Annotated in this window: 53 protein-coding genes (2 of these 53 cut by a window edge); 33 read left to right on the top strand and 20 right to left on the bottom strand. The window is 62.1% G+C overall.

The genetic code is table 11. The annotated features are described in order from the left end of the window. From WA904_RS08680 to ppsR, 7 genes are all read right to left on the bottom strand, one after another. On the bottom strand, positions 1-873 hold the beginning of the coding sequence (locus tag WA904_RS08680) for a TonB-dependent siderophore receptor (RefSeq protein WP_425196718.1). It extends 1,275 nt beyond the left edge of the window; only the first 873 of its 2,148 coding nucleotides appear in the window; its start codon is at positions 871-873; its stop codon lies beyond the left edge, outside the window. Positions 874-1,068: 195 nt separating this feature from the next. After that, positions 1,069-3,255, bottom strand: coding sequence for a TonB-dependent receptor (locus tag WA904_RS08675; RefSeq protein ID WP_425196717.1), 2,187 nt, complete (start codon positions 3,253-3,255; stop codon positions 1,069-1,071). 159 nt (positions 3,256-3,414) lie between these two features. Further along, positions 3,415-5,499 carry a TonB-dependent siderophore receptor gene (locus WA904_RS08670; protein WP_425196716.1) on the bottom strand — a complete coding sequence of 695 codons (2,085 nt, stop codon included), beginning with the start codon at positions 5,497-5,499 and terminating at the stop codon, positions 3,415-3,417. 226 nt (positions 5,500-5,725) lie between these two features. Further along, positions 5,726-6,202 carry a bacterioferritin gene (gene bfr, locus WA904_RS08665; RefSeq protein WP_425196715.1) on the bottom strand — a complete coding sequence of 159 codons (477 nt, stop codon included), beginning with the start codon at positions 6,200-6,202 and terminating at the stop codon, positions 5,726-5,728. 166 nt (positions 6,203-6,368) lie between these two features. Continuing rightward, entirely contained in the window at positions 6,369-7,940 is a 1,572-nt protein-coding gene (ahpF, locus tag WA904_RS08660; protein WP_425196714.1) for an alkyl hydroperoxide reductase subunit F, read from the bottom strand. Positions 7,941-8,037: 97 nt separating this feature from the next. Further along, complete coding sequence (gene ahpC / locus WA904_RS08655; protein WP_425196713.1) at positions 8,038-8,601, bottom strand: alkyl hydroperoxide reductase subunit C; 564 nt, start codon at positions 8,599-8,601, stop codon at positions 8,038-8,040. A gap of 331 nt (positions 8,602-8,932) precedes the next feature. Continuing rightward, on the bottom strand, positions 8,933-9,754 hold the full coding sequence (gene ppsR / locus WA904_RS08650) for a posphoenolpyruvate synthetase regulatory kinase/phosphorylase PpsR (protein ID WP_425196712.1): 822 nt from the start codon (positions 9,752-9,754) through the stop codon (positions 8,933-8,935). A 177-nt stretch (positions 9,755-9,931) separates the two neighbouring features. On the opposite strand from ppsR, the gene ppsA reads away from it, so the two are divergent. The 10 genes from ppsA to dnaB all read left to right on the top strand — a co-directional run bounded on the left by ppsA (position 9,932) and on the right by dnaB (position 19,455). Further along, positions 9,932-12,331, top strand: a complete 2,400-nt coding sequence (ppsA, locus tag WA904_RS08645) for a phosphoenolpyruvate synthase (protein WP_425196711.1) — start codon at positions 9,932-9,934, stop codon at positions 12,329-12,331. A gap of 330 nt (positions 12,332-12,661) precedes the next feature. Further along, a complete protein-coding gene (locus WA904_RS08640; protein WP_425196710.1) occupies positions 12,662-12,910 on the top strand; it encodes a hypothetical protein in 249 nt (82 codons plus the stop codon). Next, on the top strand, positions 12,907-13,485 hold the full coding sequence (locus WA904_RS08635) for a tetratricopeptide repeat protein (protein WP_425196709.1): 579 nt from the start codon (positions 12,907-12,909) through the stop codon (positions 13,483-13,485). Before WA904_RS08640 ends, WA904_RS08635 begins: the two co-directional genes overlap by 4 nt. Positions 13,486-13,624: 139 nt before the next feature. After that, positions 13,625-13,885, top strand: coding sequence for a DUF4212 domain-containing protein (locus WA904_RS08630; protein WP_425196708.1), 261 nt, complete (start codon positions 13,625-13,627; stop codon positions 13,883-13,885). A gap of 2 nt (positions 13,886-13,887) precedes the next feature. After that, positions 13,888-16,008 (top strand): sodium:solute symporter family protein, encoded by a 2,121-nt coding sequence (locus WA904_RS08625; RefSeq protein ID WP_425196707.1) that lies wholly within the window; start codon positions 13,888-13,890, stop codon positions 16,006-16,008. Positions 16,009-16,373: 365 nt separating this feature from the next. Continuing rightward, positions 16,374-16,742 carry a 30S ribosomal protein S6 gene (gene rpsF / locus WA904_RS08620; protein ID WP_293592294.1) on the top strand — a complete coding sequence of 123 codons (369 nt, stop codon included), beginning with the start codon at positions 16,374-16,376 and terminating at the stop codon, positions 16,740-16,742. Between the two features lie 49 nt (positions 16,743-16,791). Next, on the top strand, positions 16,792-17,103 hold the full coding sequence (priB, locus tag WA904_RS08615) for a primosomal replication protein N (protein ID WP_425196706.1): 312 nt from the start codon (positions 16,792-16,794) through the stop codon (positions 17,101-17,103). 10 nt (positions 17,104-17,113) lie between these two features. Then, positions 17,114-17,398, top strand: coding sequence for a 30S ribosomal protein S18 (rpsR, locus tag WA904_RS08610; protein ID WP_077592883.1), 285 nt, complete (start codon positions 17,114-17,116; stop codon positions 17,396-17,398). 11 nt (positions 17,399-17,409) lie between these two features. Further along, positions 17,410-17,862 (top strand): 50S ribosomal protein L9, encoded by a 453-nt coding sequence (gene rplI / locus WA904_RS08605; RefSeq protein ID WP_425196705.1) that lies wholly within the window; start codon positions 17,410-17,412, stop codon positions 17,860-17,862. Positions 17,863-18,042: 180 nt separating this feature from the next. Then, the gene (gene dnaB / locus WA904_RS08600; protein ID WP_425196704.1) at positions 18,043-19,455 is read left to right on the top strand and encodes a replicative DNA helicase; all 1,413 of its coding nucleotides are present in this window, start codon (positions 18,043-18,045) and stop codon (positions 19,453-19,455) included. A 57-nt stretch (positions 19,456-19,512) separates the two neighbouring features. Here the strand turns inward: dnaB and WA904_RS08595 are convergent, their stop codons facing one another. After that, entirely contained in the window at positions 19,513-20,487 is a 975-nt protein-coding gene (locus WA904_RS08595; protein ID WP_425196703.1) for a LysR family transcriptional regulator, read from the bottom strand. A 123-nt stretch (positions 20,488-20,610) separates the two neighbouring features. On the opposite strand from WA904_RS08595, the gene WA904_RS08590 reads away from it, so the two are divergent. Both WA904_RS08590 and WA904_RS08585 read left to right on the top strand, forming a co-directional pair. Then, complete coding sequence (locus tag WA904_RS08590) at positions 20,611-21,585, top strand: tripartite tricarboxylate transporter substrate binding protein (protein ID WP_425196702.1); 975 nt, start codon at positions 20,611-20,613, stop codon at positions 21,583-21,585. Continuing rightward, complete coding sequence (locus tag WA904_RS08585) at positions 21,582-22,451, top strand: alpha/beta fold hydrolase (protein ID WP_425196701.1); 870 nt, start codon at positions 21,582-21,584, stop codon at positions 22,449-22,451. Before WA904_RS08590 ends, WA904_RS08585 begins: the two co-directional genes overlap by 4 nt. 75 nt (positions 22,452-22,526) lie before the next feature. On the opposite strand, the gene WA904_RS08580 is transcribed toward WA904_RS08585, so the two are convergent. Both WA904_RS08580 and WA904_RS08575 read right to left on the bottom strand, forming a co-directional pair. Continuing rightward, positions 22,527-23,033 carry a hypothetical protein gene (locus tag WA904_RS08580; RefSeq protein WP_425196700.1) on the bottom strand — a complete coding sequence of 169 codons (507 nt, stop codon included), beginning with the start codon at positions 23,031-23,033 and terminating at the stop codon, positions 22,527-22,529. 55 nt (positions 23,034-23,088) lie between these two features. After that, the gene (locus WA904_RS08575; protein WP_425196699.1) at positions 23,089-24,216 is read right to left on the bottom strand and encodes an MFS transporter; all 1,128 of its coding nucleotides are present in this window, start codon (positions 24,214-24,216) and stop codon (positions 23,089-23,091) included. 75 nt (positions 24,217-24,291) lie between these two features. On the opposite strand from WA904_RS08575, the gene gcvA reads away from it, so the two are divergent. Beyond that, positions 24,292-25,224: a transcriptional regulator GcvA gene (gene gcvA, locus WA904_RS08570; RefSeq protein WP_425196698.1), complete on the top strand. Its 933-nt coding sequence runs from the start codon at positions 24,292-24,294 to the stop codon at positions 25,222-25,224. Here gcvA and WA904_RS08565 read toward each other — a convergent pair. The 6 genes from WA904_RS08565 to WA904_RS08540 form a co-directional block, all read right to left on the bottom strand. Further along, on the bottom strand, positions 25,221-25,694 hold the full coding sequence (locus WA904_RS08565) for a DUF2269 family protein (protein WP_425196697.1): 474 nt from the start codon (positions 25,692-25,694) through the stop codon (positions 25,221-25,223). The genes gcvA and WA904_RS08565 overlap by 4 nt on opposite strands. Further along, entirely contained in the window at positions 25,691-26,062 is a 372-nt protein-coding gene (locus WA904_RS08560) for a DoxX-like family protein (RefSeq protein ID WP_425196696.1), read from the bottom strand. The genes WA904_RS08565 and WA904_RS08560 overlap by 4 nt, the downstream gene beginning before the upstream one ends. Then, positions 26,059-26,580, bottom strand: a complete 522-nt coding sequence (locus WA904_RS08555) for a hypothetical protein (protein ID WP_425196695.1) — start codon at positions 26,578-26,580, stop codon at positions 26,059-26,061. Before WA904_RS08555 ends, WA904_RS08560 begins: the two co-directional genes overlap by 4 nt. Beyond that, positions 26,570-27,694 carry a saccharopine dehydrogenase NADP-binding domain-containing protein gene (locus WA904_RS08550; RefSeq protein WP_425196694.1) on the bottom strand — a complete coding sequence of 375 codons (1,125 nt, stop codon included), beginning with the start codon at positions 27,692-27,694 and terminating at the stop codon, positions 26,570-26,572. The genes WA904_RS08555 and WA904_RS08550 overlap by 11 nt, the downstream gene beginning before the upstream one ends. Before the next feature lie 261 nt (positions 27,695-27,955). After that, positions 27,956-28,360: an RNA-binding protein gene (locus WA904_RS08545; RefSeq protein WP_425196693.1), complete on the bottom strand. Its 405-nt coding sequence runs from the start codon at positions 28,358-28,360 to the stop codon at positions 27,956-27,958. Positions 28,361-28,491: 131 nt separating this feature from the next. Beyond that, positions 28,492-30,312 carry a M14 family metallopeptidase gene (locus WA904_RS08540; protein ID WP_425196692.1) on the bottom strand — a complete coding sequence of 607 codons (1,821 nt, stop codon included), beginning with the start codon at positions 30,310-30,312 and terminating at the stop codon, positions 28,492-28,494. Positions 30,313-30,486: 174 nt separating this feature from the next. Here WA904_RS08540 and dusA point away from each other — a divergent pair, with 174 nt between their 5' ends. From dusA to WA904_RS08510, 6 genes are all read left to right on the top strand, one after another. Beyond that, entirely contained in the window at positions 30,487-31,548 is a 1,062-nt protein-coding gene (gene dusA / locus WA904_RS08535; RefSeq protein WP_425196691.1) for a tRNA dihydrouridine(20/20a) synthase DusA, read from the top strand. Then, positions 31,541-32,464: a DMT family transporter gene (locus WA904_RS08530; RefSeq protein ID WP_425196690.1), complete on the top strand. Its 924-nt coding sequence runs from the start codon at positions 31,541-31,543 to the stop codon at positions 32,462-32,464. Before dusA ends, WA904_RS08530 begins: the two co-directional genes overlap by 8 nt. Positions 32,465-32,657: 193 nt before the next feature. Next, a complete protein-coding gene (locus WA904_RS08525) occupies positions 32,658-32,927 on the top strand; it encodes a hypothetical protein (RefSeq protein WP_425196689.1) in 270 nt (89 codons plus the stop codon). 214 nt (positions 32,928-33,141) lie between these two features. Then, positions 33,142-35,064 carry a PrkA family serine protein kinase gene (locus WA904_RS08520; RefSeq protein ID WP_425196688.1) on the top strand — a complete coding sequence of 641 codons (1,923 nt, stop codon included), beginning with the start codon at positions 33,142-33,144 and terminating at the stop codon, positions 35,062-35,064. 47 nt (positions 35,065-35,111) lie between these two features. Further along, positions 35,112-36,386: a YeaH/YhbH family protein gene (locus tag WA904_RS08515; protein ID WP_425196687.1), complete on the top strand. Its 1,275-nt coding sequence runs from the start codon at positions 35,112-35,114 to the stop codon at positions 36,384-36,386. Positions 36,387-36,415: 29 nt separating this feature from the next. Then, positions 36,416-37,948, top strand: a complete 1,533-nt coding sequence (locus WA904_RS08510; protein ID WP_425196728.1) for a SpoVR family protein — start codon at positions 36,416-36,418, stop codon at positions 37,946-37,948. A gap of 30 nt (positions 37,949-37,978) precedes the next feature. Here the strand turns inward: WA904_RS08510 and WA904_RS08505 are convergent, their stop codons facing one another. Continuing rightward, entirely contained in the window at positions 37,979-38,614 is a 636-nt protein-coding gene (locus WA904_RS08505; RefSeq protein WP_425196686.1) for a GntR family transcriptional regulator, read from the bottom strand. 141 nt (positions 38,615-38,755) lie between these two features. On the opposite strand from WA904_RS08505, the gene scpA reads away from it, so the two are divergent. From scpA to WA904_RS08445, 12 genes are all read left to right on the top strand, one after another. Then, complete coding sequence (gene scpA, locus WA904_RS08500) at positions 38,756-40,924, top strand: methylmalonyl-CoA mutase (RefSeq protein WP_425196685.1); 2,169 nt, start codon at positions 38,756-38,758, stop codon at positions 40,922-40,924. Continuing rightward, entirely contained in the window at positions 40,921-41,958 is a 1,038-nt protein-coding gene (gene meaB / locus WA904_RS08495; protein ID WP_425196684.1) for a methylmalonyl Co-A mutase-associated GTPase MeaB, read from the top strand. Before scpA ends, meaB begins: the two co-directional genes overlap by 4 nt. 31 nt (positions 41,959-41,989) lie before the next feature. After that, entirely contained in the window at positions 41,990-43,522 is a 1,533-nt protein-coding gene (locus tag WA904_RS08490) for an acyl-CoA carboxylase subunit beta (protein ID WP_425196683.1), read from the top strand. A gap of 261 nt (positions 43,523-43,783) precedes the next feature. Then, positions 43,784-43,912, top strand: a complete 129-nt coding sequence (locus WA904_RS08485; RefSeq protein WP_425196682.1) for a hypothetical protein — start codon at positions 43,784-43,786, stop codon at positions 43,910-43,912. Further along, positions 43,905-45,965 (top strand): acetyl-CoA carboxylase biotin carboxylase subunit, encoded by a 2,061-nt coding sequence (locus WA904_RS08480; protein WP_425196681.1) that lies wholly within the window; start codon positions 43,905-43,907, stop codon positions 45,963-45,965. The genes WA904_RS08485 and WA904_RS08480 overlap by 8 nt, the downstream gene beginning before the upstream one ends. Next, complete coding sequence (locus WA904_RS08475; RefSeq protein ID WP_425196680.1) at positions 45,962-46,441, top strand: VOC family protein; 480 nt, start codon at positions 45,962-45,964, stop codon at positions 46,439-46,441. The genes WA904_RS08480 and WA904_RS08475 overlap by 4 nt, the downstream gene beginning before the upstream one ends. Positions 46,442-46,600: 159 nt before the next feature. Further along, a complete protein-coding gene (locus WA904_RS08470) occupies positions 46,601-46,897 on the top strand; it encodes a hypothetical protein (RefSeq protein ID WP_425196679.1) in 297 nt (98 codons plus the stop codon). A gap of 11 nt (positions 46,898-46,908) precedes the next feature. Further along, positions 46,909-48,429, top strand: coding sequence for a methyl-accepting chemotaxis protein (locus tag WA904_RS08465; RefSeq protein WP_425196678.1), 1,521 nt, complete (start codon positions 46,909-46,911; stop codon positions 48,427-48,429). A 132-nt stretch (positions 48,430-48,561) separates the two neighbouring features. Then, the gene (locus WA904_RS08460; protein WP_425196677.1) at positions 48,562-50,400 is read left to right on the top strand and encodes an FAD-dependent oxidoreductase; all 1,839 of its coding nucleotides are present in this window, start codon (positions 48,562-48,564) and stop codon (positions 50,398-50,400) included. After that, on the top strand, positions 50,397-52,241 hold the full coding sequence (locus WA904_RS08455; RefSeq protein WP_425196676.1) for a 2-oxoacid:acceptor oxidoreductase subunit alpha: 1,845 nt from the start codon (positions 50,397-50,399) through the stop codon (positions 52,239-52,241). Before WA904_RS08460 ends, WA904_RS08455 begins: the two co-directional genes overlap by 4 nt. Continuing rightward, the gene (locus WA904_RS08450; protein WP_425196675.1) at positions 52,238-53,293 is read left to right on the top strand and encodes a 2-oxoacid:ferredoxin oxidoreductase subunit beta; all 1,056 of its coding nucleotides are present in this window, start codon (positions 52,238-52,240) and stop codon (positions 53,291-53,293) included. The genes WA904_RS08455 and WA904_RS08450 overlap by 4 nt, the downstream gene beginning before the upstream one ends. Positions 53,294-53,324: 31 nt before the next feature. Beyond that, the gene (locus WA904_RS08445) at positions 53,325-53,765 is read left to right on the top strand and encodes a cyclic nucleotide-binding/CBS domain-containing protein (RefSeq protein ID WP_425196674.1); all 441 of its coding nucleotides are present in this window, start codon (positions 53,325-53,327) and stop codon (positions 53,763-53,765) included. Positions 53,766-53,795: 30 nt separating this feature from the next. On the opposite strand, the gene rsxB is transcribed toward WA904_RS08445, so the two are convergent. Together rsxB and WA904_RS08435 are read right to left on the bottom strand one after the other, a co-directional pair. After that, entirely contained in the window at positions 53,796-54,464 is a 669-nt protein-coding gene (gene rsxB / locus WA904_RS08440) for an electron transport complex subunit RsxB (RefSeq protein WP_425196673.1), read from the bottom strand. Beyond that, entirely contained in the window at positions 54,461-55,798 is a 1,338-nt protein-coding gene (locus tag WA904_RS08435) for a polyhydroxyalkanoate depolymerase (protein ID WP_425196672.1), read from the bottom strand. The genes rsxB and WA904_RS08435 overlap by 4 nt, the downstream gene beginning before the upstream one ends. 261 nt (positions 55,799-56,059) lie before the next feature. Between WA904_RS08435 and ygiD the strand changes: the two genes are divergently transcribed. Both ygiD and WA904_RS08425 read left to right on the top strand, forming a co-directional pair. Further along, on the top strand, positions 56,060-56,914 hold the full coding sequence (ygiD, locus tag WA904_RS08430; protein WP_425196671.1) for a 4,5-DOPA dioxygenase extradiol: 855 nt from the start codon (positions 56,060-56,062) through the stop codon (positions 56,912-56,914). A gap of 32 nt (positions 56,915-56,946) precedes the next feature. Continuing rightward, a complete protein-coding gene (locus tag WA904_RS08425; protein WP_425196670.1) occupies positions 56,947-57,315 on the top strand; it encodes a nuclear transport factor 2 family protein in 369 nt (122 codons plus the stop codon). A 68-nt stretch (positions 57,316-57,383) separates the two neighbouring features. Here the strand turns inward: WA904_RS08425 and WA904_RS08420 are convergent, their stop codons facing one another. Next, positions 57,384-57,671: the end of a nucleotidyltransferase family protein gene (locus WA904_RS08420; protein WP_425196669.1), read on the bottom strand. 291 nt of this gene lie beyond the right edge of the window; 288 of the gene's 579 nt are visible here — the last part of the coding sequence; its start codon lies off the right edge, out of view; the stop codon is at positions 57,384-57,386.

The following is a 57,671-nucleotide window of genomic DNA, read 5'->3' as shown; positions in this document are numbered from 1 at the left end:
CCACGGGAAGAACTGCGAGCTCGAGCCGCTCTTGTCCTGCTGCCACAAACCCTGCAGCGTCAGCGAGGTGGTGCCGTTCGGGCGCCAGGTCAGCGAGGGCGCAATGAGGCTGCGGTTGTCCGGCACGTAGTCGACCTGGGTGTCGGACTTGCGCGTCAGCGCGACCAGGCGGTAGAGCCATTCCCCGTCTTCGGTCAGCGGGCCGGTCAGGTCGGCCTGCAGCTGTTTGCGGCCGTAGCTGCCGAACTGCACGCCCACCTCGCGCCGGGTTTCCGCCAGCGGCCTTTTGCTGACCATGTTGACCACACCCGCTGCCGTGCCCGAACCGAACAACATGCCGGAGGGGCCGCGCAGCACCTCCAGGCGCTCCAGCGTGTAGGGCTCGGTGCGTGTGGTGCTGGTGTAGTAGCCATAGGCCTGGCGCAGGCCGTCGAGATACATGTCGGGGTAAGCGCCGCGCACGCGCACCGAGTCGGTCCGCGAGTCCAGCCCGTAGGCATCGGAACGCACGCCGGCGGCATAACCGAGGGCGTCCTGCAGACTGATGGCGCCCTGGTCCACCATCTGTTCGTTGGTGATGACGGTGACGGACTGCGGTGTTTCCGACAGCGGCGTGTCGGTCTTGGTCGCAGTCGCTGCCCGCTTGGCGCGATAACCGGTTACCGGGCCGGTGGCGGTTTCAGGGGCCGCTTCTTCCTTGACCGTGATGGCCGGCAGGGTCTGGTCGGTCGCGGTTTGTGCCGCCGCCAGCTGCACAACACACAGGGCCAGCGGCGCCAGGGCGAAGTTTGCTATGAATCTGGAAGCTGGCAGCCCACGGCTGGTAAGGGCTGAAGGCGATTTTGACTGAAGAAATGAAGAATAAACGGGCATGGTGAAGCGCAAGCTCAGGCAGGTTGCTGGCTGGCTTCACCATGCGTGTCACGCGGGGGTGGGCTGGCGGGATGTTTCATTCTAGCTAAAGAATGAGAATTATTCGCGTTTGGAAGTGAAAATCATGGGTGCCAGGCTGGATGCCCGGCCCGGCGGGAGATACCGGAACCGGAGGGACAGGCTGCATGAGGGCGCTCAGAACTTGACGCGCATGCTCACCTGCAGCTCGCGCGGTGCGCCGGGCAGGATCAGGTTGTCGTTGCTGCCGTGGCTGGAGACGATGTATTTTTTGTCGGTGACGTTTTTGATGTTCACGCCGAATTCATAGCGGCCGGTCCGGTAGATGCCGGCCAGATCGCCGGTCAGGTAAGCCGGCAGCACGACGAGGTTGGTCAGCGAGGCGAAACGCTCGCCCATGTAGTTGAGGCCGCCGCCCAGGCTGAAGCCGTTGCCCAGGTCTTTCATGGCCCAAAAGGAGGCCGAGTGGCGCGGCGTCAGCGCGGGAACCTTGCCCAGCGACGGCACCGAAACAACCGGCAGCTGCAGCGAGCTGACACGCGCCACGGACTCCACCATTTCGCCGTCCAGGTAGGCGTAACCCGCGCTCACGTCCCAGCGGCCCGGCAGACGGCCGCTGGCCGTGAGTTCCAGCCCGTTGGTGCGCTGCGTGCCCACGTTGACCTGCAGGTTCGGGTTGGCCGGGTCGGTGTTCTTGATGTTGCTGCGCTGCAGGTTGAACAGTGCGGCCGTCACGCTGAGGGCGCCGTCCAGGAAGCCGAGCTTGCTGCCGATCTCGACGTTGCGGGTGATTTCCGGTTCGTTGGCCACGTTGCTGCCGGCCAGGGCAAAGGCCTCGGCCGAGGGCTGGAACGAGCGGCTGTACGAGAGGTAATGCGACTGCGCATCGGTAGGCTGCCACACCAGGCCGGCGCGCGGGCTGAAGCTGCGGTCGGTGCGGGCCAGCGGCGCGAGCTTGCGCTCAAACGTGGTGGACTGCTTGAACTCGTCATAGCGAATGCCCGCCAGCGCCTTCCAGTCTTTTGCCAGTGTGACCTGGTCCTGCAGGTACACACCCAGCACGTCCTGCGTGGTGTTGCTGGGAATGGCGCTGTCGGCCGCGAGATTAGCCGCGGTGAACGCCGGCACCGACACCAGGCCCGGGTTGAAGATGGACACGCGTGCCACCGTGCCGGCCGAGATCGATTCGGCGCGGCGTTTCTGCTGGCCCATTTCCAGGCCGAAGAGCCACTCCTGCTTGAAGCCGCCCAGCGTGTTCTTGTAGGTGAAGTCGGTCTGGTTGAACCAGCCCGACTCGTCGCGGAAGATGGCGCTGCGGGTCAGCCCGATGGTCAGCGCCACCGGGTCCGTCGTGCCGCTGGGCAGGGTGTTGTAGCGGTCCAGCTCGTAGCTGTAGTAGCGGGTGGTGTTGCGCACGCTGAAGGCGTCGTTGAAGCTGTGGTTCAGGGTGGCGGTGTAGGTGTCGACCAGGCTGGTACTGGTGTCGTCGCGCCGGGCATTGCCCGAACCGTAATAAGTGCTGGCGGGCACATCGACTGGGCGGCCGTTGAGTGCCGGAATGCCGAAGTCCGTCACGCGCTGGTCACGCGCCTTGGTGTATTGCAGCAGCAGGGAAGTCTGCTTGCTGAGTTTGAGCGCCAGCGACGGCGCAAAGCTGTAGCGGTCCACGAACTGCTGGTCGCGGTAGCTGCCGGAGTCTTCGCGCGCGGCGTTCAGGCGAAAGGCTGCCGCTTCACCCAGCGGCAGGTTCACGTCGGCTTCCACGCGCCTGAGCTTGTTGCTGCCCAGGATCAGTACGGTCTCGCCCGAGGTTTCGCCGAATTTTGGTTTCTTGGTGATGCGGTTGATCAGGCCACCCGAGGAACCCCGGCCGTACAGCACGGCAGAAGGGCCCTTGAGCACCTCGACCCGCTCGACGTTCGACAGGTCGCGGAAGTACAGGGCGTCATCACGCAGGCCGTCGGAAAACTGGTCGGTGATCGCGGTGAAGCCGCGGATCATCACCTGGTCGCGCTGGCCGTCGCCGTGGCTGGCTGCCACGCCGGGCACATTGCGCAGCGCATCTTCCATGGAGCGAGCCGCCTGGTCGCGCAGCAGCTGGCCGGGCACCACGTTGACGGTTTGCGGAATGTCGCGCAGCGGCGCGCTGCTTTTGGTAGCGGTGCTGCTGCTGGACGGGGAGTAGCCTTGTTCGGTGTCGGCGCGGATGGTGATGTCCGGCAGGACCTGGGCACCGACCAGCTGCGCGGCGCACAGCGCAAGCGGGGAGAGGGCAAATTTCGCTACCAGTTTGGTAGCTGACGGCGCCCGACGGATGGGGGCTGGAAGGGTTTTTGATGCAAGGAAACGGGATGCAAAGGACATGTGAAGCACGGCTCAGGCAGGTTGCTGGCTGGCTTCACATTCCTCAGAGATGTCGGCTGGCGGTTTACAAATCTTAACTCAATAATGAGAATTATTCGCGTTTAAGAGTTGCGGTAGCCAGTCTTTGACGGCAAAAAACGACAGGCTTTGGTGAGAGCGTCAGAAATAGAACGTGGTGCTCAGCGCGAAGCTGCGCGGTTCGGCCGGCGAAACCACGTTGGCGTTGATCGCACCCGCGTAGTACACCTTGTTGAACAGGTTCTTGATGCCTGCCGTCACGCGAAAGCGGTCGCCCTGGTAGCTCAGCGAGGTGTCGGCCACAAAGTAGGAAGGCAGCGTGAACGGCAGCGCGCCTACCTGTTCGCTGACGTAGCGCCCGCCCAGGCCCACGGTCACGCGCTTGAGCTCCTGCAGGCGGTAGGTGGCCCAGGTGGCCAGCGTGTGTTTCGGTGTCAGGTTGATGGGTTTGCCGACGATGGCGGTGTTGTTGTCGCGCGTGACTTCCGCATCGGTGTAGGCGTAGGCGGCGGTCAGCTTCCAGCCGTTGCGCAGGTCGGCGCCCAGCTCCAGTTCCAGGCCACGCGCGCGCTGCTCGCCGGTCTGCACGCTGAAGTTGGTGTTGACCGGGTCGGCCGTCGTCACGTTCTGGCGGCGCAGGTCATAGATGGCCAGCGCACCGGTGACCTGCCGGTTGGCCGCCTCGTACTTGAGGCCGGCTTCCCATTGCTGGCCGGTTTCCGGAACGAAAGCCGTGCCGTTGAAGGCCAGGCCCGACACCGGGAGGAAGGACTCGCCATAACTCGCGTAGGTGGACCAGCCCGGCACAAATTCATAAACCAGGCCGCCCGAGAAGGTGTTGGCCCTGTCCTTTTGCATCGTGCGTGTGTTGGTCAGGCGGTTGTCGGTGTCGGTCGTCGATCGGTCATGGCGCAGGCCCAGCAGCGCCGTCCAGCCTTTGCCGAACTTGATCTGGTCCTGCATGTAGAGACCGGTGGCGGTGAGTTTGGAGGGTGCGTCGGTCGTGAGGCTGGTGGGGCAGGTGGCCTGCACGCCGTAGACCGGGTTGTACAGGTTCATGGGCGCAATCGTGCAGCTGCGGCTGGCCTGCGAGCTGGTGCCGGTGCGGGCGTCCAGCCCGGTCACCAGGCGGTGTTTCAGGCCCAGTGCCTCGAAGCTGGTCAGCAGCGAGGTGTCGGTGGCCAGCAGGTCGTAGTCCATGTACTGGCGCGTGGCGGTGCGGTTCTGCAGGCGCTGGTTGGCCTGCAGCGTGCCGTTGGCCACGAAGTTGCCGGTGCCTTTTTCTTCCTCGTATCGCACGTTCTGGCGCAGCACCACGTCGGGGTTGAACTGGTGTTCCAGCGAATAACCCACGGTGGTCTGTTCCATGTCGTAGGCACCGAAGGCCGGATCGCCGGTGTAGCGCGTCAGTGGAATGGAGCCATTGCGATTGGGCAGCAGCGTGCCATACGGGGTGATGCCCTGCTGGCGCATCCACTGGCTGTGGCTGTAGGTGGCAAAAAGCACCAGGTCGGTTTGCGGGCCGAGGTCCAGCGCCAGCGAAGGCGCCACCCAGCGGTCCTTGCGGTAGACCAGGTCGGTCGGGTCTTCGGAATCGGACACCTGGGCGTTGATGCGAAACGCCGCCTTGCCCGACTCGGACAGCGGACGGTTCAGGTCGGCCGACAGCGTCTTGAGGCCGAAGCTTCCCAGCTCCAGCGAGGCTTCCGACAGTGCTTCCTTTTTTGGCCGCTTGCTGACGGCGTTCACGATGCCGCCGGGCTGCACCTGGCCGTACAGCACCGAGGCCGCACCCTTGAGCACCTCGAAGCGCTCGTAACCGTAGGGCGTCAGGCGTGTCCACATGCCGGGGCTTTGCACCAGGCCATCGATCAGGATGGACTCGGTCGAGCGGAAGCCACGGATGTTGATGTCGTCGAAGCCGCGCCGGCCGAAGTTGACCGGGCTGACGCCGGCAACGGTCTGCAGCGCCTGCTGCAGGTTGCTGGCCTGGCGCGACTCCATCTGCTCGCGTGTGACCACGCTGATGGATTGCGGCGTCTCCAGCAGGCGCATGGGCGCCTTGCCTGCGCTTTGCGCCTGGTTGGGCGCAAAACCTTCGTCTTTTTCGACAGTGGCGTTGATGCGCACCTCGCGCAATTGCGGCGATTCGGTACCCGCGGCTGTGGCAGGCGGTGTTTCGGCCCGGGCCAGCTGCGCGACACACAGTGCGAGTGGCGTGAGCACAAAGGCTGCTACAAATTTGCTAGCTGCTCGCGCGCTCTGTAATTGGGCTGGGAGGTATTTTAAGTGAAGAAAAGAGGAGGGGAGTGACATGGTGAAGCGCAGGCCAGTTGCTGGCTGGCTTCACACGGACATGTCGGCTGGCGGGGGCTATAGCTTAACTCACAAATGAGAGTAATTCTCGTTTGTAGGATGACCCCCCTTTCTGGCCGCAGCGGCACAGGACGGCTTAGCTGAGTTCGCCCATCTGGCTTTGCAGGTAGTTCTGCACGCCCACCTTGGCGAGCAGCTCGATCTGGGTTTCCAGGAAGTCGATGTGCTCTTCGGTGTCGTCCAGGATGCCCTGCAGCAGGTCGCGCGAGACATAGTCACGCACGCTTTCGCAATGCGCGATGCCGTCCTTGATGGTGGCCTGGGCGCCGGTTTCGGCCTTCAGGTCACAGGCCAGGGCTTCCGGCACGTCTTCGCCGATCATCAGCTTGCCCAGGTCCTGCAGGTTGGGCAGGCCGTCGAGCATGAAGATGCGGTCCATGAGTTTGTCGGCATGTTTCATCTCGCCGATGGACTCTTCGTATTCCTTCTTGGCCAGCTTGTCCAGGCCCCAGTGCTTGTACATGCGGTAGTGCACGAAGTACTGGTTGATGGCGGTGAGCTCGTTTTTGAGCTGGGCCTGCAGGTGGGTGATGACTTGTGCGTCGCCTTTCATGGCATTTCCTTTTTTTAGTTTTGAATGTCCTGATTGTCGACAGGCCGGCGTCATCGGGCAAGGAAAAATGCATAACCCTTTGTGCGCGGTCTGAGCACGAATGGGATTGATAGGCGTTCTTCTTTGAAATCATGAAGCGGTGCCCTGCGCACCGCTTCATGAACTGTCAGGCCACCGGCGCCGAGGTCCGGATCAGGTGATCGAAAGCACCCAGCGCGGCCTTCGCGCCGTCACCGGCCGCAATGATGATCTGCTTGAAGGGCACCGTGGTGCAATCGCCCGCCGCAAACACGCCGGGCAGCGAGGTCTGGCCTTTGGCATCGACGATGATCTCGCCGTGCCTGGAGAGCTCGACCACACCCTTGAGCCAGTCGGTGTTGGGCACCAGGCCGATCTGGATGAACACGCCTTCGAGCGCCACGGTTTTCAGCTCGCCGCTGGCGCGGTCTTTGTAGACCAGGCCGTTGACCTTCTGGTCGCCGGTGATCTCGGTGGTCTGCGCGTTGGTGAACACATCCACGTTCTTCAGGCTCTTGAGCTTGCGTTGCAACACGGCGTCGGCGCGCAGCGCAGTGTCGAACTCGATCAGCGTCACGTGGCCGACGATGCCGGCCAGGTCGATCGCCGCTTCGACACCCGAGTTGCCGCCGCCGATCACAGCCACGCGTCTTCCCTTGAACAACGGGCCGTCGCAGTGCGGGCAATAGGCCACGCCTTTGTTCTTGAACGCCTGCTCGCCCGGCACGTTGATGTTGCGCCAGCGCGCGCCGGTGGAGATGATCACCGTCTTGCTCTTGAGCGAGGGGCCGCTTTCGAGCTGGATCTCGATCAGGTCCTTGCCCGGCCCGCTGTTGGGAATCAGGGCCTTGGCACGCTGCAGGTTCATGATGTCCACGTCGTAGTTGCGCACGTGTTCTTCCAGTGCGTGGGCGAACTTCGGGCCTTCGGTTTCCTTGATCGAGATGAAGTTCTCGATGCCCAGCGTGTCCAGCACCTGGCCGCCGAAACGCTCCGACGCCACGCCGGTGCGAATGCCCTTGCGCGCGGCGTACACGGCGGCTGCAGCGCCGGCCGGGCCGCCGCCGACGATCAGCACGTCGAACGGGTCTTTTTCATTGATCTTTTTCGCTTCGCGCTCGGTGCCGCTGGTGTCGATCTTTGCCAGGATTTCTTCCAGGCTCATGCGGCCGTTGCCGAGCATGGTGCCGTTCAGGAAGACCGTGGGCACGCCCATGATCTCGCGCTCCTTGATCTCGTCCTGAAAGGTGCCGCCTTCGATCATGGTGGTCTTGATGCGCGGGTTCTGCACCGCCATCAGGTTCAGTGCCTGCACCACGTCGGGGCAGTTGTGGCAGGTCAGCGAAACATAGACCTCGAAGTCGAGGTCACGATCGAGCGCGCGGATCTGCTCCAGCACTTCCTGCTCGACCTTGGGCGGGTAACCGCCGATCTGCAGCAGCGCCAGGATCAGCGAGGTGAATTCATGGCCCATGGGCAGGCCGGCAAAACGCGGGCCGTGGTTTTCGCCCGGGCGGTTGATCGAGAACGAGGGCTTGCGGTGCGGGTCGTCGCGGCTTTCGGTCAGCTTGACCAGCGGCGACGCCTCTGCGACGTCCTTCAGCAGCGACAGCACTTCGCCAGAGGCCTCGCCGTCGTCCAATGAAGCGACGATTTCGATGGGCGCGGTGGCGCGTTCGAGGTAACTTTTCAGTTGGGCTTTGGTGGCGTCGTCAAGCATGGCGGACTCACTTTCAATTTCAATGGGGAACAAAAAAGCCCGGGACGGCACACACGTGTGCCCGGCCCGGGCCTTCGTCAGGAAGGCAGCAGGGCGCTTAAATCTTGCCGACGAGGTCGATGGACGGAGCGATCGTCTTGGCGCCTTCGTTCCACTTGGCAGGGCAGACCTGGCCGGGATGGGCCGCGGTGTATTGGGCAGCCTTCAGCTTGCGCAGGGTTTCCTTGACATCGCGGGCGATTTCGTTGGAGTGCACTTCAGCTGTCTTGATGACGCCGTCGGGGTTGATCACGAAGGTGCCGCGCAGTGCCAGGCCCTCTTCGGGGATGAACACGTCAAAGGCTTTGGTCAGCGTGTGGGTCGGGTCGCCCACCAGCGGGAACCTGGCCTTGCCGACGGCAGGGGAGGTTTCGTGCCACACCTTGTGCGAGAAATGGGTGTCGGTGGTCACGATGTAAACCTCTGCACCAGCCTTCTGGAATTCGGCGTAGTTGTCGGCGGCGTCTTCGACTTCCGTGGGGCAGTTGAAGGTGAATGCCGCTGGCATGAAGATCAGGACCGACCATTTGCCCTTCAGCGATTCGTCAGAGACCTCGACGAACTTGCCATTGAGGAAAGCTTGGGTTTTGAAAGGCTGGACTTGGGTGTTGATCAGGGACATGGGGGAGGGTTCCTCTATGGGTGTTGACGTAAAAATTAACGACAGGGATAGCTTAAGGTCTGACTATCGATTAATCCAATTAATTGAATGTATTCATGTCATGCAATATAGCTATTGGTCAGGGGATGGCAGGTTTGCTATCAAAACAAGAGCTGGTTGCGCCCGTTCCTGCAGTGGAGACGCGGCATTGGATGTGAAAAATGCCTTCAAAGCCTACTGGGGGCTATTTCTGGAGACAGCGATGAAGAAAATTGTCCGTTAGCCCAATCAGCACGGGCGCAAGCTGCTATTAAAAAGCTAGCAAAATTTGAGGAAAGCGCCGGACTGAGGCTCAGTACTCCAGCCGCTCGGGCCGGATTTCCTGCAGGATGGTGGTGGCGATTTCCTCGATGGACTTGGTGGTGGTCGACAGCCAACGAATGCCTTCGCGCCGCATCATGGCTTCGGCTTCGTGGATTTCCTCGCGACAGTTCTCCAGGCTCGCGTACCTGGAGTTGGGCCGGCGCTCATTGCGGATCTGCGCCAGGCGCTCGGGCGCAATCGTCAGGCCGAAGATCTTCTTGCGGTGCGGCACCAGCGCCGGCGGCAGCTGGCGGCGCTCGAAATCTTCAGGGATCAGCGGGTAGTTGGACGCTTTCAGGCCGTATTGCATGGCCAGGTACAGCGTCGTCGGCGTTTTACCGCTGCGGCTCACGCCCACCAGAATCACGTCGGAGCCCGCCAGGTCCTTGTTGCTCTGGCCGTCGTCGTGGGCCAGTGAAAAGTTGATGGCCTCGATGCGGTCATCGTATTCCTTGCTTTTGGAAGCGTCCGAGAAGCGGCCGACGCGGTGGTTGGACTTGATGCCCAGCTCGACTTCCAGCGGCGCCACAAAGGTGCCGAACATGTCCAGCAGCATGCCGTGGCAATGCGCCTTGATGACGGTCAGGATTTCCATGTTCACCAGCGTGGTGAAAACAATCGGCCGCGTGCCTTCCAGCACGGCCGCGTGGTTGATCTGGCGGATGGCCTGGTGCGCCTTGTCCACGCTGTCGATAAAAGGCAGGCGCACATGGCGCGCCTTGAACTCGAACTGCGCCAGGATGGCGTTACCAAAGGTTTCAGCGGTGATGCCGGTGCCGTCGGAAATGAAAAATACGGTGCGGTTGGGCATGTCTGGGCTTCAGGGTTATGAAAGGTGGGGGCGGCTGCCGGAGGCGGCAGGCCCCTACAATCAAGGCAATTATCCAGATTCTCACGCCATGCCCCGCACCAACCCCTTCCAACAACAACAAGGTTGCCCGCCGCGCATGCGCCACGTCCCGGTTTTTAAACCTCCCGGAGTATTTTCATGTCCAAGCTTTTTGAGGCGACCGCCCTGGTCGTGCCGTTTGAAAACCTGAGGATGACAGACGTCGAGGCTGTCGGCGGTAAAAACGCCAGCCTCGGCGAAATGATCTCGCAATTGCCCACCGGGCCGCAGGGCGTGCGTGTGCCCACCGGCTTCGCCACCACGGCCCACGCCTTCCGCATTTTTCTGGCCCATGACGGGCTGGACAAAAAAATCAACGCCGTCCTCGACAAGCTCAACACCGAGGACGTGCGTGCACTCGCGGTCGCCGGCGCGCAGATCCGTGGCCTGGTCGAAGCCCAGCCCTTTCCTTCGGAACTCGAAAAAGCCGTACGCGACAGTTTTGCCGCCCTGAGCGCCGGCAACCCGCAGGCCAGTTTTGCGGTGCGTTCGTCCGCCACGGCGGAAGACCTGCCCGATGCCTCGTTTGCGGGGCAGCAGGAAACCTTCCTGAATGTGGTCGGCATCGAGGACGTGCTGCACAAGATGAAAGAGGTGTTTGCCTCGCTCTACAACGACCGCGCCATCAGCTACCGCGTGCACCAGGGCTTTGCCCATTCCGACGTGGCCCTGTCGGCCGGCGTGCAGCGGATGGTGCGTAGCGACATCGGTGCTGCCGGCGTGATGTTCACCATCGACACCGAAAGCGGCTTTGAAGACGTGGTCTTCATCACCTCCAGCTACGGCCTGGGTGAAACCGTGGTGCAGGGCGCCGTGAACCCCGACGAGTTCTATGTGCACAAGCCCATGCTGAAGGCCGGCAAGCGCGCGGTGATCCGACGCAACCTGGGAAGCAAGCTGCTGCAGATGGAGTTCACCAGCGCCGAAGAAAAGAAAGCCGGCGGCAAACTGGTGAAGACCACCGATGTGCCGGCGGAGCTGCGCAACCGCTATTCGCTGAGCGACGCCGACGTCGAGCAGCTGGCGCGTTACGCGGTGATCATCGAAGACCATTACGGCCGTCCCATGGACATCGAATGGGGTAAGGACGGCACTGACGGCGAGCTGTACATCCTGCAGGCGCGGCCCGAGACTGTGAAAAGCCAGTCCAAGGGCCAGGCCGAGCAGCGCTACAAGCTCAAGGGCACCGGCACCGTGCTGGCCGAGGGCAGGGCGATTGGCCAGAAAATCGGTACCGGCCCGGTCCGCATCGTGCGCGACATCAAGGACATGGACCAGGTCCAGCCCGGCGACATTCTGGTCACCGACATGACCGACCCGAACTGGGAGCCGGTCATGAAACGCGCCAGCGCCATCGTGACGAACCGCGGAGGGCGCACCTGCCACGCGGCCATCATTGCGCGCGAGCTGGGCATTCCGGCCGTGGTCGGCTGCGGCGACGCCACCGAGTCGCTCAAGGACGGCATGCTGGTAACCGTGAGTTGCGCCGAGGGCGATACCGGCAACATCTATGACGGCCTGCTTGAGACCGAGGTCACCGAAGTGCAGCGCGGCACCATGCCGCCCATAGACATCAAGATCACGATGAACGTCGGCAACCCGCAGCTGGCTTTCGACTTCTGCCAGATCCCCAACCACGGCGTGGGCCTGGCGCGGCTGGAGTTCGTCATCAACAACAACATCGGCGTGCACCCCAAGGCCATCCTCGACTACCCGAATGTCGATGCCGACCTGAAAAAGGCCGTGGAAAGCGTGGCGCGCGGCCATGCCTCGCCGCGTGCTTTTTATGTCGACAAGGTGGCCGAAGGCGTGGCGACCATCGCCGCTGCTTTCTGGCCGAAACCGGTGATTGTGCGTTTGTCGGACTTCAAGTCCAACGAGTACCGCAAGCTGATTGGCGGTTCGCGCTACGAGCCCGAGGAAGAAAACCCGATGCTGGGCTTTCGCGGTGCATCGCGTTACCTCAGCCCCGATTTCGGCGAAGCCTTTGCGATGGAGTGCGAGGCGCTGCGCCGCGTGCGCGACGACATGGGGCTGGTCAATGTCGAGGTCATGGTGCCGTTTGTCCGCACCCTCGGGCAAGCGAAAAAGGTCACCGACCTGCTGGCACAGCACGGCCTGAAGCGCGGCGAAAAAGACCTGCGCGTGATCATGATGTGCGAGGTGCCGAGCAATGCCATCCTGGCTGACGAGTTTCTTGAGTTCTTCGACGGATTCTCGATTGGCTCGAACGACCTGACCCAGCTCACGCTGGGCCTGGACCGCGATTCCGGGCTGGCCATCCTGGCAGAAGATTTCGACGAGCGCGATCCGGCCGTCAAGGCCATGCTGAGCCGCGCCATCCAGGCCTGTAACCGCCAGGGCAAGTACGTTGGCATCTGTGGCCAGGGACCCAGCGATCACCCCGACTTTGCGCTGTGGCTCAAGGAGCAGGGCATCGGCTCGATCTCGCTGAATCCTGACACCGTCATCGACACCTGGAAGCAGCTGGCGTCCTAGTACTGCAACCGGGAAGTAGCGAAACGAGATGAAAGTGATGGCTTCGCGCCCAGGGCAAGGATTGCAACGCCGCCATGGGTGCGAAGACGCGCTTTCATGTTTCGATATTTTCGGATTGCAGTACCAAGGCTTAATTCCTTGGTTCTATGCCGCATCCTGAAGCGGCAGAAACCAAGGGAAAGTCCTAGGAGGGTTTGAACGGGTTCGGACCGCCCGCCCGATTGTTTGTAAGAAGTTGGTAAGGACCGAGGCAACAATCAAGCCATTGTTGCCAAAGGTCCTATGCTTTTTTTCGCGTCTACTCTTAAATTGATAGCCGAAATCGCTTTATTGGCGCTGTTCGGCCAGTGGGTCCTCGGTTTGCTGGCCGGCGCGAAAAAAGACAGCAACCTGTTCTATCAAATCCTGCAGATCGTGGGCAAACCCTTTGTGGTGGCCGCCCGCTTCATCACCCCCAGACAGATCATTGACCGCCACGTACCGCTCGTGGCGTTTTTGTTGCTGCTGTTCGTCTGGATCGCGTCGACCCTGACGAGGATCCGGATTTGCCTTGAAATTGGCGTGGAGATGTGCAAATGAACACCGTTGCCGCCTACTGGTATCTCAAACTGCAGGCGCTGGTCCTGCTGGTGTTCGGCAGGCAGGCCGCAGCCCTGGAAAAGTTCACCCAGATGCTGCTGGTGCGCCCCGGCGACCGCTACGCCCTGGCCAGCCGGGCACATGTGCTCGCACAGCTGGGCGACAAACACGGCGCCATTGAGGCCCTGCGCGAACTGGTGGCACGCTTTCCCGACACCGCAGCCGCCTGGTTCAACCTGGCCTACATGCTGGAAGACACTGGCGGCCATCCGGACGCCGAACCCGCTTTTCGCCGCGCGCTGGATATCGAGCCCAAGATGGACCGGGCCTGGTATGGCCTGGCATTGCTCCTGATTCGTGACCGCCGCTTCGACGAAGCCGTGCAGGCACTCAAGAAAAACACAGAACTGCAGCCCATGAGCCCGTTCGGCTGGTATCAGCTGGCGCGGGTTCATGTAGACAGGCAAGACCCTGAAGAGGCGGTGAAGGTCATTCGCCACCTCAAAAGGTTTGAGCCTAAAGTGGCCGCCCAGCTGGAGCGCGAAACGGGGCTGAGCATCGCTCAGTCGTCCTGACCGCCAACCATCGGGGTGGGTATTTGAAGGCCAGGGTCCTGCCCAGGCTTATAAGACGCGATCCGGCTTGCAGGCCACGCTTGGGAAAGGTGGTGATCGTGATGTGCCCGAAAGGGCGTTGTTGATGGAGGCAAGTGTTATGCAGTTAACCGACAACCATCGCCGTTACTGGCGAAAGAACCTGAACATCACGGGCATCCTGCTGGTGATCTGGTTCGTCGTGACGTTCGTCGTGAGTTATTACGCACGTGAACTGAACTTCAATTTCTTTGGCTGGCCCTTCAGCTTCTGGATGGGAGCACAAGGGGCATTGGTGATTTACGTGGCCATCATCGGGTATTACGCCTGGTACATGGGCAAGCTCGATGTTGAGCACGGCGTCCAAGAGAGCGAGGAATAATCATGGCTGGAATGTTTGGTTCTGATAGCGCTGGCGGCAATACCAAAGCCTCCAACGCGGCGTTCAAGTCCGGCTTGAACAAGGTTTACAAGTGGTACACCGGTGGCTTTCTGGCCTTCGTGGTGGTACTGGCCATCCTTGAACAGATGGGCTTGTCCCGTCAGTGGATTGGCTTGATCTTCCTGCTGGCCACCATCGGCCTGTATGCCGGCATCGGCATCATGAGCCGTACCACCGACGCTGCCGAATATTACGTGGCAGGCCGCCGCGTACCGGCGGTGTACAACGGCATGGCCACGGGTGCTGACTGGATGTCTGCGGCCTCCTTCATCGGTATGGCCGGCACGCTCTACCTTACCGGCTACAGCGGCCTGGCCTTCATCATGGGATGGACCGGCGGTTACTGCCTGGTGGCCCTGTTTCTTGCGCCCTACCTGCGCAAGTTCGGCCAGTTCACGATTCCCGACTTTCTGGGCGAACGTTATGGCGGCAACCTGCCGCGTTTCCTCGGCATCGTCGCTGCGATTCTGTGCTCCTTCACCTATGTGGTGGCGCAGATCTACGGCGTCGGCATCATCACCGCGCGCCTGACGGGTGTGGCTTTCGAACTCGGGATTTTCCTGGGTCTCGGCGGTATTCTGGTTTGCTCCTTCCTGGGCGGCATGCGTGCTGTGACCTGGACACAGGTGGCCCAGTACATCATCCTGATCGTGGCCTACATGATCCCGGTGGTGTGGCTGTCGGTCAAACAGACCAGCGTTCCGATTCCGCAGGCCATCTATGGCTTCCAGCTGCAGAAAGTGACTGCCAAGGAAAAAGAGCTGACGACCAATGCCAAAGAGGTGGAAGTCCGCGACATCTTCAAGCAGCGTTCGGCAGCTCTGGCCGCCAAGCTGAAAGACCCTGCCGCTGCGCTGGCTGCAGACAAGGCAGCGGCGGAGAAAGCCGTGGCGGACCTGAAAGCGGCCAACGGTGCACAGTCTGAAATAGCTGCCGCTGAAAAAGCGCTTGCTGCCTTGCCGAAGGATGTGGAAGCAGCGAAGAAAGCGTGGACCGCTGCCAAGGCTGGGGCTGACACCAAGTCGCTTCCCCTGAATGGCATGCCACCGCACGCCCAGCAGTTTGCCGGTGACCCGAATGGCGATGCAAAAGCCAAAGGTGCGTACGACGCTTCGCGCCGCAATTTCCTGGCGCTGATTTTCTGCCTGATGGTGGGTACCGCCGCGCTGCCGCACATCCTGATGCGCTACTACACCGTCCCAAGCGTGAAAGAAGCGCGTCAGTCGGTCACTTGGTCGCTGTTCTTCATCTTCCTGCTGTACTTCACAGCGCCGGCTTTGGCCGTGCTGGTGAAATACGAGGTCTTCACGGTGCTGATCGGCACGCCGTTCAACGCGCTACCGGATTGGATTGCTGCCTGGAACAAGGTGGACCCGACCCTGCTGTCGGTGGTGGACGTCAACAAGGACGGCATTCTGCAGCTCAATGAAATGTCCATTGGTGGCGACATCATCGTGCTGGCAGGTCCCGCGATCGGCGGCCTGCCTTACGTGGTGTCCGGCCTGGTGGCTGCCGGCGGTCTGGCCGCGGCGCTGTCAACGGCTGACGGCCTGCTGCTGACGATTGCCAATGCGCTCAGCCATGACCTGTACTACAAAATGATCGACCCGAACGCCTCCACCGCACGCCGCGTGACCATCTCCAAGGTCCTGCTGCTGGTAGTCGCCCTGTGTGCCGCGTATGTGGCTGCGCAGAAACCGGCCGACATTCTGTTCCTGGTCTCCGCGGCGTTCTCGTTCGCTGCGGCTGCGTTCTTCCCGGCCCTGACATTGGGGATCTTCTGGAAACGCGCTACCGGCATCGCTGCCTCTCTGGGCATGATCGCCGGCTTGGGTACCACGTTCTATTACATGGTGACCACCCAGCCCTGGATGCGCGGCTTGTTCGGCATCACATCCCCGGTGCAGCTCTGGTGGGAAATCCAGCCCATCTCGGCCGGTGTGTTCGGCGTGCCCATCGGGTTTGCCGTGATCCTTCTGGTCAGCCTGGTCACCCCTGCGCCCAGCCGCAAGGTCCAGGAGCTGGTCGAGCACGTACGCTACCCAACCCTGCGCACGGCCTGAGCCAGGAGCCTGCTGATGTGATCTGACCCCGGTCAGGTCCGAGCCCGGCAACGCAAGTTGCCGGGCTTTTTTCATGGGCGGGTTGCTTTGGCCAGACCAGTTTGGAGGAAAACGCAGCTCTTTGGGGCCCTGCAACAAGCTCGGAACGGGTCGGTATCAGGTGACGTTCGCGAAGGCTCTCCAGTTCAAGCAGGGGCCGCGGGTCCGGCTTCGCCGGTCCGCAGGCGCAGCGGCCCCTCGGGGGGCAGGACGCTACTCGCAGTGAGCAACCGTGGGGGCAGGCATTTCAGGCTATAATCATGGGCTTCGCCTTGCTGCACCCTTAACGACGCTGGGGCAGCTTTCATCAACCACAAGGAGAGTTTATGCGTCATTACGAGATCGTCTTGCTGATCCACCCGGATCAAAGCGAGCAAGTCCCAGCCATGCTGGAACGTTACAAGGGCATGATTACCGCCGGCGGTGGAAAAGTGCACCGGGTTGAAGATTGGGGCCGCCGCCAGCTGGTGTACCTGATCCAGAAACTCGCCAAGGCCCACTACCTGTGCATCAATATTGAAGCCAGCCAGGCCGTGATGGAAGAAATTGAACACGCGTTCAAGTTCAATGACGCCGTGCTGCGCCACCTGACCGTGGTCAAGAAAAAGGCTGAAACCGGCCCATCCCTCATGATGCGCAACGTCGAGAGGGAAGAAGCCCGCAAGGCCCAGCAGCAGGAGTATGCAGCGTCGTAAGACGCCACCATGCTGTTGAACGACTCACTGCTGCGCAAAACACCCTGCAGTGAACCGCGTTGAATTGACCGCTTGTATCGCCGAGGCCAGTCCTCTTCGCTACACGCCCGCAGGAATCCCCGCTGCCAACTTCGTCTTCGAACACGAGTCGGAAATGGCGGAAGCAGGTTCCACCCGGCAGGTCAAATTGACAATGAAGGCAGTTGCTTTTGGTGCCCTGGCAGAACAAGCCGGCCAGCTCCCTTTAGGCAGACCTTTCAGGTTCACCGGTTTTCTGGTCAATGCGCGTGGCAGCAAAAGTGTCGTGTTTCATATCCAAGCTTTTCAACCAGTTTCTGAACAAGTACTGAACCCCATTTAAGGAGTCCATCATGCCCGGACCAAAACGTTTCAATAAAGACAAGCGCCCCAAGCGCAATACCCAATCCCTGCTGTTCAAACGCAAGCGTTTTTGCCGTTTCACAGCTGCTGGTGTTGAAGAAATCGACTACAAGGACATCGACACCCTGCGCGATTTCGTTGCCGAAAACGGCAAGATCATCCCCGCACGCCTGACCGGCACGCGCGCGATTTTCCAGCGCCAGATCAACACCGCCGTCAAGCGCGCTCGCTTCCTCGCGATGCTGCCTTACAGCGACCAGCACCGCAGCCTGTAAGGAACACGATCATGCAAATTATTCTGCTCGACAAAGTCGTGAACCTGGGCAACCTGGGTGAAGTCGTCAAGGTCAAGGACGGTTACGCACGCAATTTCCTGATCCCTTCCGGCCGCGCCCGCCGCGCAACCGCTGTGGCGATCAAGGAGTTCGAAGTCAAACGCGCCGAACTTGAAAAAGCTGCTGCTGCCAAGCTGGCCGAGTCGCAAGCCCAGGGCGAAAAGCTCAGCGGCACCACCGTCAAGCTCACGCAAAAAGCCGGTGTCGATGGCCGCCTGTTTGGCTCCGTGACCAACCACGATATTTCTGCCGAACTGAGCAAGCTGGGCTTCGCAGTTGCCAAAGGCCAGGTGCGCATGCCCAACGGCCCGCTCAAAACGGTGGGTGACCACCCTGTGACTGTTGCATTGCACACCGATGTGGCTGTGGACATCACGGTGACGGTGTACGGCGAATCCGCTTAAACCACTCGCTGCTCCCGAAAAAGCCGCTCGCTGAGCGGCTTTTTTCTTGGCGCTACGGTCGGGCGCAGTTGTGCACATCTCCCGTGCCGATTTACACCGCATTTCCCACGCTTATTCACAACTTTATCCACCGCGTTTTAGCCGTGGCGGCGTAGTATTTAGCACTCTCTCAGGAAACCCATGTCCGCTGTACTTTCCACCGTTGACGACTCCCGCTACAGCCCCGACCGCCAGATTGCGCAGTTGCGCATTCCCCCGCACTCCATCGAGGGCGAGTCCAGCGTGCTGGGCGGCCTGCTGCTGGACAACGGCGCCTGGGACCGCGTCGGCGACCTGCTGGTGGACGAAGACTTCTACCGCTACGAACACAAGCTGATCTATGCAGCCGTGGGTGCGCTGATCAACGCCACCAAGCCGGCCGACGTGATCACCGTGTACGAGCACCTGCAGAACCAGGGCAAGGCCGAAGAGGTGGGTGGCCTGGCTTACCTGAATTCGCTGGCGCAGTACGTGCCCAGCGCCGGCAACATCCGCCGCTACGCCGAAATCGTGCGCGAACGCTCCATCCTGCGCAAGCTGGTGGCCGCCAGCGACGAGATCGCCACCCAGGCCTTCAATCCCCAGGGCAAGGCCGTGGCCATGATCCTGGACGAGGCCGAGCAGAAGATCTTCAAGATCGGAGAGCAGGGCTCGCGCATGAAGCAGGGCTTCCAGAGCATGGACACCCTGGTGGTCAGCCTGCTGGACCGCGTGACCGAGATGTCGGAAAACCCGAACGACGTCACCGGCGTGCCCACAGGCTTTTATGACCTCGACAAAATGACCTCCGGCTTTCAGGCCGGCGACCTGGTTATTCTGGCGGCAAGACCCTCAATGGGTAAGACCGCATTGGCTATCAACATTGCCGAACACGTGGCGCTCAACGAAGGCCTGCCGGTGGCGGTGTTCTCCATGGAAATGGGCGCCTCCCAGCTGGCGGTGCGTATCGTCGGCTCCATCGGCCGCATCGACCAGACCCATTTGCGCACCGGCGCGTTAACCGACGAAGAATGGCCGCGCCTGACCGAAGCGATTGAAAAGCTGCGCAACATCTCCCTGCACATCGACGAAACCCCGGGCCTGACCGTCAGCGAGCTGCGCGCCAACGCCCGGCGCCTGGCCCGCCAGTGCGGCAAGCTCGGCCTGATCGTGGTCGATTACTTGCAACTCATGAGCGTGTCTTCCAGCATGAGCGAAGAAAACCGTGCCACCGCCGTCGGCGAAATCTCACGCGGCCTGAAGATGCTGGCCAAGGAACTGCAATGCCCGGTGATTGCCCTGTCACAGCTGAGCCGGGGTGTTGAGTCCCGCACCGACAAGCGCCCTATGATGAGCGATTTGCGCGAGTCCGGCGCCATCGAGCAGGACGCCGACATCATCATGTTCATCTACCGCGATGAGTACTACACCAAAGACGCCTGCAAGGAACCCGGCGTGGCCGAGGTCATCATCAGCAAGCAGCGTAACGGCCCGACCGGCACCGTCAAGCTGGCGTTTATCAACCGCATTACCAAGTTCGAAAGTCTGGCGCATGGGGGTGGTGGGGATTTCTAGGGGGAGAATATGTGCCTGGCCACGCGCCGCACCATAAACTTCGCGCCCGTTCCGCTCTCACTGGCTGCGTGATTGCTTAGTTGGCCTCGCGGCAGCAGAGCTTTGTGTTGCCGACTGGAGGAACGACAATAGCTTTTCGAGCGCGTCGTTTCGCTTGTTCGCAGGTGCCAGTACCCCTATTTCGCCAAAAGGAAGCTTCTCCGGCCAGGACAGCTCGCACAGCTGTTTTGTCGAGAGCAGGGTGGCCGCCACGCTATGTGGCACCAACGCAAGCAACGGCTCCTGACTGAGAAGGCGCCAGATCAGCAGTGGCGAAGCCGCGACGATGTTGTACAGCTTGATTCGTTCCAGGTCATCATGGAAGTACCTGTCAAATACTGCTCTTGCGGCAATAGACGTTGGCGGAACGAGCCAAGTGGAGTCAAGCAGATCAGCTCTGGAAACACGTTGCTTGGTGGCAAGCGGATGGAACGAACCAGCGATAATCGCGAACCGATCTGGCCAGAGAGGGTGAAACGACCAGCCCGAAGGGAGGACTGCCGGACGTCGGCAGACGGCACAGTCCACTTCTGCGTTGGCCACCAGTGTTGCCTGCCGCACAGCATCTGCTTCAATCAATTCGAGAACGATGCTGGGATGTCTCCTTGCGAAGGCCGGCACCACACCGCCCAGCTCTCCACCCATCGCTGCGGAGATGGCTGCAACGCGTACCACAGAACTTGCACCATCAAGAAGTCCAGATGCGAATGTGGCAGTTTGGTCCACCAAGTCAATCATCCGGCGTGCCAGTGGGAGCAGTGCGGTACCAGCTGGAGTGAGTGCCATGCCTTGCGCATGGCGCAGGAATAGCGGGCTTTCAAGAAGGCGTTCGAGGTCTGCAAGTCCCTGTGTCGCCGATGGCTGGGTAACACCGACTGCCTCCGCTGCACGCTTGACTGTCTGAAGTTCAGCGATCTTGACGAAGACGTGCAAATGACGAATCCGGGCGCGACTGAGGAGCCGATTGCGGAGAGTTGTGACGGAGGTCGCCATTCAGCAGCTCATGATGGGCGTCTGCGAGATATAGGCAAAGCTTATTGATTGTGTCAAATTATGATTAGACGATTATAGGTGGCCGGATGAAACTTTGGCTACAGATAACCAAAGGAGACATCAATGGCTGGATTTCAATTTCGTCGACAGTTCGCCGCAGTTTTCATAGTTGCTTGGGCAGCCTCAGCGGCTTGGGCTCAAACCTATCCCGACAGGCCCATCACAATCGTGATTCCTTATCCCGCGGGTGCGGCCGTGGATCGCGTCGGGCGAAGCCTCGCCGTCGAACTCGGCAAGCGGCTGGGCCAATCTGTGGTGATCGACAACGTTGGAGGAGCGTCTGGCACGATTGGGGCCAAGAAAGTGCAGCGGGCACCCGCTGATGGGTACATGCTCCTCCTCGGGACCGTGAACGACATGATCGTCGCACCAGCAGCCATCAAGGCCGGTTACTCCAGCCGCAACTTCACGCCAATTGCCAAGTTGTCCATCAATACGACTATCCTTGTTGCCCATCCGGGACTTGCGGCCAACAGCGTTGATGAGCTGGCGGTTCTTGCCAGGCAAGCGAAGGCGCCGCTCCTGTCCGGGGCGACAGGTGTCGCAATGATGCAGACGGTCGGTGGAACCCTGCTAGCTGACGCTGCGGGCTTCAAGATCGACCACGTTATATACAAAGGTGGCGCTCCGCTTCTCAACGACCTGATGAGCGGCCAAGTTCAGGTCGGCACGATCGCTCTGACCTCAGCGCTGCCGATGATCCGGGCTGGAAAGCTCAAGGCGCTGGGAATCATCTCCGCCCACCGTGATCCTACCGCCCCGGAAATTCCGACGGTGAATGAGGGCAAGGTGGTCAAGGGCGTCGAAGCTGATCTGTGGACCGCTCTTCTGGGGCCTGCGAACTTGCCTGCACCGGTCGTCGAACGCCTGGCAGCCGCCCTGCGGCAGGTCATGCTGGACCAAGCGTACAAAAGCAGTGAATTCAAGGCTGGAAGCATCGTGGCGGAGCCGAATGATCCGAAAACCTTTGCGCAATACTTGCAGAAGGAAGAGGCTCGTCTGCGCCCGGTGCTTGCAAATATAAAGGTGAATGAGTGACCCCGCTAGAGAGGCAATCACCGCAGCGGCTTGAAGTTCGTGGTGGGATCGAGATCCACTATGTTCAAGCTGGCGATGGCCCGTCGCTGGTCTTCGTGCACGGCGGGATGGGTGACTGGTCATCGTGGGCACCGCAATGGGTGGCTTTCTCCAGTAACTTTCGCTGTATCACTTACAGCCGCAGATTCAGCAGCCCAAATAGCAATGTGCTCGATAGCACGAGCCATTCAGTGATCGAAGAGGCAAACGATCTGTCCGCCTTGCTCGATGCATGGGATGCAGCGCCCGCCATCCTTGTGGGAACGTCGTATGGCGCTTACACGGCGCTCCAGCTTGCGTTGGTGCACCCGGAGAAAGTCCTGGCTCTGGCTCTTACCGAGCCTCCGATTCTGCCGTTTGCCGATCGCGTTGAAGGAGGCAAAGAGGCGCGACTGCGATTCGAGCAGGAAGTCCTGAATCCCGCAACAGACGCTTTCGCAAACGGTCGCCCTGAAGACGCAGTGCGGGTGTTGACCGAAGGGATTAATGGCAGTGGCCCGGGTGAGGCCACAACACAAGCTGGACGAGAACGACGCCTAAGAAATGCGAACGCCATGCGTGCTCTGGCGATCTCTTCACTACCATATCCGCTTCTCAGCGAGTACGCGCTCGGACAGATGACCGTTCCAACGTTGTTGCTGTACGGAGAACACACCTTGCCTGTACATCGAGCGACCACGACAGCATTGGCAGAGCTCATGCCACACGCACACCTGATTCGGATTACGGACAGTGGTCACGGTATACATCGGGACAATCCGGAGGCATTCAATGCAGTTGTGCTGGACTTCGTCAATACGAATGTCCGAGAGAGACAGCTTGGGTAACTCGCTGATATCCGGGCCGGGGGACGCATACGGACCGGTAGCGTCGGCGTGCCCGTTTGTGCTGTCCGACCAGACCTAAGAACCTACCGCGTACCTGGTCGCCAACAGAACCTCGATCCTTTCTCCAATCGCGTCACATTCCTCCGCCTCCAGCCGACTGAACTGCGCCGCCCAGGTTTCTGACAAGGCAAATTTTGGAAACTGCGGTGGCTCGCCCCATAACCAATCAGGGTGCGTCGCCCGTGGGTTTCTTCCAAAAACATGCAGATGCATTTTTCGGTGAAGCTGAGGGTCTTTCGGCCCGGGTGGATACGCCAGTTCGTTGAGGGCGTTGTTGCCCGCCTCCCAGTAGTTCAGGCACCCTCCGGAGAGTTGGGGCAGTGTGTCCAGCATGGCTTTTCCCGTCGCAGCCACCAGGCAGGACCATAGCGCCAGCTCGTTGGCAGTCAACTCGCTTCTCTCCCACACCGGGCGGGGCGGGTTGACCAGCAAATGCCCGCCATCGCTCCGGTGGTTCATCGGTTTGGCCGGCAAGGCGACCCTGCCGCCGGTGCAACTGAAGAGCGTGTGGTGAATGTCCAAGTGCAGGTCTCCCAAAAGAAGTGAATGAAAGAGGAGGGCGGTGGCGAATGCGTTCTCAGTCGCCGCGCTGCCTCAAGCAGGCAATGGCGGTGGCCGAAAGCAGAAGCGCAGCAACGCCATAAATCCATGCAGAGGGCACGATGGGCAACAGCAGGCCGGCCAGCACCGGGCCTGCACCGGCGCCCATGTCGCGCCACACCGAACGTGTGGCGAGAGCCTGTATGCGTCCGGGGCCCGGTGTGCGAAGCGCAACCAGCGGCGGCAGCAGCGGCAACAACAAGGCACGCAGAATCACAATGGCCAGCGCGCAAGTCCACAACCAGCCGAAACCAAAGCCGACCAGTGCGACGGAAGTCAGCACGGAAAAAATCACCAACAAGGTTTTGGCGCCGTGTTTTTCGGCCATGTGTCCGCCGGCTGAGCTCAAGATAATTTCCGCCAGATAGCGAACCGACAGCAGCAGGCCGGCCACGATGACCGGGTTGCCCGGCAGCAGGTCGCGGCCCAGATAAGACAGGCCGATGATGAACAGGCCGTCCAGCACCAGGCCTTCGATGAAGGAAAAAGTGTCCAGGCTGCCCGGGAGCCTGAACCATCTTTTTCTGGGTGGCGGCTCGGCATGCGGGGAGGTTGGCAACTGCCGCGTGACCAGCAATGCAGACAACGCAACAGTCGCGAACACGAAGAAGATGACCTTGGGGCCAAACCAGAGCGCACACACGCCGCCCAAAGGCAGCGCAAGCATGGGCCCCAGGGCCGAAAACGCGCGGGACTGTCCCGCCCGGCGCGCGGCGCCTGCCGGTTCGGCGGTGGCCAGCGCCTGGGTGGCCAGGTTGAGGGCGGCAAAAGCCAGGCCCCACAGCAGCCGCAGGAACAGCAAGGCGACAAACCCGGAGAGCGTGGCGTAACCCAGTGCGCACACCGCGGCTGCCAGCGCCGCCAGCGAACATGTGAGCCGCTCGCCGTTGCGTGCGTAAAACCTTGCCACCGCACCGTAACCTGCAATGCGAACCAGGCGGTTTGCCGCCAGCAGAATACCTGCTTCGGGCAAGCTGACATCAAAGGCCGGAGCGAACATCGGCAGCAGCAGGTAGAGCACCGTGTCACCCGGAAGTGACAGCCCCAGCGCCATGGCGGCATGGCGCGAGTGGCGGTCTGAAGTGGAAGCGTTGGACTGTGGCATGGGCCGTATGGTGCGCGGCGCCACATCTGCGGACAAACGACATTAGTGCGCAACACGTGTGAGAAAATTGCACGCATGTTGCCTCGCCTGCCTCCGTTGAACGCGGTCCGCGCCTTCGCAGCGGCGGCGCGCCATCAGAGTTTCACCCGGGCCGCCCTGGAGCTGCACGTGACGCACAGCGCCATCAGCCGCCAGATCAAGGCGCTGGAAGCGCATCTGGGCGTCGAGCTGTTCGAGCGCAAAACCCGGCAGGTTCTTCTGACCGCAGCTGGCCAGCAATTTCATGCGCAGGTGGGGCCGGCGCTCGAGCAAATAGGCGTGGCCGCTGAGTCGCTCAGGGGCGGTACGCCATTGCGCGCGGTCAAGGTCAACGTCAGGCCCAGCTTCGCGGTGCGCTGGCTGATCCCCCGGCTGCCGGGCTTTGTGGCGAAGCATCCGGACATCGAACCGCAGGTGATGACCAGTATCTTGCCGCCTGACAAGGCGGTGGGTGAATTTGATCTGGCCATCCGGCGAAGCACCAAGGGCTGGCCGCCTGGAATGCAGACGCATCCATTTCTGGAAGATGAAGTGCTTGTGGTGGGATCACCTGCCTTGTTCGCCAGCCGTCCCGTCACCGGTCTGCATTCTTTGGCGTCCCACGTCCTGTTGTTATCCAAATCGCGCAGCCATGATTGGGAAAACTGGAAAAAGCAGATGAACGCGCAGGAGTTGGGCCCCGCCAGTTGCCTGCAATTTGACCATTTGCATTTTGTTCTTCAGGCAGCCGTCGATGGGCTGGGCTTCGCCCTCGCACCGGTATCCTTGATTGCCCACGACATCGCTTCAGGACGCCTGGTATGCCCATTGCCGGAACTGCGGATGGCGCTGAGCCAGCACTATTTTGGCCTTGCGCCGAATGCGACCCCGGAGACGCAACACTTTGTGCAATGGCTCATGGAAGAGCAGAAAACCGCAGCCCTGGCGAAGAGGCATTCAGCTCCAGTGGTGGGCAACCCGCCGCGCTAACCCAGCGCGGGCTTCGCCACCATCAGATAAAACACTGCCAGCATCGCCACAAACGCGGGGTAACCCAGGCATTCCCACCAGCGCGCATAACGCCAGTAGGCGTCCGGCAATTTATTGCCCATGCGTGCAGCTTCCTGCGCCATGACCGCCATGCGGATTTGCAGCCACACCACGGGCAGCCAGCAGGCGCCCGCGAAAACAAACAGGGCTATGGAGACCGCGAGCCAGGGCGTGCTCAGCGGCAGACCCGTCAGATACGCCATGGCAAAACCGGTGACTGGTTGAATGATCACGGTGGGTGTGGTGAACCACCAGTCGGCGCGCACCACCAGGGTGGAGACGACGGCCTGCGCGGTGACGTTGCGCGTCCGGTTGGCAAAAAACAGGTAATACGCCGAGCCGAAGCCGGTGCCCACCAGCACCACGCTGGACAGGACGTGCAGCCACTTCAAGCTCAGGTAGAGGCTCATGGTTTGGCCTTTGCAAGAACGAGGAGGACGGCAGCGATGGGCAGGTTCTTGGTCAGCGGCCCCAGCGGGTGCAGCCACAGCGATGGATCAAGCCCTGTTGCCACCAGCGTCATCAGCGCCATGACGGTCAGTGCTGCCAGGTAAGTCAGGCGCGCGGGCCATAGAAGCATGGCCAGTCCGAGGGCGGCATCCACACCTGCACCGGCCAGAATCAGCCAGCGGGCCAGGGAAGCGTCTTGCACACCGGCGGCCAGCAGCAGTTGTGCGCTCTGGCCCTGCAGTTCCCACACGCTGACGATGGCTGTGGCCAGCCACACAAAGACGATGCTCTGGCGCAGCAGTTGCTGGTCTTTGCCGGACAGCGTCATGAGCACGGCTCCACAGGTGTGCCAGTGCTGACGTCAGCTTGTTGCCAGCGCTCGACTTCGGCGGCATGCTGCACCAGAAAGTTTTGCAGCCTGGCAAAGCGGCGGCGGGTCTGCCAAATGAAGATCCCGTCAACGAGCGGCGTCAATAACCAGCGCAGCCATGCGGGCCCGGCTTCGAAGCTGTAGGTGTAGATGAGCACCGACTGCTGCGGCCCGATGGCGCGGTGCCGCATCGATGCTGCCCACTTGGTGAAGGGAAACGATCGGCCGATCATGGATGCCGCTGCAACGCGGGGCCGGTCGTACGAGACAAACTGTGTGCGCATGGACAAGCCGCGCAAGGCGCCTGCGCCGGTGTTGTCGGTCACGGCGCCGACGAAGGGGCAGGGCGCGCCGCCCAGCACATGGGTGGCGCTGACCAGTGAGTCCCAGCGCGCACGCCACAGGTGGTAGTGAAACGCGTCGAAAACCACGGCTTCGCTGGCCGGCATGGGGAACTCCAGTTTTTTATGCGCCATGTATTGCGTCCTCTTCCACGATGTCGGTCATCATGCCCCAGCGTGCGAACCCGGGTTCAAACTCCGCGAGCTTCAGCATGCCAAGGCATGCGAGCGCACCTGCGGGCAGGGCTTGCCCGCGCGCCAGTTTGCGGGCCAGCAGGATGGCGGCCATGCAGGGAATTTCCGGGCCATGGTCATGGTCTGCCGCGATGTGCCAGGCGCGTTGCACAGGGCGCCCGGTGGCATCCAGGCCTTCGACGCGGACCACCATGCCGCCCAGCGCCGAGCCCAGGCCATCCAGCGCGCGGGCACTGCCGTTCAGCAAACCAGCCAGCCGCGCCGGCTGCCGGATGAAACCCCACGCACGCAGCCTGGCCAGCACGGCCAGTGCGCGTTGTGCGGCACCGAGTTCGAGCGCGGCGCGAAACATCACGCGGCGGGTCACACGGTAGCGGTCGGGGAAAAGCTCCAGGTCGGGAATGTCGCACAGGGCCCCCAGGCGCGGACGCAAGCGTGCGAACTGCACCGGTTCCGGATGGGCCCAGCCCAGCCGGGCCTGCCATTGCCCGCCGTCCCACACCTGCAGCGCTTCGCCGCAATAGCTGAGCACCCCGGCCAGCGTGGCCAGCCCGCGTGGCGCGGTCTGGGCGGGCGCAATGCAGGTGTCGATGGCATCCACGCGTTGCCATCCGCTGCAGAGGTGCTCAACGACGGCGGACGACAGGGCCGGGACCGTGCTGGCGCCGCAAACCGCCGTGCGTCCCGCCGCACTGAAAACGCTGTTCATGGTGGCGGGGAAGTCGCAGACAAAACGGCGGCCGTCGGCCAGGTCGATGTAGTGCGCCCCTGCTGCGGCAGCGGCGGCGGCCACGCCGTAGTCCTGCTGCTGGAACGGGCCGGCGGTGTGTATCAGCAGCCCGACGCCCAGCTGGCGCAGGGTCTGGCCGAATCCCCCGGCGCTATGGTCCAGGGACACGCCCAAGGCGCCATGGCCCACTTCCCTGGCCAGCGTTGCTGCGCGCTGCGGGTCGCGCCCGCCTATCAGCAGCTGTAGGCCGGGCTCATCGGCCAGGGCACGGCAAATCCTTGCCCCGAAATTTCCATACCCTCCCAGTACCAGCGTTTTCAGCACAGCGCATCCTTGTGACCGGTCATTATCAGCCGGGCCCGGTCTGCGGATGGAAGGAAGGGGGCAGGTCAGCGGGAGGCTTGAATTGCTATCGAATCAATAGCTGCCTGCGCATGCGGGCCAAGGGCTGCGGGCACAAATGGCATACAAGCGAAGCCGCAAGCTGCTTGGGTTGCCCCGGTTTTGAGAGAGATTTCTGCCTGCAGCCCAATACCGGCAGGCGCAGGCTGCTATGAATTTTGGAGTGCCTGCGGGCCCGGCGGCTTACTCCAGGTCTTCCATGGCCAGCATGTGGTATTTCTGGGCATAGGAAAAAGGATGCTTGCGCACCACCGCCATCACGCGTTCGGTGTCTTTTTCAGACGGTGCATGCACCATCAGGGCGTGATGGCCTTCGCGCGCCAGGTCGACATATTTGTGGACCGTGGCGCCTTCGGTGCCGACCGATGGCAATGTGACGTCGGAGTCGCCATCCACCTGGCCGATCTCGCGCAGGATGGCGTCGGGTGTCAGCAGCGTGATGGCCTGGCCGGGAAAACCACTGTCTTCCAGCTCGCGGGCAGCTTGCTCGGCCTGCGCGGCCTCCGGGAACATGATGAAGGCGTAGCCGGTCGGGTAGAACACGCCCTGCAGGCTCAGCATTTTGGGGTGAAGTGCAAACGCTTTCATGGTGGGTCCTTGTAGTGGGTACCCATCATTAATGCACGGAAGCGCCATGCTGTCTGTAGGCCGGTTCGCACAAAATGCGTGAACCGGAGACGCCCGTCAACAGGGGAAAGAAAGCGAAAAAGAAGGGCGCTTCAGGGTAGCTCTTCGGCCCGCAGCGCAGGTTCCGACATCACCCGGGCGATACCGGCCAGGTTGTCGATCAACTGGTTCGCAAAATAGCTGCTTTGGGTGTCCGGCTCCAGGGCCGCCATCACCAGGTTGGCCAGCGGCTGGTTCAGCGGCACGTAGTAGCTGCCGATGGGCGCATCAATGACGCCGCGCACCAGGGCTACTTCGGTCCTGACGATTTGTCCGTCGTCGGCGATGGCGCCGCGCACGTCCTGTCGCACGCCGGCCGCCCGGCTGGTTTCGCGGTAGATGTCGCCCAGCATGGAGCTGGGTTCGGCCACGCGCAGCACCTGCACGCCATGCAGGCGCAGCCGCTCCACCGCCGTTTTTGATGCCGCCGAGAGCCAGTAGCCGCAGGGGCGCACGCGCGTCTTGATCTTGCGCAGCGTCAGCGCCGAGTTCCATTCCACGCGAATCGCCCTGTCGCCGCCGGTGACCGGGTCGAGCATGATGAGTTCCTGCTGGCCCAGGGTGGGGCCGGCCTCGACCACGGCTTCTTCCTTGCAGGCCATGGTGCTCAACTCCTTGTCCACATAGGGCTTGAGCTGGCCGAGGTCGCCGGCGCGCTGGGCCGTGCTGGCCAGCACGCTGGAGATGGCGCTGACATGGGTGTGCACGCGGCGCTGCAGGTGCAGGCGGCCGATGCCTACGCCGCGCGTTTCGATCAACAGGCTGACGGTGTTTTTCAGGCCGTTGACGTTGCGGCCGGTGTCGGGCTGGGTGCCGCCCATGGAGATCTTCTTGTCCGCCAGATCGGTCGAGGTGGTGTAGTACCACTCGGCGCTCAGCCCCTGTGCCCTCAGGGCTGTCAGCAGCGGCCGACGGAACCACTCTTCGGCGGCCTTGGTCACAAATTCCGGAACGTTGGCGGTGGTCGCGTACTGCAGCAGCGCATCGTATTTCTGGATGGCGCCGAACTTCTGCAGAAAACGGCCCACCACGGTGTATTCGTGGGCATCGACCACCACGGTCGGGTGGTAGTCGCGCGTCAGGCGCGCCAGGGCCTGGGCTTCCGGCGTGTTGAGCAGCAGGTGGTCGCGGTTCATGTCCAGGCCGCCGGCGGTCACGCGCTGGCCGGCTGCCGCCCCGTCCGGGTTGGCACGCGGCACGATGATGACATTGATACGTTCCAGCACCGGCCGCAGTAGGCCTTGCGTGAGTTCGCGCGCAATCACCAGCAGGGCTTCGCTGCCGGCTGGCTCGTCGCCGTGCTGCTGGCCGACCAGCAGCACGGTGGGTCGCCCGGAAGCTGCGAGGGAGAGGGCGTCCGTGCCCGCGGCACGTGTCAGCACCAGGGCTTCCAGGGCTTCGCCGCGCTGCGACTGCCCGATGGGCAGGACTGCGGCTTTCAGGCCCGGTGAGCGGGAGGCCTCGGCCGTGAGGTCGCGCAGCCAGGTCTGGATTTCCGCGTTCGAGGTGAAACTGCTTCGTCCTTCCTGCAGGCCGGGTGTGCTGTAAATGATGGACGGTGCCGGAAAGCGGGCGGCCACGGCGGCGCTGTAGGGCGCTTCGGCTGCCGGCGGGGCGATGACAATGCCCGGCCGGACGGGCACAGGCTGGGCAATGGCGGCCGGTGGGGCACTGGGAGCAGGCGCCGCAACAGCCGGCGGCGCCTTGGGCGTATCGCCCGGAGCTGGCCAGGGCGGCAGCGGGACAGACGTGCAGGCAGCCAGCGAAAGCAGCAGGGTCAGCAGCAGGCCTGTGCGGCTTCCGTCCAGGGAACGCCGCAGCGGCCGTGCGGGAGGTGGGGTCGTTGCTTCCGGATGGTGGGGGGAAGAAGTCATCCGTGATGGCTGGTCTGTCATGGTCATGCTGGGTATTGAGAAGAAATCGCAGGTGCGGCCCGGGCTGCTTATTATCCGGCCTGCCGCGCGGGCCGGTGTCGGTGCCTACCCTCTGTGCGGCAATTTCGCCACGCGTGCGCGCCCTGCGGGCCCCCGTGAGAAACTATGGCTTTCATGCAGACCGAACCCGCTTTCCCGATGCTTCCGATGAACCCCGGCACTTTTCCCACCCACCGCCTCAGCGTTGCCCCGATGATGGACTGGACGGACCGGCACTGCCGTTACTTTCACCGCTTGCTGTCGCGCCACGCCTTGTTGTACACCGAGATGGTGACGACGGGCGCACTGGTCCATGGCGACGTTGCGCGGCACCTGCGTTTCAACGCCGAAGAACACCCGGTGGCACTGCAGCTGGGCGGCAGCGAGCCGGTCGACCTGGCGCATTGCGCCCGGCTTGGTGAGCAGTGGGGCTATGACGAGATCAATATCAACTGCGGCTGTCCCAGCGAGCGCGTGCAGCGCGGCGCCTTTGGTGCCTGCCTGATGGCCGAGCCGCAACTCGTGGCCGACTGCGTCAAGGCCATGGTGGATGTGGTGGATGTGCCGGTGACGGTCAAGCACCGTATCGGCATCGACAAAACCGAAAGTTATGAATTTGTGCGCGATTTTGTAGGCCGCGTCAGCGAGGCCGGCTGCACAACCTTCATCGTGCATGCCCGCAATGCCTGGCTCAAGGGCCTGAGCCCGAAGGAAAACCGCGAAGTTCCCCCGCTGCGCTACGAACTGGTTCACCGGCTCAAGCGCGAGTTTCCGCAACTCGCCATCGTCATCAATGGCGGCATCACCACCGGCGGGCAGGTGGCCGGCCAACTGGAGCAGCTTGACGGCGTGATGGTGGGCCGCGAGGCCTACCACAACCCCTGGTGGCTGGCCTCGTGGGATGCGGACTGCTTCGGTGATGAATCGCAGAACCTCACGCGCGAATCGGTGGAGGAACAGATGGTGGTTTACATGGCGCGTGAAGCCGAAGCGCATGGCACACCCTGGCCGACGATCGCGCGCCACATGCTGGGCCTGCGCCATGGCCTGGCCGGCAGTCGCCGCTGGCGCCAGGTCTGGAGCGACCACAAGCTCAAAGGCTGGCATCCACGCGATGTGATGGCGCTGGCGCATGCGCAGCTGCCCGTGGGCGAAAACGACGCATTGTTGGTTCAGGCTGCGATGGCCAATGCCTGACGCGGCGCAGCGCGAAACGCGCCGGGCCCTGGTGCTCCTGTGGCTGGTGCCCGCGCTCTGGGCCGTCAACTACATCGTGGCGCGCAAGGCGCCGGGTGTCATCGGCCCCTACATGCTGGCGCTGGGCCGCTGGGGACTTGCCGCCCTGATCCTCGTGGTGATCACGCGGGGCGAACTGTGGCAGCAGCGCGCCGCGATTGCCCGCGCCTGGCGGCAGTACCTGGTGCTTGGCACCCTGGGCATGCTGATCTGCGGCGCCTGGGTGTATGAGGGCGCACGTTCCACAGGCGCCATGAATATTGCGCTGATCTATTCGGCCTCGCCGGTGCTGATCAGCCTGGGGGCCATGTGGTGGCTGGGTGAGGGCTTCGGTTCACGCCAGAAGGCCGGTGTGCTGCTGGCACTGGCTGGCGTTGTCCATGTGGTCGTCAAGGGACAGTGGACCGCCCTGGCCGACGTGCAGTTTGTGCCGGGTGATGCGTGGATTTTTGCCGCCATGGTGTCGTGGGCGGGTTACGCACTGCTGCAGAAAAGGTGGCCCAGCTCCCTGGGGGCTACGGCGCGTCTGGCTGCCATCTGCATAGGCGGCACCGTGGTCCTGCTGCCTCCTGCGCTTTGGGAGGTCACGCGGCCCGGCGCGAATGTCTTAAGCGCCTATGCCGTGTTGCTGGTGGTGGTGGCTGCGCTGATCCCCGGCGTGGGCGCCTACTGGATTTACGGCTGGGCGCAGAAAATCCTGGGTGCGAGCCGGGTGGCGGTGGCGCTTTACCTGGGCCCGCTGTATGCGGCGGCCGCGGCCTGGGGGCTGCTGGGTGAACCGCCGGGCTGGCACCATGCCGTCGGTGCGCTGCTGATTCTGCCCGGCGTGTTTCTCGTGACGCGTCCCGCAAAGCAGGCGCTCCCGGTTCGTTCCTGATGGCGTGAGGTTCGCCGTCACCGGTTCGCGCGAATGCGGGCAGTGCATGCGCCATCTTGAGCCGATTGCATGGCTTCTGTGTCAGCGGCGTTGCTTTCCTGCAATCCGCGCAGGCCAAATGTCATGCGGCAGATCACGCACGAGGATGAAATTGCTACCATGGACTGGTCCGACCATTGCAAATGGAGGCACCATGGACGCTGATCTTGATGGTATGTCGCGGGAACAACTTGTCGACGAAGTCAGGAAGCTCAGGCACGGCATTCGCGTACATCGCGACAGCACGGGCCACGAACTGTGCTGGCACCACCCGGCCTTGTGGTCGCTGCTGCCGGAGAAAACAGATCCGCTTCCCGTTGTTCCCGAGTGGCCGCAGTTTCTCCGCGGATGTTTGCGTTACCGTGAATCGCTGGACACCCAGCTTCCAAATGCGCCGAGAAATGATAAACCCTATCGCGCCTGAAACAACATAAAACCCTTTGCGCTGTTTTTCTGTCTGCAGCTTGTCCAATAACGTTGTACGCTGTAGCCTTGGGTACCGGGAATTTTTTCACTGACCCTGCAACTAATCCGGTACAGCCATCAGATGTAAACAGTCGAGTCACAGCGCGGTTACCAGAAGCGATTTGGCGTCACGGGTCAGCGATCCTTCCGGTGCAGCGTGCATAGGAGGCCCTATGAATGTCGTCCGCAATTTTCTGACGCGTTACGAGCAGACGCGAGAAGAAGAACTGTCCATCGAGGAATACCTCGATGCCTGCAAGAATGATCCCCTGGTTTACGCGACGGCGGCTGAGCGAATTCTTGCCGCCGTGGGTGAACCTGAACTGGTCGATACCCGGCACGACCAGCGCCTGTCCCGCCTGTTCGGCAACAAGGTCATCAAGATCTACCCGGCCTTCCGCGACTTCTACGGACTCGAAGATCCGATCGAGCAGGTGGTGTCCTACTTCCGCCATGCCGCGCAGGGGCTGGAAGAGAAAAAACAGATTCTCTATCTGCTGGGCCCCGTGGGCGGCGGCAAGTCCTCCATCGCGGAGCGGCTCAAGCAGCTGATGGAAAAAGTGCCCTTTTATGCGCTCAAGGGTTCGCCCGTCAATGAGTCGCCGCTGGGGCTGTTCAACAATGCAGAAGACACGCCTGTGCTCGAAGCCCAGTACGGCATTGCGCCGCGTTACCTGCAGCGCGTGATGTCGCCCTGGGCTGTCAAGCGGCTTGAAGAATATGGCGGCGATGTGCGCCAGTTCCGCGTGCTCAAGCGTTACCCGTCCATTCTCAAGCAATGCGGGATTGCCAAGACCGAGCCCGGCGACGAGAACAACCAGGACATCTCTTCGCTGGTCGGCAAGATCGACATCCGCAAGCTCGAGACCTACGCCCAGGACGACCCCGACGCCTACAGTTATTCCGGCGGCCTGTGCCTGGCCAACCAGGGCCTACTCGAGTTTGTCGAGATGTTCAAGGCACCGATCAAGGTGCTGCATCCCCTGCTCACCGCCACACAGGAGGGCAATTTCAAGGGTACCGAGGGGTTTGGCGCCATTCCCTTCGACGGAATCGTGATGGCGCACTCCAACGAAAGCGAATGGAAGGCTTTCAAGAACAACAGGAACAACGAGGCTTTCCTGGACCGCATCTACATCGTCAAGGTGCCTTACTGCCTGCGTGTCACGGAAGAGGTCAAGATTTACGAAAAGCTGATTCGCAATTCGTCGCTGAACAATGCGGTTTGCGCGCCCGGCACGCTGAAGATGATGGCGCAATTCGCCGTGCTGACGCGCCTGAAGGAGCCGGAGAACTCCAGCATGTTCAGCAAGCTGCAGGTGTATGACGGCGAGAACCTCAAGGACACCGACCCGAAGGCCAAGAGCTACCAGGAGTACCGCGACTACGCCGGCGTGGACGAAGGCATGAACGGCATCTCGACACGGTTTGCTTTCAAGATCCTCTCCAAGGTTTTCAATTTCGATTCCACGGAAATTGCCGCCAACCCGGTGCACCTGATGTATGTGCTGGAAAAGCAGATCGAGCGCGAGCAGTTTCCGGTCGAAACCGAGCAGAAGTACCTGGCCTTCATCAAGGAAACACTGGCGGCGCGTTATGCCGAGTTCATCGGCAAGGAGATTCAGACCGCCTACCTGGAGTCCTATTCGGAATACGGCCAGAACATTTTCGACCGCTACGTGACCTACGCCGACTTCTGGATCCAGGACCAGGAGTACCGTGATACGGACACCGGCGAAATTTTCGACCGGTCTTCCCTGAATGCCGAGCTGGAAAAAATTGAAAAGCCAGCCGGCATCAGCAACCCGAAAGATTTCCGCAATGAAATCGTCAACTTCGTGCTGCGTGCGCGGGCCAACAATGCCGGCAAGAACCCGACATGGACCAGTTACGAAAAATTGCGGACCGTGATCGAGAAGAAGATGTTCTCGAACACCGAGGACCTGCTGCCCGTGATTTCATTCAATGCCAAAGCCAGCGCGGACGAACAGCAAAAACATGAAGACTTTGTCAACCGCATGGTCGACAAGGGCTACACGACGCGCCAGGTCCGGTTGCTGTGCGACTGGTACCTGCGGGTTCGCAAGAGTTCCTGAACCCCAGGGAAGGTTGCGCGCGATTTTGCATCAGACCAGGGAACCCCATGCTCCAGCAAGTCATTGACAGGCGCCTGTCGGGCAAGAACAAATCCATCGGCAACCGGGAACGGTTCCTGCGCCGGTTCAGGGGGCAGATACGCGACGCTGTTCGCCGCGCGGTTTCAGGCCGCAGCATCCATGACATCGAGCAGGGCGAGGACATCACGCTGCCGCGGCGCGATGTGTCCGAGCCTGTGTTTGGCCACGGTGCCGGCGGCAGCCGTGAAATGGTTCACCCAGGCAACCGCGAGTACGTGCGCGGCGATCGCATCGAACGTCCGGACGGCGGTGGTGCCGGCGGGTCGGGGCAGGGCGCTAGCCAGGACGGGAGCGGCGAGGACGACTTCGTATTCCGCATCACGCGTGAAGAGTTCATGCAGTATTTCTTCGACGATCTGGCGCTGCCGCACCTGATCCGTACCCAGCTTCTGCCGGACGCGCCGGAGTGGAAGTCCCAGCGCGCCGGGTATGTCTCGGAGGGTACGCCGACCAACCTGCATGTGGTGCGTTCCATGCGCGTGGCACTGAGCCGGCGTATTGCGCTGGGCGGCGAATCACGGCGAAAACTGCGTGAGCTGGAAGCGCAACTGGCGGAAGCCTTGCGCCGAGGCCCCCGTGTGCCCGACGAAATACCTGCGCTGAAAGAGCAGATCGAAGCGTTGCGGCGCCACCTCCGGCATGTTCCTTTTTTTGATCCGTTTGACCTGCGCTACCGCAACCGCGTCAGGGTGCCGGTGCCAACCGCCAAGGCGGCGATGTTCTGCCTGATGGACGTTTCGGGTTCGATGGACGAAGCGCGCAAGGATATTGCCAAACGCTTTTTCATCCTGCTGTACCTGTTCCTGCAGCGGCATTACGAACGGACAGATGTCATCTTCATCCGCCACCACACCCAGGCCGCCGAAGTTTCCGAGGAAGAATTTTTCCGCTCGGCCGAGACCGGCGGAACGGTGGTGTCCAGTGCCCTGACATTGATGCAGCAGATCATTGAGGCGCGTTATCCGCCCGGGGAGTGGAATATATACGGCGCCCAGGCGTCGGACGGCGACAACTGGCATCAGGATTCGTCCAAGTGCCGCGAGCTCCTGGTGAGCAAGCTGCTGCCTGCTTCGCGGTATTTTGCCTATGTGCAGGTCGGTGATGAAGACCAGAATCTGTGGCAGGAGTATTCCGAGATACTCGGTACCCATTCCAACTTCGCCATGCGCAAGATCAGCGAGGCAACGGAAATTTACCCGGTGTTCAGGGACCTGTTCAAGAAGGAAGGCGTCAGCGTATGAGCGCAGCTGAATCCGCCTCGTCCGCGCAGATGGCGGCGTCCGACCTGCGCGCCACGGGCCGGCGCGAGCGGCTTCCTTCGCCCTCGGACTGGTCGTTCGAACTGATTGAGATTTACCACAGGGAGATCGCGCGAACGGCCCAGTCTTTTGGCCTGGACACCTACCCGGTGCAGCTCGAGGTCATCACGGCCGAGCAGATGATCGATGCCTATGCGGCGGTGGGCATGCCGGTGAACTACCGTCACTGGTCTTTCGGAAAGCAGTTCATCGCGACCGAAAAGAGTTACCGCCGCGGCCACATGGGTCTGGCCTATGAGGTGGTGATCAATTCCGACCCCTGCATTGCCTACCTGATGGAAGAAAACACCATGCCGATGCAGGCACTGGTGATGGCGCATGCCTGTTACGGACACAACTCCTTCTTCAAGGGCAACTACCTGTTCCGGATGTGGACGGACGCCAGCTCCATCATCGACTACCTGGTGTATTCACGGGCCTACATCGCCGATTGCGAGGAGCACCACGGCTGGGATGCGGTCGAGCAGTTGCTGGACTCCTGCCACGCGCTGATGAGCCACGGGGTGGATCGCTACCGGCGTTCGCAGAAGCTTTCCCTGGCCGAGGAGGAGGCGCGCCGCAAGGATCGGGAGGCTTACCTGCAGCAGCAGATCAACGATTTATGGCGCACTGTGCCCAGGTCGGCGGAAAAACAGACGGACGGTGAAAAGGCCAGCCGGCGCTTTCCGGTGGAGCCGGAGGAAAACATCCTCTACTTCATCGAGAAGAACGCTCCCTTGCTCGAGCCCTGGCAGCGCGAGGTGATCCGCATTGTGCGCAAGGTCGCGCAGTATTTTTATCCGCAGCGGCAGACCCAGATCATGAACGAGGGCTGGGCCACGTTCTGGCACTACACGCTGCTCAACACCATGTACGACGAGGGCTTGCTGACCGATGGGTTCATGATCGAATGCCTGCGTTCCCACACTAATGTCATTTACCAGCCGCCGGTGACACACCCGGGCTACAGCGGCATCAACCCTTACGCGCTGGGCTTTGCCATGTTCAGCGACATCAAGCGCATTTGCCAGGCACCCACGGAAGAAGACCGGCAGTGGTTTCCCGACATTGCCGGCTCCGACTGGCTCAAGACGCTGGATCACGTCATGCGGCATTACAGGGACGAGAGTTTCATCGGGCAATACCTGTCGCCCCACCTGATGCGCGAGTTCCGCCTTTTTTCCGTGCTGGACGATGCCGCGGACACGGAGCTGGAAGTGGCCGCGATCCACGATGAAGCCGGTTACCGGCATGTGCGCGAGGCGCTGTCGCGCCAGTTCGACATCAGCTACCGCGAACCGAACATCCAGGTCTGGGATGTGGACGTGCGGGGCGACCGTTCCCTGACCTTGCGCCATTCCCGCCATGACGACAGGCCGCTCACCGAAGACGTGCAGGAGGTCATCAAACACGTGGCGCGGCTCTGGGGGTTCCGGGTCCAGCTCGAGAGCGTGGACAAACACGGCAAGGCGCTCCAGCGCTGGGAGGCGAAGCCACACGCCTGAGCCGGGCGCCAGGCGGCTAGCCTGTGAAGGCTAAATTGCTGCTTCCAGCCCGCTTCTGAAATGGGCCTGCATGGTTTGCATGGCGGCCGGCGAGTCGTGACGGGCCAGCGCATCCATGATGGCACGGTGTTCGGCCAGCGATTCCCCGATGCGCCCGCTTTTGAGCAGCGAGTTGTGGCGGTTGAGCTTCATTACCTTGCGCAGGTCGGCCACCATCTGGTCGCGCCAGCGGTTGTTGGCAATTTCCAGCAGGCGCATGTGAAAGCGTTCATTGATGGCGAAAAACTGTTCGCGCTCGCCGGTCGCGGCTTCCAGCTGCGCATGCAGCGCCTGCAGCTCGCGAAGCTGTTCTTCGGTGGCCTGGGCCGCCACCACGCCGGCGGCGTCGCTTTCCAGCAGGGCCAGCAGATGGTAGACATCGGCCAGGTCACGCTCTGAAACTTCGGTGACGTAAGCGCCGCGCCTGACCTTCATGGTGACCAGGCCTTCGGTGGCCAGCACCTTCAGGGCTTCGCGCAGCGGTGTGCGGCTGATACCGTATTCCTCGGCCAGCTTGAGCTCGTCAATCCAGCTGCCGGGCGCCAGCTCGCGGTTGAAAATACGCTGGCGCAGGAGCTCGGCAACCTCTTCATAAAGGGCCCGGGGAGTCAGGGAAACAGCGGCCATGGTCTTGGGTGTTGTCGATGGGGAGCCGGAGGGCTGGACAGCGTGATCTTATCTGAAACTAAATTTTGCATCAATAATTATAAATAATGTAAACTTGCCAGATCGCCGAATGGGCCGCCCAACAGACTGATTGCACACGCCATGAGCACCTCCAAACCCTTCGCCAGCCCTGAATTTGCCCCTGTGAACCTGGAAGCCTGGGCCAAAGCCGCCGCGAAGTCGGCACCCGGCGGGGACCTGAATGCGCTGGCCTGGCAGACACCCGACGGCATCACGGTCAAGCCGCTCTACACCGCGGAAGACATCAAAGGCCTGCCACATACCAACACCTTGCCGGGCTTCGAGCCCTTCATTCGCGGCCCGCAGGCCACCATGTATGCGGTGCGGCCGTGGACCATCCGTCAATATGCGGGTTTTTCCACTGCTGAAGAATCGAATGCGTTTTACCGCAAGGCGCTGGCCGCCGGCGGACAGGGCGTCTCGGTCGCGTTTGACCTGGCCACCCACCGCGGCTACGACAGCGACCACCCGCGCGTGACCGGTGACGTCGGCAAGGCCGGCGTAGCCATCGACAGCGTGGAGGACATGAAAATCCTGTTCGACCAGATCCCGCTGGACAAGGTCTCGGTGTCGATGACCATGAACGGCGCGGTGCTGCCGGTGCTGGCCGGTTATGTGGTGGCGGCCGAAGAGCAGGGCGTGGCACAGGACCAGCTTAGCGGCACCATCCAGAACGACATCCTCAAAGAGTTCATGGTGCGCAACACCTACATCTTCCCGCCGGCACCCAGCATGCGCATCATCGGCGACATCATCGAGTACACGGCGCAGCACATGCCCAAGTTCAACTCGATCAGCATCTCGGGCTACCACATGCAGGAAGCCGGCGCGAACCAGGCGCTGGAGCTGGCTTTCACGCTGGCCGACGGCAAGGAGTATGTGAAAACGGCGATTGCCAAGGGACTGGATGTGGACGGCTTTGCCGGACGCCTGAGCTTTTTCTGGGCCATCGGCATGAACTTCTACCTCGAAGTGGCCAAGCTGCGTGCGGCGCGTCTGCTGTGGTGCCGCATCATGAAGGGCTTCAACGCGAAAAGCCCGAAGAGCCTGATGCTGCGTACGCACTGCCAGACCAGCGGCTGGAGCCTGACCGAGCAGGACCCCTACAACAATGTGGTGCGCACCACCATCGAGGCCATGGCCGCGGTGTTCGGCGGCACGCAAAGCCTGCACACCAACAGCTTTGACGAAGCGATTGCGCTGCCCACCGAGTTTTCCTCACGCATCGCCCGCAACACCCAGCTCATCATCCAGGAAGAAACCCACATCCCGAATGTGATCGATCCCTGGGCCGGCAGCTACATGATGGAAAAACTCACCCAGGACATGGCCGACGCCGCCTGGGCCATCATCGAGGAAGTCGACGCCATGGGCGGCATGACAAAAGCCGTGGACAGCGGCTGGGCCAAGCTCAAGATCGAGGCCGCAGCCGCTGAAAAGCAGGCCCGCATCGACAGCGGCAAGGACGTGATCGTCGGCGTCAACAAATACAGGCTCAAGACGGAAGACGCGATCGAAACCCGGGACATCGACAACGTGGCGGTGCGCGACGGGCAGGTCATGCGCCTCAAGGCCGTACGCGCCAGCCGCGACGGTACGGCGGTGCAGGCGGCACTGGACGCGCTGACAGCCGCCGCCGAAAAGGGCGACGGCAACCTGCTGGACCTGAGCATCCAGGCAGTGCGCCTGCGCGCTACAGTGGGTGAGGTGAGCGACGCGCTCGAAAAAGTCTACGGGCGCCATCGCGCCGATACACAAAAGGTGACCGGTGTGTACGCAGCAGCTTATGACTCGGCCGAAGGCTGGGAAAATCTCAAGAGCGAGATCAACGCGTTTGCCGAGGCCCAGGGCCGACGCCCGCGCGTGATGATCTCCAAACTAGGCCAGGACGGCCATGACCGCGGCGCCAAGGTGGTGGCCACGGCGTTCGCCGATCTGGGTTTCGACGTCGACATGGGGCCGCTGTTCCAGACGCCCGAGGAATGCGCGCGCCAGGCCATTGAAAACGACGTGCATGCGGTCGGTGTTTCCACACTGGCCGCCGGCCACAAGACCCTGGTGCCGGCCATCATCGCCGAGCTGAAAAAACAGGGTGCCGACGACATCATCGTGTTTGTCGGTGGCGTGATTCCCCGGCAGGACTACGAGATGCTGTACGAGGCCGGCGTCAAGGGCATTTACGGCCCGGGTACCCCGATTCCGGCCAGCGCCAAGGATGTGCTGGAGCAGATCAAGGCTGCGCTGAAGTGATTCCCCGCGAACTGGTGGATGCGGTCCTGCATGGCGACGCCGCCGCGCAACGCCGCGCCATCGCCAAAGCCATCACGCTGCTGGAGTCGACGCGGACCGACCACCGCGCGCAGGGCGACGAGCTGCTGACCGCCTTGCTGCCGCACACTGGCAAGGCTTTCCGCCTCGGCATCAGCGGCGTGCCTGGCGTCGGCAAATCGACCTTCATCGAAGTGCTGGGCCTGTACCTCATTGAGCAAGGCCACAGGGTCGCGGTGCTGACCATAGACCCGTCGTCGAGCGTCTCGGGTGGTTCCATCCTCGGCGACAAGACCCGCATGGAGCAGCTGTCGGTGCACGAACGTGCCTATATCCGCCCCAGTCCGTCCAGCGGCACCCTGGGTGGCGTGGCCGAGAAAACACGCGAGGCCATGTTGGTCTGCGAAGCCGCGGGTTACGACATCGTGATTGTCGAAACCGTGGGCGTAGGCCAGAGCGAGACCGCGGTGGCCAACATGACAGACATGTTTGTTCTGATGCAACTGCCGAATGCCGGCGATGACCTGCAGGCAATCAAGAAAGGCGTGATGGAGCTGGCCGACCTGGTCATCATCAACAAGGCCGATATCGATGCCGATGCGGCCATGCGGGCGCAGGCGCAAATCACCTCGGCAATGCGCCTGTTCGGCTTGGTCAACAACGCGATGGACCCGTCGCAGGCGGCAGCCTACGAGTCCTTCTGGCATCCGCAGGTGATCCAGCTCAGCGCGTTGCACAACAAGGGTGTCGATGCGTTCTGGGCGGCGGTGACGCAGTTCAAAAAAATCCAGACCACCAATGGCCGGCTGGCCTCACGACGCCGGCATCAATCCCTGTCGTGGATGTGGGAGCGCATAGACGCCGGGCTCAAACAGGCCTTCCGGCAGGATCCGGCGGTCAGCGCCATGCTGCCCACCCTGGTGGCCGACGTCGAAAGCGGCCGCATCCCGGCCTCAACCGCAGCACGAAATCTGCTTGCAGCCCAATCAGGACGGGCGCAGGCAGCTATCAAATAAATAGCTATTCCAAGGACGAAGAAAGCAAGCCATGCAGGACATTCTTGAACAACTCGAAAAAAAGCGCGCCGCAGCACGCCTGGGCGGCGGGCAAAAGCGCATCGATGCGCAACACGGCAAAGGCAAGCTGACGGCGCGCGAGCGGCTGGAATTGCTGCTCGACGAAGGCACGTTCGAAGAATGGGACATGTTTGTCGAGCACCGCTGCACCGACTTCGGCATGCAGGACAACAAGATTCCCGGTGACGGCGTGGTGACCGGCTACGGCATGATCAACGGCCGCCTGGTGTTTGTCTTCAGCCAGGACTTCACGGTGTTCGGCGGCGCCTTGTCCGAAGCGCATGCCGAGAAGATCTGCAAGGTGATGGACCAGGCCATGAAGGTCGGCGCGCCGGTGATCGGCCTGAACGACTCCGGTGGCGCGCGCATCCAGGAAGGCGTGGCTTCGCTCGGTGGTTATGCCGACGTGTTCCAGCGCAACGTCATGGCCTCGGGCGTGGTGCCGCAGATCAGCATGGTCATGGGCCCCTGCGCCGGCGGCGCGGTGTATTCACCGGCGATGACCGACTTCATCTTCATGGTCAAGGACAGCAGCTACATGTTTGTCACCGGCCCCGAGGTCGTGAAAACCGTGACGCATGAAGAGGTGACCGCCGAGGAACTGGGCGGCGCCACCACCCACACCACCCGCAGCGGCGTGGCCGACCTGGCGTTTGAAAATGATGTGGAGGCGCTGCTGATGCTGCGCCGGCTCTACAACTACCTGCCGCTGAACAACCGTGAAAAGGCCCCGGTGCGCCCCAGCGCCGATCCGGCCGCCCGCATGGACCTGAGCCTGGACACCCTGGTTCCGGAAAACCCGAACAAGCCCTATGACATGAAAGAACTCATCGTCAAGACGGTGGACGATGGCGATTTTTTCGAGATCCAACCCGAGTACGCCAAAAACATCATCATCGGTTTCGCCCGCATGGAAGGCCAGTCGGTTGGTATCGTCGCGAACCAGCCGCTGGTGCTGGCGGGTTGCCTGGATATCAAAAGCAGCATCAAGGCCGCGCGCTTTGTGCGTTTCTGCGATGCCTTCAACATTCCGGTGATCACCTTTGTGGATGTGCCCGGCTTCATGCCCGGCACCAGCCAGGAATACGGCGGCATCATCAAACACGGCGCCAAGCTGCTCTACGCCTATGCGGAGTGCACCGTGCCCAAAATCACCGTCATCACGCGCAAGGCCTATGGGGGAGCCTACGACGTGATGAGTTCCAAACACCTGCGCGGCGACGTCAACTTTGCCTGGCCCAACGCCGAGATCGCCGTGATGGGTGCCAAGGGCGCGGTGGAAATCATCTTCCGCGAAGACAAGGGCGATCCGGCCAAGCTGGCCGCGAAGGAAGCCGAATACAAGGCGCGTTTTGCGAATCCTTTCGTCGCCGGCGCGCGTGGCTTCATTGACGACGTGATCCTTCCGCATGAAACCCGCAAGCGGATTTGCCGGTCGCTGGTGATGCTCAAAGACAAGAAACTGGACAACCCGTGGCGCAAGCACGGAAACATTCCACTTTAAGGAGATTTTGAAGTGGCAACCAACAAGATACCTTGTGACCTGTGCGTTGTATCGCAGGTATACGGACCCCATACCTATGATCTTCGACAAGCCTCAACCTACGGATTGTGGGTATGCATAAGTTGCTGGAATGCAAATTGGGACGGATGGAATCCCAGGCTTGAGCCGTTCCTACTGGCTGCGCTAGAGCGAAATAACCTCCCCACTCCAACCAAATTGCCAAACGGGCTTCTGCCTCGCGAATAGCAGAAAGTACTTCTTATGTTCACCAAGATCCTGATCGCCAACCGCGGTGACCAGCCGCGAAGCGGCGCAGCAGCGCAGCTACGTTGCCTGATGCACGAAGTGCATGCAGGCGATTTCACCCCGATGGAGAAGGCGTATGTTTGAAAAGATACTGATAGCGAATCGGGGTGAAATCGCCTGCCGCGTCATCCTCACCGCCCGCAAGATGGGCATCAAGACGGTTGCCGTGTATTCGGACGCCGACAAGGATGCGCGCCATGTGGAACTGGCCGATGAGGCCGTGCACATCGGCCCGGCGCCGAGCCGCGACAGTTATTTGCAGGCCGACAAGATCATTGCCGCCTGCAAACAGACCGGTGCGCAGGCGGTGCATCCGGGCTACGGTTTCCTCAGCGAAAACGCCGGCTTTGCCAAACGCGTGGAAGAAGAGGGCATTGTGTTCATCGGCCCCAAACATTATTCGATTGCCGCCATGGGCGACAAGATCGAATCCAAGAAGCTCGCCGGTGCGGCGGGCGTCAATTGCATTCCCGGTGTCAACGACGCGATCGAGACCGCTGAAAAAGCCGTCGAGATTGCCAAAAGCATCGGTTATCCGGTGATGATCAAGGCCAGCGCCGGCGGCGGCGGCAAGGGCTTGCGGGTGGCCTTCAACGACAAGGAAGCTTTCGAAGGCTTCACCTCCTGCCGCAACGAAGCGCGTAGCAGCTTTGGCGACGACCGCGTTTTCATCGAGAAGTTTGTCGAGGAACCGCGCCACATCGAGATCCAGCTGATCGGCGACAGCCAGGGCAACGTGATTTATCTGAACGAGCGCGAATGCTCGATCCAGCGCCGGCACCAAAAGGTGATCGAGGAGGCGCCGTCGCCCTTCATCAGCGACGTCACGCGCCAGGCCATGGGTGAGCAGGCCGTTGCGCTGGCCAAGGCCGTGAAGTACCAGAGCGCCGGCACGGTGGAGTTCGTGGTTGGGAATGACCAGAGCTTTTATTTCCTCGAGATGAACACGCGCCTGCAGGTCGAGCACCCGGTCACGGAATGCATCACCGGCCTGGACCTGGTGGAGCTGATGATTCGTGTGGCAGCCGGCGAGAAGCTGCCGCTGGCGCAAAAGGATGTGCAGCGCAATGGCTGGGCCATCGAATGCCGCATCAATGCCGAAGACCCTTTCCGCAGCTTTTTGCCCTCCACGGGTCGGCTGGTGCGTTTTCAGCCGCCCAAGGAGACCATGTTTGCGGCGGACACGGCGCAGCTTTTCGGCGTGCGCGTGGATACCGGCGTGCAGGACGGCGGCGAGATCCCGATGTTTTACGACTCGATGATTGCCAAGCTCATCGTGCACGGCCGGGACCGCAACGACGCGATTGCGAAGATGCGCGAGGCACTCAATGCGTTTGTGATCCGCGGTATCAGCAGCAACATTCCGTTCCAGTCGGCGCTGCTCGCTCATCCGAAATTTGTGGCCGGTGACTTCAACACGGGTTTCATTGCCGAAAACTACAGCCAGGGTTTCCGTGCCGAAGACGTGCCGCACGACGACCCGGCTTTCCTGGTGGCGCTGGCAGCCTACGTGAACCGCCGCATGCTCGGGCGCGCCGCAGGCATCAGCGGCCAGTTGCCCGGCCACGGCGTGACGGTGGGTGAGGAGTTCGTGGTCATCGGCTTGGGCGCCGGCGGGAACAACGAGGCGCATCCCGTGACGGTGCGGGACTATCAAGCCCAATCGGGCTCCAGCCGAGTGGACACGGGCGCAGGCAGCTATGAAATATGTAGCAGCTGGCACCTCGGCGGCGCCCGCATCCGCGGCACTGTCAACGGCCAGCCGTTTGCCGCGCAGGTCGAACGCGGCGCGGGCCACGGTTCCATCAGGAACCCGCTGGCGATCCGCATCGCGCACAATGGCACGCGGCTGGACGCCATGGTGCTGTCGCCGCGCGCCGCCAGGCTCCATGCCCTGATGCCCTACAAGGCGCCGCCCGACATGAGCCGTTATGTGCTGTCGCCCATGCCCGGCCTGCTGGTCGAGGTGGCCGTGCAGCCGGGGCAGAAAGTGCAGGCCGGCGAACGTGTGGCCGTGATCGAAGCCATGAAGATGGAAAACGTGCTGTTCGCCACGGCCGACGGCGTGGTGGGCAAGGTGCTGGCGGGCAAGGGCGAGTCTTTGTCCGTGGATCAGCCGATTGTGGAGTTCGTATGACGCGTCCGTTTAAGGTCTTGGGTATCCAGCAGATCGCCATTGGCGGCACCGACAAGCAGCGCCTGCAAAAACTCTGGGTGGACATGCTGGGCCTGGAAGTCACCGGCACTTTTCGCAGCGAGCGCGAGAATGTGGACGAAGACATTTGCGCCATCGGCAGCGGCCCGTTCAAGGTCGAGGTGGACCTGATGCAGCCGCTGGACCCGGACAAAAAACCGGCTGTGCACACAACCCCCCTGAACCATGTCGGTCTCTGGATCGACGACCTGCCCAAGGCGGTGGCGTGGCTCACGGCCCAAGGCGTGCGGTTTGCGCCGGGCGGCATCCGCCGGGGCGCTGCCGGGTTTGACATCTGCTTTTTGCATCCCAAGGCCAATGACGAGTTTCCCGTCTCAGGCGAGGGTGTGCTGATTGAAATGGTGCAGGCCCCGCTCGAGGTGGTTCAGGCTTTTGCCCGGCTTGCCGGGACGTCCTGAACTGCGGGCAGACGGGACAAGGAAGGGGGCTTCCGGTCAGCGGGCACGGTCCTGAGGCGTCCGTGCTTGTCCTGAAATGAGCGCACTTGTGCCTTCTTTTCCGGTATTGGCTTTTCCGGCATTGCCTTAGTCTCTGGTAAGTCCACTCAGGAGCTTGCCATGCAATTCAAGGATCTAAGCGTCAGCCTGCCAGCGGCAGCGGCCGATTTCCTCTGGCCGGCGCCAGGCTGCCGCCCCGACAGCGCGCCATCCGACCTGTTGCAGGCATTTGCCCTGCGTATGGCCAGCCATGGCGAGTGGATCAGCAGCACCATGATGCGCTGCGACCACCGTTACGCCTTGCGGCAATTGGCCAGCGCCCATTGCACCGATGACGACACCCTGCGCGCGATGGCCATGGCGCTGTTTCGCGATTTCGAGAACCGCCCGCCTGGGCGCCCCCCAGCCATTCAATGATTGAGATTCCCATGATGCGAGTTTTCATGCGGCCCGGCCTGTGGCTGATGCGGCGCCTGCGGCTTGCAGGCAAATGCCTGCTGCTGGCGGTCGTGTCGATGGCGCTGCCGGTTGCAGTGCTGACCCAGTACCTGATCGCCCGGCCCACCGGTGCCGGCACGGCACTGATGGCCTGGCTGGCCGGTGCCTGCCTGCTGGTGTCCGCTTATGTGCTGACTGCCTTTTACCGAAGCCTGGTGGATGACCTGGAGCAGGTGGTGCAGGCCATGGACCAGGTGGTGCGGGGTGATTTGCGCGTGGCGCTGCCGGCGCGCAGCCGCGATGAACTGGGTCAATTGGCCCAGGCCATGGCCAGCATCGGGGCGACGGTTTCCGCCATGGTGGCCAATGTGCGCAGCAACGCCGCTTTTGTGGCCCATTCAGGTCAGAGCCTGGCCGTCGGCAACCGCGAGCTGTCGGACCGTACCGAGCAGCAGGCGGCCAGCCTGGAGCAGACGGCAGCCAGCGTTGCCCAGCTGTCTTCCACCGTACAGAACAATGCCCAGGCGGCCGGCCAGGCCAGCAGCCAGGCGGCCGGTGTCCGGGACCTGGCCGACCAGGGCGCATCCACCATGGCCCAGGCAATTGAGGCGGTGGAGGCTGTGCAGGGCAGTGCCAAGCGCATGGGCGACATCGTCGGGGTGATTGACGGGCTGGCGTTCCAGACCAACATCCTGGCGCTCAATGCGGCGGTGGAGGCGGCCCGTGCCGGGGAATCGGGCCGAGGTTTTGCCGTGGTTGCCAGCGAAGTCCGTTCCCTGGCGCAGCGCTCGGCCGATTCGGCCCGCGAAATCCGCCAGTTGATCGGGGTGTCCTCGGGGCAGGTGGCGGCCAGTGCGGAAAAAATCCGGGCGGCAGGCGCGAACATGACTGAAATCGTCTCGGGCATCCGGGATGTGGCGGCGAACATGTCGCAGATATCGGCCTCCAGCGCCGAGCAGAGCACGGGCCTGACCGAAATCACCTCGGCCGTGCGCCAGCTCGACGAGATCACGCAGAGCAATGCAAGGATGGTGGGGCGTGCCGTCAACCAGGCCGTCAACCTGGAGGCGCGGGCCGGCACGCTGGTGCAGTCGGTGGCGTCTTTCAAGCTGCAGCAGGGTTCGGCCGAGGAGGCGGTGGCGCTGGTGGAGCGCGCCGTCGCGCACCGCCAGCACACATCGAAAGAAGCATTCCTGCGCGACCTGACCCAGCCCGCCAAGGCATTTCACGACCGCGACATGTATGTGTTTGCGCTCGACGACCAGGGTACCTACCTGGCTTTTGGCGGCAACCCGTCCAAGGTCGGCACGCATGTACAGGACATCGCAGGCATCGACGGCGACGGGCTGCTCCAGTCCATCATCGAGCAGGCCAGCCACGAGCCGGGCTGGGTCGAATACGGCATCACCAACCCGACCACGGGCAAGGTTCAGGCCAAGATGTCTTTTGTGCAGCAGGTCGACGACGTCTTTGTGGGCTGCGGCGTGTACAAGAACCTGGTGGTGGGCTGAGACCGCAGGGCTGCGGTACAGACTTCTTCCGAACTGAGGGATTCACCCGAGAGCGCACAGAGCGAAGCGGGGCGTAAACTGGCTTGGCCTCCTGGCCGGTGATGCGTGTAGAAGGGGGCAAGGAGACAGCACTTGCAGCCAACCAACGCAGCCAATCCGTCCTATTTCCACAAGGTCGTTGATTGCCAATGGGCCTGTCCCGCCCATACCCCCGTTCCTGAATACATACGCCTGATCGGCCAGGGCCGCTACAGCGACGCCTACATGGTCAACTGGGTGTCGAATGTGTTTCCGGGCATTCTGGGCCGGACCTGTGACCGCCCCTGTGAGCCGGCCTGCCGGCGCAGCCGCGTCGAGGAGAACAACGGCGAGCATCCGGAACCGGTGGCCATCTGCCGCCTCAAACGGGTGGCGGCCGACATGAAAAACGATGTGCGCCAGCGCATGCCCAAACTCGCACCCAAAAATGGCAAGCGGATTGCCTGCGTAGGTGCGGGGCCGGCCTCATTGACTGTCGCGCGCGACCTGGCGCCCCTGGGTTATGAGGTCACGGTATTTGACGGCGAGGCCAAGGCCGGCGGTTTCATTCGCACGCAGATCCCGCGTTTTCGCCTGCCCGAATCGGTGATCGATGAAGAAACCGGCTACATCCTGGACCTGGGTGTCCAGTTCAGAAGCGGCCAGCGCATCGAGTCCATGAAAGGCCTGCTGGCCCAGGGCTACGACGCGGTGTTTGTCGGCTGCGGCGCGCCGCGCGGGCGCGACCTGAAGCTGCCGGGCCGCCAGGAGATTACGGAAAACATCCACATCGGCATCGACTGGCTGGCCTCGGTGTCCTTCGGCCACATCACGACGATAGGCAAACGCGTCATCGTGCTTGGCGGCGGCAACACGGCCATGGACTGTTGCCGCTCGGCCAGGCGCCTGGGCGGCACCGATGTGAAGGTGATCGTGCGCAGCGGTTTCGACGAAATGAAAGCATCTCCCTGGGAGAAGGAAGATGCCCAGCACGAAGGTATTCCCATCATCAATTTCCATGTGCCCAAGTCCTTCGAGCACGACAAAGGCATGCTGACCGGCATGTATTTCGAAGTGGTCAAGGCGGTGTATGACGCCAAAGGCAAACGCAGCCTGGTGCCGACGGGCGAGCCCGACGTGCTGATCGAGTGCGACTCGGTGCTAATTGCCGTCGGCCAGGAAAACGCCTTTCCCTGGATCGAGCGCCAGAGCGGCATCACGTTTGACGAGTGGGGCTTGCCGGTCTTGAACAAGGAGACCTTCCAGTCCAGCTTGCCGTCCGTCTTTTTCGGCGGCGATTCCGCCTTTGGCCCGAAAAACATCATCACGGCGGTGGCGCACGGGCATGAGGCTGCGGTGTCGATCGACCGGTTCCTTCACGGCGAAGACATCAGCAGCCGGCCCGACCCCATGACCAACCTGATGTCCACCAAGATGGGCATTCACGAGTGGAGCTACGACAACGACACCTCCGGCGATACCCGCTTCAAGGTGCCCTGGGCCAAGGCGGAAATTGCACTGGCCAGCATCCGTGTCGAGGTGGAGCTGGGCTTCGACGCGGCAACCGCCTTCAAGGAAGCCGGGCGCTGCCTGAACTGCGACGTGCAGACGGTGTTTGCTGCGCCGGCCTGCATCGAGTGCGATGCCTGTGTGGACGTCTGCCCGATGGACTGCATCAGTTTCACCGCCAACGGCGAAGAGGCCGACCTGCGCACACGGCTGAAGGCGCCGGCGCTGAACCTGGCGCAGGACCTGTATGTATCGGGCGAGCTCAAGACCGGCCGCGTGATGGTCAAGGACGAGGATGTCTGCCTGCATTGCGGCCTGTGCGCGGAACGCTGCCCCACCGGGGCCTGGGACATGCAGAAGTTTTTGCTGCAGACCACGCAGGCCGGGCCGTCCTGTCGGGATGCCAACAAGGCTGCCGACCGCGCAGCAGGGGTGCCAGCATGAAAAAAAGAATAGAAGCCGTCAACGATTTCGTGATCAAGTTCGCCAATGTCAACGGCTCGGGTTCGGCCTCGGCCAACGAGCTGTTTGCCAAGGCCATTTTGCGCATGGGTGTGCCGGTCAGCCCGCGCAATATCTTCCCCAGCAACATCCAGGGCCTGCCGACCTGGTACGAGGCGCGTGTCAGCGACAAGGGCTACCAGGGCCGGCGCGGCGGCATCGACATGATGGTGGCGATGAACCCGCAGACCTGGGACGCCGACGTGGCCGAGCTGGAGCCGGGCGGCTACCTGTTTTACGACAGCACGCGGCCCATGCCCGCCTCGAAGTTCCGCGAGGACATCCATGTCATCGGCATGCCGCTGACCGAGATCTGCAACGCCGTCTACAGCGACCCGCGCCAGCGCCAGCTTTTCAAGAACATCGTGTATGTGGGCGCGCTGTCGGTGCTGCTGGAAATTGAATCGGCGGTCATCGAGAAACTGTTCGGCGAACAATACAAGGGCAAGGAAAAACTGATGGCTTCCAATGTGCAGGCGCTGCATCTGGGGCGTGATTTCGCCAGTGAACACCTGGAGGCGCCGCTGGGCATACGCGTGCAGCGCAGTGACCAGGTCGGCCGCAAGATTTTTGTCGATGGCAACAGCGCCGCGGCCCTGGGGTGTGTGTATGGCGGTGCCACGGTGGCGGCCTGGTACCCGATCACGCCGTCTTCCTCGGTGGCCGAGGCCTTCCAGTCCTACTGCGCCAAATACCGGGTGGACCCGGACACCGGCCGGAACAACTACGCGATCGTGCAGGCGGAAGATGAAATCGCCTCCATCGGCATGGTGGTGGGGGCGGGGTGGAACGGTGCGCGCGCCTTCACTGCCACCTCGGGCCCGGGCGTGTCGTTGATGACCGAATTTCTCGGACTGGCCTACTTCGCCGAGATACCGGTCACCATCATCAATGTGCAGCGCGGCGGCCCGTCCACCGGCATGCCGACGCGCACGCAGCAGGCAGACCTGATCTCCTGCGCCTATGCGTCGCACGGCGACACGAAACATGTGCTGCTGCTGCCCGAAGACCCGCATGAATGTTTCGAGCACGCGGCGGCTGCGCTGGACCTGGCGGAACGCCTGCAGACGCCGGTGTTTGTGATGACCGACCTGGACATCGGCATGAATCAGCGCCTGTGCGAGCCCTTTGCCTGGGACGACAGCCGGAGCTACGACCGCGGCAAGGTGATGAGTGCCGAAGAGCTGGAGGCGGGAAAAGACTTTGGCCGCTACAAGGACGTGGACGGCGACGGCATCCCCTGGCGCACCCTGCCGGGAACGCACCCCAGCAAGGGCAGCTATTTCACGCGCGGCACCACGCGCAATGCCTACGCGCAGTATTCGGAGCGCGGCCCGGATTACATCTACAACGTGCAGCGGCTGCTGAAGAAGTTCGAAACCGCTGCCACGCTGGTGCCGCAACCGGTGCTGCGCCCCGCGGCACGCAAGACCCCGTTGGGCGTTATTTACTTTGGTTCCACCAGCCCGGCCATGGGCGAAGCCCTGGATGTGCTGGGCGAGGCGGGCATTGATCTGGATGCCATGCGGTTGCGCGCTTTCCCGTTTCCGGCCATCGTGGCGCAGTTCATTGCTGCGCATGACAAGGTGTTTGTGGTCGAACAGAACCGCGATGCACAGATGCATTGCCTGCTGGTCAACGAACTCGATGTCGATCCGGCGCGCCTGGTGCGTGTGCTGCACTACGACGGCACGCCGATCACCGCGCGATTCATCACCAGCGCCATCACGCAACATGTGCAAGCCGGAGCGGCGGTGCAACAAATATCCAGGGAACTGTCATGACCTATCTGGCCAAACCGCGGCTGCATCATCCTTCGCTGACCGTCAACAAGGTCGGCTACACCCGGCGCGACTACGAAGGGAAAATTTCCACCCTGTGCGCTGGCTGCGGGCACGACTCGATTTCGGCGGCCATCATCCAGGCCTGCTGGGAACTCGACATCGAGCCGCACCGCGTCGCCAAGCTCTCGGGCATAGGCTGCAGCTCCAAGACGCCGGACTATTTTCTCGGTGCCTCGCACGGCTTCAACACCGTGCACGGCCGCATGCCTTCGGTGCTGACCGGTGCCAACCTGGCCAACCGCGACCTGCTCTACCTCGGCGTGTCGGGGGACGGCGACTCGGCTTCGATCGGCCTGGGCCAGTTTGCCCATGCGATGCGGCGCGGCGTCAACATGGTTTATCTCGTCGAGAACAACGGCGTCTACGGCCTGACCAAGGGGCAGTTTTCGGCGACGGCCGACCAGGGCTCGAAAAGCAAGAAAGGGGTAGTCAACAGCGACAGCCCGGTGGACCTGGTGGCCCTGGCCCTGCAACTGGGGGCAACCTACGTGGCCCGCGGGTTCTCGGGCGACAAGGCCCAGCTGGTACCGCTGATCAAGGGTGCCATTGGCCATGGCGGCGCGGCCTTCATCGACATCATCAGCCCCTGCGTGGCCTTCAACAACCATGCCGGCAGCACCAAGAGCTACGACTACGTGCGCGAGCACAACGAGTCGGTCAACCGCATCGACTTCATCACCGGGCGCGACGAGATTACCGCCAGCTACGCGCCGGGAGAGGTGATCGAGGTGGTCCAGCACGACGGCTCCAGCCTGCGCTTTCGCAAGCTCCAGGCAGACTACGACCCGACCGATCGTTATGCCGCCCTGAGCTACATGAATGCGCACCAGGCGCGCGGTGAAGTTGTCACCGGGCTGCTGTATGTGGACAAGCTGGTGACCGACCTGCACGTGGCGCTCAATACCAGCGACACCCCGCTCAACAAGCTGGACGCGAAACAGCTCTGTCCGGGTGCGCGCGTGCTGGACAAGCTCAATACCTCCCTGCGCTGATTTTTTCCTGGCAACCGGACGAGGGGACACCATGGCTGAACGCACCGTCTTTCAATCCATTCCGCACCGGCATGTGGTGAGCCTGGCACCACAGGCAAGCGTGCTGGAGGCCGCACGCGTCATGACCAAGGCCAATTGCGGCAGCGTGTTGGTCATTGACAGTACGGGCGTGATGCAGGGCATCCTGACCGAGCGCGACCTGATGACCCGCGTGCTGGCCAGGGCCCTGGATGCTGAGAAGACACCGGTGTCCGAGGTGATGACGCCCAAGCCCCTGTGTGTCGTGCCCGAGATGGCTGTGTCCGATGCGGTGCTCATCCTGCTGGAGCGCGGGTTCCGGCATTTGCCGATTGTTTCGTCAGCCGGGAAAATCCTGGGTGTTTTTTCAATCCGCGATGCCTTGCCGCGCGAGATCGACAGCGCGGTCAGCCTGGCCGAGTTTCGCGATTCGGTCAACGACGCGCTGGGTTGACGCGGGTGCTACCGCGCCGGCCGCTGCGGGCTAGCCGCTGTTTTTTCCCGGGTCGCGCCTGGCGCGTGCACGCGCCAGAGCCGCTTCAATCACGGCGCGTTTCTGGTCCAGCACGGCAGGGTCGGTGTGTTGTGAATGCCCGGGCAGGTCGGCCAGCGCGGCCTCGGCTTTTTCTTCAAGCCATTTCTGGTGTTTGCCCTCGTCCTGTATGCGCCGATAGCTATGTATTTCATAGCGTTTGAGGGCCAATGCGGCGTCGGCTTCCGACCAGGCGGCCCAGCCGGTGCGTTCCCCGGTGACGTTTTCCAGGCTGATGCAGTCGACCGGGCAGACCGGGATGCACAGCTCGCAGCCGGTGCAACAAGGCTCGATCACGGTGTGCATGAGTTTGTTGCTGCCCAGGATGGCATCCACCGGGCAGGCGTCCAGGCACAGGGTGCAGCCTATGCACCAGGTTTCGTCAATGACGGCGAGCTGGCGCGGGCCTTCGCTGCCGTTGTCGGGGTTGAGAGCGCTTGCCGGCCGGCCGGTGATCAGGGCCAGGCGCGCAATACCTTCCGCGCCGCCGGGCGGGCACTGGTTGATGTCGGCCTCGCCCCCGGCGATGGCCTGCGCGTAGGCCGCGCAGTCAGGGTAGCCGCAACGCGTGCACTGGGTCTGGGGCAGGGCAGCGTGAATGCGTGCGGCCAGCCCGTTCACTTGCGCCTTGCAGCCTTCTTTTTGGGGGCCAGCGGTGTGTCGCTGGCGGCGACGGCTGCCTGCAGCGACGCGGGATGGTGCGCGGCAATAAAGGCCTTGACCTGCGGGTAAACGACCTCGCGCCAGCGGCGCCCGCTGAAGATGCCGTAGTGGCCTGCGCCCTTGACTTCCAGGTGCTTCTGGCGCGCCTTGGGCACGTTGTAGCAGAGGGCGTGGGCGGCTTCGGTCTGGCCGGAGCCGGAGATGTCGTCCAGTTCGCCTTCCACCGTGAAATGTGCTGTCGTCTTGATGTCCTGCGGGCGAACCCGTTCGAGCTTGCCGTCCACGGACCGCACGTCCCATGTGCCGTTGACCAGCTTGAATTCCTGGAACACCGTCTTGATGGTGTCGAGGTAGTAGTCGGCATCCATGTCCAGCACGGCGTTGTACTCGTCGTAGAACTTGACATGGGCTTCGGTGCTGGCGTCGTCGCCCTTGAGCAGGTCCTTGAAATAATCGTAGTGGCTGCTGGCATGGCGATCCGGGTTCATCGCGACAAAGCCGGTGTGCTGCAGGAAGCCCGGGTAGACACGGCGGCCGGCACCCGGAAAATTGCTGGGAACGCGGTAAATCACGTTGTTCTCGAACCATTCGAAGCTTTTGTTCATGGCCAGGTTGTTGACCGCCGTCGGCGACTTTCGCGCGTCGATCGGTCCGCCCATCATGGTCATGCTCAGGGGCGTCAGCTCCCCGCGCGAGGCCATCAGCGACACGGCGGCCAGCACCGGCACCGTGGGCTGGCAGACGCTGATGACGTGACAGTTGCCATAGGTGGCCTGCAGGTGCCGGATGAACTCCTGCACGTAGTTGACGTAGTCGTCCAGGTGGAAAGCACCTTCGGACAGCGGCACGGTGCGTGCGTTTTTCCAGTCGGTGATGTAGACCTTGTGGTCCTTGAGCATGCTGCGCACCGTCTCGCGCAGCAGGGTGGCATAGTGGCCCGACAGCGGCGCCACGATCAGCACCGCCGGCTCGCCCTTGAGCTGGGTCAGCGTCGCCGGATCATCGGTGAAACGCTTGAAGCGGCGCAACTCGCAAAAGGGTTTGTCCAGCTCCACGCGTTCATGGATGGCGATGTTGGTGCCATTCACATCGACCCGGTTGATGCCAAAAGCGGGTTTTTCGTAGTCCTTGCCGAGGCGATAAATCAGGCTGTAGCCGGCAGCTGCGCGCTGCGCCAGGGGGTTCTGGCTGAAGGGCGACAGCGGGTTGTTGTAAAGCTTGGCAGCCGCCTGCGCGAAATCGACAAACGGCTCCATCAGCGAACGCTGGGTTTCATAAACTTGATAAAGCATGGGGCGAACCTTTGTACAACGATATGCTGCAGTGCAACAAATAATAACAGGTGTGCTTATTAATTTATGGAGGGCAAACACCAATACAAACACGCCTGAAGGTGTTTCTTTGGGGCATTCCATGGAAAATGACACAGGGCTGTGACAGGGGGCTGGCCGCACCCGCTGGCCCCCAGACCGGGCAGACAGTTCCAAAAGCCTGAATAATGCGACGCTGGGCACGCTGGCCGCCGGCCCCGCCTTGCACCTGATGGACTGTTTATGACCGAAATCACCGGCGCCCTTGCGCTTGACGAATTCACTTCACTGAAAAAATCCGACCGCATGCCGGTGCTGTTCGTGGGCCACGGCAGCCCGATGAATGCGATCGGCGACAACGAATACCGGCGCAGCTGGCAGGCGCTGGGTGCGGAATTCGGCAGCAAGTACCCGCCGCCGCAGCTGATTCTGTGCATCTCCGCCCATTGGCTGACAGAAGGCTGGTGGCTGACCGGCATGGAGCAGCCCAAAACCATTCATGACTTCGGCGGCTTTCCGCAGGAGCTGTTCGACCAGCAGTACCCGGCGCCCGGCGCGCCGGCTGCCGCACGCGAGATCAGCCGCTTCGTGCGGCAGCGCGGCTCCGCCCCGCTAGGTATGGACCTGGACGCCTGGGGGCTGGACCACGGTGCCTGGTCTGTGCTCAAACCCATGTTTCCCGAGGCCGGCATTCCGGTGGTGCAGCTGAGCATGGATTACAGCCGCCCGCCGTCCGAGCACTATGCGCTGGCGAAACAGCTCAAGGGCCTGCGCGAGCGCGGCGTGCTGATCGTGGGCAGCGGCAACATGGTGCACAACCTGCGCCAGGCCCAGCGCGGCGCCGCGGGCAACCAGGCCTACGACTGGGCACTGGAATTCGACCAGACCACAGGAGGCTACCTGCAGCAGGGTAACCTCGATGCCTTGCAGAACTTCCAGAAGCTGGGCCAGCTGGCCCTGATGGCGCACCCGACCCATGAACATTACCTGCCGCTGCTGTATGCGGCAGGCGCGGTGGACAGCAGCGAAGCGCCGCGTTTTTTCAACACCAGTTTCCAGCTCGGTTCGATTTCCATGCGCTCCGTGATCTGGGGCTGACCTTTTGTACCCCTAGAAGAAAGAAGAACACCATGCCAAGCCGTCAAACCGTCCAGGACTTCATCGCGATGGTGGAGCAGGGCCATTACGTCGAGGCCATCGAGCAGTTTTATGCGCCGGACGCCAGCATGCAGGAAAACAGCCAGCCGCCGCGCCGTGGCCGGGACACGCTGGTTACCTACGAACGGGCGGTGATTGCGGCCTGCAGCGCCATGCGCACGCTGCCGGTCGAGTCATTCCTGGTCGATGGCGACTTTGTCGTGATCCACTGGGTCTTCGAATTCACCCGGAACTCGGGCAAGACCATGCGCATTGACGAGCTGGCCCACCAGCGCTGGCAGGGCGAAAAAATTGTCGAAGAGCGGTTTTTCTACGATCCTGTTGCCGCGCTGGCGGAGTAGGCCGGGTCTTCATTTGCTATCAATACTGCAGCCGCTTGCGCCCATCATATAAGGGCTGAAGCCACTTTTCATCTGAATATTTCGGCTGACAGACCCTCTTCTGCAGCCACAGGCAGCCGCAGCCAGGGCCAGCGTGCCTGGTAGTCACGGGCTTTCTGTTCGTACAGGCTGCCGTGGTCCACGCTCGGATTGGCCCGCAGCACCCCTTCGTACAGGTCACGCAGTCCGTAAGGCGCGTGCACCACCGTCTGGCCCGCCAGCTGCCGCAAACCCACGCTGGTGCTACCCACCAGGAAGCGGTTTATGCCTTCACAGGCACTTTGCAGGGGCGGGCAGGGCCGGCCGAACCAGGCCGG

The sequence above is a fragment of the Polaromonas sp. genome (assembly GCF_049790275.1).
Taxonomy (GTDB): domain Bacteria; phylum Pseudomonadota; class Gammaproteobacteria; order Burkholderiales; family Burkholderiaceae_C; genus Polaromonas.
Note: the sequence above shows the minus strand (reverse complement) of the source record. Positions and strands in the feature narration are given on the sequence as shown.

Coding starts and splice junctions, on each gene's coding strand:
- WA904_RS08675 (WP_425196717.1), bottom strand. CDS start 3,255: ATGTCCTTTGCATCCCGTTTCCTTGCATCAAAAACCCTTCCAGCCCCC.
- bfr (WP_425196715.1), bottom strand. CDS start 6,202: ATGAAAGGCGACGCACAAGTCATCACCCACCTGCAGGCCCAGCTCAAA.
- ahpF (WP_425196714.1), bottom strand. CDS start 7,940: ATGCTTGACGACGCCACCAAAGCCCAACTGAAAAGTTACCTCGAACGC.
- ahpC (WP_425196713.1), bottom strand. CDS start 8,601: ATGTCCCTGATCAACACCCAAGTCCAGCCTTTCAAAACCCAAGCTTTC.
- ppsR (WP_425196712.1), bottom strand. CDS start 9,754: ATGCCCAACCGCACCGTATTTTTCATTTCCGACGGCACCGGCATCACC.
- ppsA (WP_425196711.1), top strand. CDS start 9,932: ATGTCCAAGCTTTTTGAGGCGACCGCCCTGGTCGTGCCGTTTGAAAAC.
- WA904_RS08635 (WP_425196709.1), top strand. CDS start 12,907: ATGAACACCGTTGCCGCCTACTGGTATCTCAAACTGCAGGCGCTGGTC.
- WA904_RS08630 (WP_425196708.1), top strand. CDS start 13,625: ATGCAGTTAACCGACAACCATCGCCGTTACTGGCGAAAGAACCTGAAC.
- WA904_RS08625 (WP_425196707.1), top strand. CDS start 13,888: ATGGCTGGAATGTTTGGTTCTGATAGCGCTGGCGGCAATACCAAAGCC.
- rpsF (WP_293592294.1), top strand. CDS start 16,374: ATGCGTCATTACGAGATCGTCTTGCTGATCCACCCGGATCAAAGCGAG.
- rpsR (WP_077592883.1), top strand. CDS start 17,114: ATGCCCGGACCAAAACGTTTCAATAAAGACAAGCGCCCCAAGCGCAAT.
- rplI (WP_425196705.1), top strand. CDS start 17,410: ATGCAAATTATTCTGCTCGACAAAGTCGTGAACCTGGGCAACCTGGGT.
- dnaB (WP_425196704.1), top strand. CDS start 18,043: ATGTCCGCTGTACTTTCCACCGTTGACGACTCCCGCTACAGCCCCGAC.
- WA904_RS08595 (WP_425196703.1), bottom strand. CDS start 20,487: ATGGCGACCTCCGTCACAACTCTCCGCAATCGGCTCCTCAGTCGCGCC.
- WA904_RS08590 (WP_425196702.1), top strand. CDS start 20,611: ATGGCTGGATTTCAATTTCGTCGACAGTTCGCCGCAGTTTTCATAGTT.
- WA904_RS08575 (WP_425196699.1), bottom strand. CDS start 24,216: ATGCCACAGTCCAACGCTTCCACTTCAGACCGCCACTCGCGCCATGCC.
- gcvA (WP_425196698.1), top strand. CDS start 24,292: ATGTTGCCTCGCCTGCCTCCGTTGAACGCGGTCCGCGCCTTCGCAGCG.
- WA904_RS08565 (WP_425196697.1), bottom strand. CDS start 25,694: ATGAGCCTCTACCTGAGCTTGAAGTGGCTGCACGTCCTGTCCAGCGTG.
- WA904_RS08560 (WP_425196696.1), bottom strand. CDS start 26,062: ATGACGCTGTCCGGCAAAGACCAGCAACTGCTGCGCCAGAGCATCGTC.
- WA904_RS08555 (WP_425196695.1), bottom strand. CDS start 26,580: ATGGCGCATAAAAAACTGGAGTTCCCCATGCCGGCCAGCGAAGCCGTG.
- WA904_RS08545 (WP_425196693.1), bottom strand. CDS start 28,360: ATGAAAGCGTTTGCACTTCACCCCAAAATGCTGAGCCTGCAGGGCGTG.
- WA904_RS08540 (WP_425196692.1), bottom strand. CDS start 30,312: ATGACTTCTTCCCCCCACCATCCGGAAGCAACGACCCCACCTCCCGCA.
- dusA (WP_425196691.1), top strand. CDS start 30,487: ATGCAGACCGAACCCGCTTTCCCGATGCTTCCGATGAACCCCGGCACT.
- WA904_RS08530 (WP_425196690.1), top strand. CDS start 31,541: ATGCCTGACGCGGCGCAGCGCGAAACGCGCCGGGCCCTGGTGCTCCTG.
- WA904_RS08525 (WP_425196689.1), top strand. CDS start 32,658: ATGGACGCTGATCTTGATGGTATGTCGCGGGAACAACTTGTCGACGAA.
- WA904_RS08520 (WP_425196688.1), top strand. CDS start 33,142: ATGAATGTCGTCCGCAATTTTCTGACGCGTTACGAGCAGACGCGAGAA.
- WA904_RS08515 (WP_425196687.1), top strand. CDS start 35,112: ATGCTCCAGCAAGTCATTGACAGGCGCCTGTCGGGCAAGAACAAATCC.
- WA904_RS08510 (WP_425196728.1), top strand. CDS start 36,416: ATGGCGGCGTCCGACCTGCGCGCCACGGGCCGGCGCGAGCGGCTTCCT.
- WA904_RS08505 (WP_425196686.1), bottom strand. CDS start 38,614: ATGGCCGCTGTTTCCCTGACTCCCCGGGCCCTTTATGAAGAGGTTGCC.
- scpA (WP_425196685.1), top strand. CDS start 38,756: ATGAGCACCTCCAAACCCTTCGCCAGCCCTGAATTTGCCCCTGTGAAC.
- WA904_RS08490 (WP_425196683.1), top strand. CDS start 41,990: ATGCAGGACATTCTTGAACAACTCGAAAAAAAGCGCGCCGCAGCACGC.
- WA904_RS08485 (WP_425196682.1), top strand. CDS start 43,784: ATGTTCACCAAGATCCTGATCGCCAACCGCGGTGACCAGCCGCGAAGC.
- WA904_RS08480 (WP_425196681.1), top strand. CDS start 43,905: ATGTTTGAAAAGATACTGATAGCGAATCGGGGTGAAATCGCCTGCCGC.
- WA904_RS08475 (WP_425196680.1), top strand. CDS start 45,962: ATGACGCGTCCGTTTAAGGTCTTGGGTATCCAGCAGATCGCCATTGGC.
- WA904_RS08470 (WP_425196679.1), top strand. CDS start 46,601: ATGCAATTCAAGGATCTAAGCGTCAGCCTGCCAGCGGCAGCGGCCGAT.
- WA904_RS08465 (WP_425196678.1), top strand. CDS start 46,909: ATGATGCGAGTTTTCATGCGGCCCGGCCTGTGGCTGATGCGGCGCCTG.
- WA904_RS08455 (WP_425196676.1), top strand. CDS start 50,397: ATGAAAAAAAGAATAGAAGCCGTCAACGATTTCGTGATCAAGTTCGCC.
- WA904_RS08450 (WP_425196675.1), top strand. CDS start 52,238: ATGACCTATCTGGCCAAACCGCGGCTGCATCATCCTTCGCTGACCGTC.
- WA904_RS08445 (WP_425196674.1), top strand. CDS start 53,325: ATGGCTGAACGCACCGTCTTTCAATCCATTCCGCACCGGCATGTGGTG.
- WA904_RS08435 (WP_425196672.1), bottom strand. CDS start 55,798: ATGCTTTATCAAGTTTATGAAACCCAGCGTTCGCTGATGGAGCCGTTT.
- ygiD (WP_425196671.1), top strand. CDS start 56,060: ATGACCGAAATCACCGGCGCCCTTGCGCTTGACGAATTCACTTCACTG.
- WA904_RS08425 (WP_425196670.1), top strand. CDS start 56,947: ATGCCAAGCCGTCAAACCGTCCAGGACTTCATCGCGATGGTGGAGCAG.